The organism is Cellulomonas avistercoris (genome assembly GCF_014836445.1).
Taxonomy (GTDB): Bacteria; Actinomycetota; Actinomycetes; order Actinomycetales; family Cellulomonadaceae; genus Cellulomonas; species Cellulomonas avistercoris.
In genome coordinates this window covers 115,344-170,279 of record NZ_JACSQV010000010.1, presented here as the reverse complement: position 1 = coordinate 170,279, position 54,936 = coordinate 115,344, and the positions used below count along the sequence as shown (strand labels likewise).

Genomic DNA, 54,936 nt, shown 5'->3' with positions numbered 1-54,936 from the left:
GGTCAGGGTGTGGCCGTCGCCGAAGTCGTAGGTCCAGCGGGTGGGGGTGGCCTCGACGGTGATGCCGTAGCCGAGCAGCTCGGTGCGCAGGGTGACCGGGCTGGGGTCGGTGGAGACGATGGTCTCGATGTTGATCAGGACCCAGCCGCGGTCGGGTTGCAGCGTGAGGGCGGGTGCGGGGAGCGGGAGTCGGCGAAAGTCGGCCTCGGTCAGGACGGGCAGCAGGTCGACGCCGCAGCCGCCCGGGTCGATGTCGTCCCAGGGGCCCCATGGCGAGGCAGGCGTGGGGCGCGTGTGCATCCACATGGGCATCACGAGGGTGTCGCCTTCCTCGCACTGGACTGCGGTGGTGGCCAAGTTGGCCCCGGGTGCACAAGTGCCGTCGGGGAAGCCCTTGACCCAGATGCCGGCCGCCTCGCGGCAGTAAGGCGATCGTTCGTAGCCGACCAGGCGTTGCTCCGGCGGGATGCTCCGGATCTGCCGGGCCATCTCCTCGGTCTCACTTGCTGCCAAGTGCGCTGCACCGTCGTTCCCGAGCGCAGCTTCAATGTCCGGCGCCGCCGCAGCGGGTGTCACGACACCGACGAGCGCGAGGGCGACGACTACAGGCAGACCGAACCAGGCGAATGCCCGCCGCCTCAACTGGCCCATGGGGCGTCCGACGGGCCTACGTCGATGGCCTCGACGGTCCAAGAGTCTGTGAATCGTAGTGCGAGCAGGAGTGCGAACCCGCCACCTTCACTCGCGCTTCCGTCAGGCCGCGTGTAGGGCTCCTGGCTCACGATCAGCGCCACCGTGTAGAAAGTCCCAGGATTGATCTCGGTCGGCTTCGACGACTCGACCAGGACCACTCCATCCGGATCTGGTCCGGTTTCCGTGATGTCGCTGGTGAAGCCTGCGCACGTTTCGCAATCTGGCGCTGTCAGGCGCGTCCACTCCGAGACGTCAGCCGTCGCGGAGGCGTGGTTGAGCACAGCTATGGCGTACCGCGCGGCGGCCTCGGCGCCGGTGATGTCGGCATTGCTCATCTCCGCCGGTAAGGGGGGCGCGGTAGTGGTGGCGCTCGGCGTCGTCGTAGCAGCGACACTCGGTTCCGCTGTCAGTGTCGCCACCGCAGTCGATTCCGCAGGCACAGCGGGACTGGTGCACGCACCCAACATCAGTCCCACACCTGCGACGGCAGCGAGCCGCCTGCGCCTATGCATCCTCATGTCGGAAAAGTACCGGTTCAGCACCTCCAGGGGTGTAGGTCGGTTCGACCTGTGGACAAGCGATCTGATCCATCACGGATGCATTCAACCGTCCCGCGCGGCACCGAGTTAGGTCTGGGTGACGGCGGCGATCTCCTCCGCGACGACGTCTGCCTCCGCCAATGCCCGCCATGCGGGCACCCGGAGGACCTGCCAGCCGAGCCCTTCCAGCACGGGCCCGCGCAGGTGGCACCGGCTCGTCGCTGTCAGTCGTCAGTCCTACGCTTTCTCCCGATCACGAAGCTCGGCCTCAAGCCCTCCGGCTGGCCGACTGGCAACCGCGCAGAGCGCACGGTGCCCCCGGAGGAAGATCCGCCCGCGCCGCCGGCACGGGAAGATGCTCGACCTGACGGAGTACCCCGTGCCTGATCTCCACCTCGACGACCCCACCCACCTCGCGTGCGTCTCCGACGCTCCCGGTCACGTCGTCCGGCCGGACCTCGTCGCCCGCGCTGTCCAGGCTGACGGCACCCCGTGGCGGCCAACGCGCGTCGGTCCGCATCGCATCGAGCTCGTCGATCCTTCGGGTGAGCGGGCGAGCTGGTGGCTGCACAACCCGAAGCCGTTCGTGCGGCATCTCCGTAGCGGAGACCCGACGGTGTGGGTGTACGACTTCGGCGTCGTGCGCGTCGGTGACCGGTATGTCGCCGTCGCGTCCCGTGAGCACTGGACCCCCTGCGTCCGAGCGACGGCGCGTCGGCCGGGCACGCGGGTGGCGTGGCTCGTCGCCATGCTGCAGCCGCGGGCGGACGCCGAGGGCGCTGACCTCGCTCCGCCGCACACGGCCACGCTCTACCACCTCGACCCGCCCTACCGGCTGCGCCGGGTCGCGGACGTTCCGATCGACTGGGTGCTCGTCCTGGCCAACCAGCGCGACGGTGGAGGATCCACGGTGATCTACGAGGCCGACGCGACGGGCCGGCTCGTGTCGCCCTGGGACCTGCCGGGCAGCCACGACGACGGGATCGATCACGTCCGAGCCCTGCAAGGACTCGGTTACGAGATCGCCCTGCCGCCAGGGGGGGGCTGCTGACGGCCGTCGACTCGCGAGAGCGCTGTCCCGCTGGTCGCAGCGACACACGACGTGCGATCGGCTCGGCTTTCGGCAGGCGCGGTGCCGTGCGGATCCCGTGGTGCGCGTGCGGGCGTCCAGGGGTCGACGCAGGATGGAACGGCGCCGGGGCGCCCGGTGCGGCCCGCTCGTCGCCCCGGGTGCCGGGCAGGCCCTCCGCAGGACCGAGGGGGAGCAGGCATGGGCATCGACGACCTCAAGGGCAAGGCGTCCGACGCGATGCAGGGCGAGAAGGGCGAGCAGGCGAGCGACGCCGCCCTGGAGAAGGGCTCCGACGCGGCCTCGTCCGCCACGGGCGGCAAGCACGACGAGCAGCTCGACAAGGCGCAGTCGGCGGCGGACAAGAAGATCGGCGACCAGTGACGACCTCCGTCCGGGCCGGGCGCGGTGCCCGGCCCGGGCGGCCGAGAGGAGCGGCATGAGCAAGGACGTGACGGGTACGGGGGCGACGGAGATCGAGCCGACGGGGACGGGCACCGACGACGGGCTCGCCGAGGCGCTCGACGAGACGTCGGGGCCGAGCGAGAACCCGCAGGGGCCTCGCGGGGACGGTCCGACGTTCGACCGGACGGGACACCCTGTGTCCCCGTCGTCGGGAGGTGACCTGGAGGGTGACCCGCTGGTCGGGCACGACGGGCAGGACGGCGACCGCTGAGCGCCCAGCCCGACGCGACCGCCGGCGCGTGACCGCGGCGGGTACTCGTCACCGGATCGGACTCGGGCATCGGCAAGGCCACCGCGGTGGCGCTCGCCGACGGTGCGGAGCACGTCACGATCACGTGGCACGAAGACGACCAGGACGCCCGCGCCACCGCCGCGGAGGTCGAGGCCCTGGGTGCGCAGGCGCACGTCGTGCACCCGGACCTGTCCGACCCACAGGCAGCCGCGCCCGTCGTGGACGAGGCGATCACCGCGATGGGGGGGCATCGACGCCGCCGTGCTGAACGCCGGCACGGGCACCTCGACGCTGCTCGTCGACACCGCCTGGCAGGAGCGGCGGCACGTGCTGTCCGTGGACCTCGACGGTGCGTTCGTGTGCCTGCAGGCGGCCGCGCGGCACACGGTCCGGCAGGGCGCCGGCGGGCGGATCGTCGCCATCACCAGCGTGCACGAGCACGCGCCGAAGGTCGGCTCCGCGGCCTACTGCGTCGCCAAGGGCGGCCTCGGCCTGCTGGTGCAGGTCGCCGCGCTCGAGCTCGCCGACCACGGCATCACCGTGAACGCCGTCGCGCCCGGGGAGATCGCCACGCCGATGACGGGGCAGGAGGATGAGAGCTCGCTCGCGGGCAAGCGCCGGCCGGGCATCCCCGTGCCGCGGCCCGGTGATGCGCGCGAGATCGCCGCGGTCGTCCGGTTCCTGTGCGGGCCTGAGGCCGGGGACGTGAACGGGGCGTCGTGGCCTGTCGACGGCGGGATGCTGCGGATGGGGCCGATGGCGGGGGCGGGGATGGAGTCGGAGGGGTGGCGGACGGTGTGGCGCGGGCATCCGCGGTGCGCCAGTCCACAGGTACCGAGGCCGTGACGAACACTCGCCGCGGCTCGGCGTCGAACGCCGAGGGGGCAGATCTCCTGCTCTCGCGCCACGAAGTCGGCGTCCGCCAGGACCCTCCAAGTGCGGACATAGGCCACCTGCCGACCGAGGCGCTGCAGGACGGCGCCGCGCGAGCATCCAGTGCAAGTTGCAGTGGGGCAGCGCCTACTCGATCGCCGCCAGCAGCCGGTGACGCACACGCTGGTAGGCGGCCGTGCCGTCGCGGTAGGGCGCTTGCACACGGACCAGGGGGCGGCCGACGACGGCGGGAATCACGAGGTCACGGAGAGCATCGTGGTATGCGCGCTGACGCTGACGACCGCCAGGCCCGAATCCAACAGCGGGCTTGCTCGCGCGGTACTTGTCCGACCTCGGCGACCACTCCCTGCACAGGGCTCTGTACTCGTCCATGTCGAAGCCCAGCCTTGCGTCGGCCGGGTAGTGGTCGAATGTCAGCAACCGGTAGGAGGTGAAGTGCTGTGACTCGTCGAGCTCGATGAAGGTGCCTGTCGGTTCGTGAACGAAGTCGCCCGGAAGAGCGGTCAGCCGCTTCCTCGATTGCGAGACTGGGTCGCCATCGAGCGCGGCAAAGATGTCAGCGAGTGCCCGACGTACCGGCTCAGCGCCGGGAGGCAGGCCCAGGTGTCCGCGCTGATTCAGCCAGGGGGCACGGGCGCGCACGAGCGGCAGTCCGTCGGCCGCCGCAGCAGCGATGAAGGCTCGTTCGCAATCCCCGACTGGCATTGGACAAGGAAAGCACGCCCTCGGTGCGCGCGCTGGTCAGACGTGAAGTCGCGCGCGTGGGGCTGCCACCGCGGGTCTGCAGACAGCCTGGTCCGGGTGGAGCGATTGCGCTATGTGGTCGTCGCGCGTCAATCGATGTGCCGGGCGCGGAAGGTGTTCACTGCTCCCATGGCTGTCGATACGAAGATGACGGGGACGATCGGCGAGCACTACGTCTGCGCCATGCTCGCGCGCCATGGGTGGGCACCCGCCCTGACCAGGGATGGTCTCGCGCGGACCGACATCTTGGCGGCGCAGACGACCGGGGAGCGGCGCGCGATCGAGGTGCAGGTGAAGAGCATACGGTCGGCGGCGAAGAACCCCGACTGGCCGCTGGGCACCAACTCCCAAGGTGTCGCCCTGAACGACCGGGAGTGGTTCGTGTTCGTTCTGATCGACCCGAGTCCGGCTGGGAATATGCGGACGTTCGTCGTGCCGCGGGACCATGTGGCGGCCACCATCTGGATCGAGCACCAGCACTGGCTCACGGAGCCAGGAGTCCGTGCAGGGAAACGGAACACTCCGTTGAGCAATGCTCGCTCGTCGTTGGCCGCCTTTGTCGGATATGAGGACAGGTGGGATCTGCTCCTCGAGTCGGCGCATGACGCCCCTGTGCTTCTCCCGCCGGTGCTCCGGAAGTACGCGATGGAGGAGCGGGTCGGGCTTCCCGCTGGCCACCCATGGATCGGATCTCTCCCGGTCTGGTAAGGCGGACTGACTACGGCCGCATAGCGAGGCTGGGCCTTGCCTCGGCCGCTGCAAGTGCCAAGGTTCTGCGCCACCTGAGCGGGCCCCGAGGGGTCGTCAGACGAACAACGACGTCGCACGCCAGGAGTCGACCTAAACCTGGGCGGTCCCGCCTCATACGCCTCTCTCTGCGCATGACACCGGCACTTGGAGTGTCGCCGCACGTGCAGGAAGCGGTAGGGCACGGAGCGTCGGCTCGGTGTCAACTAAGGGCGCTGCGATGACGAGGAAAGAGCATGAGCCGGACTCGCTACACAGCGACTGACTACGTCGACATCACGCCGCGCGCAGCACACCAGCAGTGGATCGCAATCCTCGGCCGTTCGCCGGTGGGTCTGGGGCAGCGCCAGGAGAACTTCACACCAGTCGAGACGCTGCTCTGTCTGGCAGCGATGTACCTCGTGGACAGCTCGCGCTACAGCAGTGCCGCTGCCAGCCGGGCACCGAGGCCGGTACCGGAACTTGCAGGCCTCTTCCGGCGGCCGCCCACGAGCATCATCGCCAAGATGGACAACCTCGACGGGTCTCGCCCCAAGGGGAACAGGAACGACATCCTCGTCGCGGCGACATTGAGGAGCGACCCCGAGAGCCTGGCCGGGGCGTATCGGGCCTGCCTCGCAGGTGCTCGGGCAGCCGGTGTCGATGGCGCCGTGCTGCCAGACTTCCTCGGCATCGAGCCAGGAGGGCAAGTTCGGTTGCTCGGCCAGGACGAGCTCGGGCTGAGCGTGCTGGAGCTAGCCGTCGAAGAGGCTCTCGAGAGCTTCGCGGACGCAGGCTACGGGGAGCGGGAGACTGAGCGCATCGCCCTCGCAGCGGTCCGCGTGGGCCAGCACCGGTTCGCGCGGGACGTCCTGGCTAACTGCGGTCACGCATGCGTCTTCTGCGGGTTCGCGGCACCGAGCGCAGGCCCGTCCCACCTGCTGCGCGCGAGCCACGTGAAGCCGTGGCGGGACGCGACCAGGAGGGAACGTCTGCACGTCGCCAACGGCGTGGCCGCGTGCCCCACGCACGACGCCGCCTTCGACCAAGGGCTGCTCACCATCGAGGATGACCTGCGGATCACCGTGGCGCCCAGCCTCGTGCGTGACCGAGAGCAGCGGCCGGAGGTCCGGCGGTACTTCGAGTCGCCGCACCTGTACGAGCGTCTCGCGCTGCCGGTCGCGGCGACCGTCGTGGACGTGCAGTACGCACAGTGGCACCGGGGTCACATCTATCAGGCGGGCTGACCGACCGTGCGTCGTATTCCGCGTGGGTCGGCTGCGCCCGAACGCGGCGCCCTCACCCGCCGATGCTGCTCGCGTACGAGCGCAGGATGTGCATCACGATCTGGTAGACGGCGAAGATCCCGGCGATCGTCAGCATGAACTCGACGACGGCGGCCCGCCGCTTCGACATCCCTCGCTCCTTCGTACGCCTTGGCGACCGACCCGTGCCGCGTGTCGCCCTGGTGCGCTGACCTGCAGTAGCCGATCGCCGGGGTGCCCGACCGGCCGGCGTCGGCACCAACGGCCTCCGCAGCTCGTCCTCCAGGTACCGCGCGACGTCCGCCACGTCGTACACCGACAACCGCGGCGGCATCCGCAGCAGGTACTCCGCGAGTTGCCACCGTCCGAGCACGTCCACGCCCTGCACGGGCGTCGGTGCCTGGTCCTGCGCGGCGAGGCAGAGCACGGCCCGTACGGCCGTGCGGTGCTGCGGTGCGAGCAGTGCCGTGACGTCGGCCGCTGCCTGCGAGACGCCGTCGGCGGACGACGCGCGCCCGTAGCCGTTCTGCCGAAGGTTGCCTTCGGCGACGGCGACGCGGCCGGACCAGTTCTTCGCGTCGATGACGACGATGCCGCCAGGCCCGACAGCGACATGGTCGATGTTGGCGCGCTGCCGGCCGGGCCACCGCAGGTCGTGTAGCGCGACCCAGCCGTACCGCTCGAGGTGGGCGAGGTTGGCGGCGACGAGGCGTTCCCCCTCCGCTCCGACCGACCAGTTGCGCTGCGCAGCCTGCGCTCGACGGATGACGTCCTCGTCGATCGCCTCGCCGCGGGCCGCCTCCTCGCGCAACCGTGCGACCCTGCGAGCCCGGCGACCGGCCTCCTGCTCGGCGCCGTAGCCGGCCTCACTCATCGTGGCTCCATGCCGGGGAGGTCGGTACGGCAGGGGCCGGTCTGAAGTCCGACCCGCTCGATTCGCCCGGTCGTGCGGACCGCTACACCCGCGCCAGCTCTTTCCACCGCGCTCTCGCCGCCGCATGGTGCTCCTCGATCAGCCCCACGTCCGGCAGCCGCGTGTCGTGCACCGAGATCCGCCGCCCGTCGAGCACGGCCAGGCTCTCGTGCCGCTCCAGCAGCACCGGCGCGACCTGCGTCGTCCACGTCCGCGGGTGGAACGTCAGTACCAGCCGGTCGAACAGCCGGTGCACGTCGGCGCGCAGCAGCAGCCCGCCGTCGTCGGCGTGCTCCGGGCGGTCCGCGAACCGGTAGAGGTGCGCGGCGTCCAGGACCATCTCCGGCTGGGCGCCGGTGACAGCACACGTAGGCCCGTACCGGTCCAGCAGCCGTTCGCGGAAGCGCTGCTGCCCGACGCGTCGTCGCACGACCGCATCGACGTGCCCGCCCGTGATCGGGGCGCCGTGGCGCAGCAGCTCGGCCTCGAGCGCCTCCTCGACGCCCCCGAACTCCTCGAGCATCGTCAGCGCCCGCGCCCAGTCGAGCCGGCGGATCGCGTTCTGCCGGTCGGCGCCGGCGTAGACACCCTCGAGCGCGCGGACGGGCAGCGGGGAGTCGAGCGTCCGCCACGAAGAGCGGTAGACGGCGGAGTACCGGGTCACCGCCATGTCCTTCAGGACCGGCTCGTCGAACTCCGCCTTGCAGTCGTTGCAGCGGTACCGCGGGAGTGCCCGCTTGCGCTCCGTGGCGTCGGCAGACCCGCACTGAGGACACCGGCGCATCGTCTTCACGCCAGGTCCGCTGGTCACGTCCTCGACCACGCCGTGGCCCAGGATCAGCTGACCGTCCCGCACGACCAGCAGGTCACCGGGCGCGATCGCCTTGTGGTTGACGACGTTCGAGTCGTACTCGTACCGGTGCCCCAGGACGTCGCCGTACCCGCCGCCGACGAGCTCGTCGGTCGTCCGCGTGTAGCAGCTCCAGGCGGTCGGCGTCGCTGCCGACCCGACCCGCCGCTGGACCTCCATGGGCCGAGCTCATCAGCCGGCGCCCCGCGCGACAAGTGTTCCTCCGGCCGTTCACCCTCGTGGCGGCGCGCGCCGGCCGGCGACGGTGTACCGGCCGAGCAGCGTCATGGCCGCCGCCGTGGCCAGCGGGAGGACGGGGGGGCGCACGGTCGTGCACCTCCCGTGGCGATGAGCGCGGCTGCGTTCACAACCTCACGGGCAACTACATCTAGGGCGCGTCGGGCCCGCACGGAGTGTCCCGAGACGTCCGACCTGCGGGGCGGATCGTCACAGGTCCTCGTGCCCCGTCCCGGGAACTCGATCCGGGTCGATCCGCAGCCGCTTCTCCTCGCGTGCGAGGTCGGCGGCGTCGCGGGACAGCAGGATCAGGATCACGATGTCGCTGAGCTGCTGGACGCCGACCCGCCCACGGTTCGCGAGGTCCCAGGTGGACCGCGGGAGCGACCCGCGGTCCACCTGGGCCGGTGCGCCGAGCGTCGTCCCGACGAGCGCGCAGAGGTCGGTGTAGGCGTTCTTCAGCTCCGCCGGTGCCTCCTTGACGGCGTCGGAGACGTTCACGGTGAGCTTGTCGAGGGTTCCGCCGGTGGCCTCGTCCGACAGCACGAACGCCCGCGCGCTGTCGTCGTTGGTGCCCAGGTTCGTGGTGAACCGGACGGCGTTCCGTGTCTCGAGCCGCACGGACCACCCGCGAGCGGCGGCGAGGTCGAGCGCGGTCTGCCTCCCGGCCGGCCACGTGAGGGCGCCGAAGGCACGCAGCAGGTCGTTGATCTGGTCGGGTCTGGCTGTTCGCATCAGGGGCCTCGTCCCGAGCGGTCACGTCTGGAGGACGTGAAGGCGGCGTGCGACCGAGGCAGGCGATGCGGTCCGCGAGCGCGGGCATCCCTGGAGGGGAGCGCGATGTTCACAGGGCCTCGCGTCCCGTACCCGGGATGCGGCCGGAGTCGATCCCCAGCCGCTCCTCGCCACGCTCGAGGTCCGCGACCTCCTGCGAGCGCAGGACGATGACGACGGACTCGAGCCTCTGGACCACGACTCGTCCACCACTGGCGATGTCCCACGCGGTCCGGGCGTGCTCCCACGCGTCGGTGCGCACCGGTTCGCCCAGCTCGGCCTGGACCGCAGCCGCCACGTCTCGCTGGGCCTCGTCCAGACCTGCAGGCGTCCCGGGATCCCGGTCGGAGACGTGGACCGTCAGGTCGAGGACTCGGCCGTCTGCACCGTCCGGCCTGATCAGAGCCCGGAAGGCACGCATGAGCGCCCGGATCTGGCCGGCGGATGCTGTCTGCACGGGATGTCCTCCTCGGTCTGCCACGGCCAGATCGTGTCGGGTTCGCCGTCGTGAGCCGGCAGGACGCGGGCCCTCCGTTGGGCGCCCTCGGTGCTGGTGACGGTCTAGAGGTCCTCGTCTCCCGCCCCGGTGATGCGGTTCGGGTCGAGGCCCAGTCGCTTGTCCTCACGGAGGAGGTCGGCGGCGTCGCGCGAGATGAGGATCATGATCACGATGTCGTCAAGCCGCTGGAAGCCGACCCGCCCGCCGTTGTCGAGGTCCCAGAACGTCCGCGGGTTCGACCCCCGCTCCACGTATGCCGGTGCGCCCAGCGCGTTCTCGGCGACCCTGCAGAGGTCGGTGTAGGCCTTCCTCAGCTCTGCCGGCGCCGCCACCTCTGCGTCCGAGACGTTGACGGTGAGCTTGTCGAGGAGTCCGTCGGTGGCCTCGTCCGACAGCACGAGCGCGCGTGCGCTGTCGTCGTTGGTGCCGAGGTTCGTGATGAAGCTGACGGAGTTCTTCGTCTCGAGCTCCACCGACCACCCGCGCGCGGCGGCGAGGTCGAGCGCGGTCTGCCGCCCGGTCGGCCAGGTGACGGCTCCGAACGCGCGCAGCAGGTCGCTGATCTGGTCGGGTGATGCGGTTCGCACCGTGGGTCTCCTCGTGAGCGGGGATCAGGTGATGGCCTGGCGGATCAGCGTGGGATCGACCGTGAGCTCGAAGATCCGCACCGTACCCTTCGCTGTCGCGTGGACGAGCTGGTAGCGCGGGCGAACTGTGCCGTCCATGAGGCCCTGGACGATGTCGGGGTTGTCGTGCAGCCACTGCTGCAGTGCCTTGTCCACGCGCACGACATCGGCCAGGTACGCGGGCGACCCCTGAGGGGCTCGGGTGTTGTCGGGCAGGAGGCGGCCGGCGGTACTCAGACGGCCGCCCCCGCCCTTGGCCTCGACGAAGAGCAGCTGGTCCCGCTCATGTACGAGTCCGACGATGTCGATCGTGTCCCGCCCGGCGTCGGCCCCGTCGACGACGATGTCCGCACCCTGGGACCGCAGAGCGTCCCTGCCGGCGGCCTCGCCGAGGTCTGCGGAGGCACGGTTCAGCGCGGTGGAGCTGGCATGCTCCGCCCGTGCAGCCTCTTCGAGCTCGGCGACGTGCTGGCGGAGCGCGGCCGAACGCTCGGGGCTGAGCGACTGATCCGTCCGGATGGCGTTGTTGAGGCGCCGCACGGTGCCGTCGATCTGCCGGTTGACGAGATCCGGCCGCGAGACGGAGAGGCCCGCGTCCGTCAGGACGTCCAGCTTCTGGGCGACGGCAGCCCGGTTGGCGGAGTGCGCGGCGGCGGCCGCCTGGCGCGGCGCCAGCGCCTGCGTGTGCTCGTTCGCCTGGAAGCTCACCTGGTCCGTGATGCTCTTCTTCGAGACCTGATGGGACGCGCCAGCCCGCACCGGGTTCTGGACCGGTGCGTTCTGCACCGTGCTGCGCTTCTGCGCCAGCCACAGTCCCGGGTCCTCGGCGACGTCGTCCACCGCACCACGCACGGCGGCGGCACCCCGTGACCGGATGAAGCTGCCGGGCACGAACGTCGTGGCGATCGCGACGCCGTCCATCAGCATCTGGAAGGGCGTGGCGGTGAGGAGGTAGTCGCGGGTCGCCTGGCGGGGGTCGCGGAGCCACGTGGCGATGCCGTGGCTCTTGTCGAGGCCCCACGTCAGGACGCCGGAGACACCGAGGGCCACGCCGAGCGAGCCGCCCGAGAGGGCGACGAGGGCGACGACGCCCGCGCCGACGAGGATCTGCGTGCCGAGCGACTGGCTGTGCCACCACCGCCCGACGGCGTCCATGACGCCGGCGAGCCAGCTCGGGTGGTCGTACAGGGTGTCGAGCCCGGACGCGGTGACGGGCGCGAGGACGAGAGCCCCGAGCAGCAGGACGACGAGCGCTCCCGCAGCCACGCCGCGGCGCACGGTGACGTCGACGGGCCCGGCGAGGCGCTCGTAGCCGAGCTCGCGCGCGGCGCGCTGCGCGGTCACCGCCGTCAGGCCGCGCTGGGCGGCGACGCGCCGCGACTCGCCCGGCTCGGCCGCGAACGCCGCCAGGGCCGTCGTCCAGTCGCGCACGACCACCCACGCGGTGCCGAGAACCGCCAGCGTGACGACAGCGGGCACGTGGCGCAGTGCGGCCGGCCAGGTCGCGGCGGCGATGTTGCAGCGGACGATCGCCTGGTCGACCCAGTCCGGCCGCGGGGTCTCGACCAGTGCCGCGCTCGGCACGCGCGCGAGACGCGCGCCGTCGACGAGCAGCAGGACGAACGCGAGCAGCACGAACACCGTGGGTCGGAAGTGCCCGTGCCCGAACGCCGACCAGCTGGCGCGGACCCACCACGGCACGTGGGTCGTCGCGGGGTCCAGCCAGAACGGCGTGCCGTCGTCGTTGCTGCCGGACCCGCCACCGTTGTACGCGGCGTGGTCCGCGATCGCGACGACCAGCCCCATGACGGGCGCGGCGACCGCGCCCACCCGCACGAGCACCGCCACGCGGTCCGACCGGCCGCGCACCTGGCGTACCGCGACCAGGGCGAGGCCGACCAGGCCGGTCACGATCGCGGTGACGACCCCGTGCCCACCGAAGCCGGCACCGGCCTGCTCCCAGTCGGTCGGCACCGGCCACGTGCGGAAGCGGATCCAGTCGTCGGGCAGGCCGCCGCCGTGCAGCAGCCGCTCGAGCAGTCCGATGAGTCCACCGCCCGAGAGCCGCAGGCGACGCAACGTCTCCTCGGCCAGCAGGAACGCAGTCCCGGAGGCAAGGCCGAGCAGCAGCCAGTCGGCCGTCGCGAACCGTGAGGCGCGTCGCGGGGCCAGCAGCGCGACGAGCGCCACGGGCACCAGCTTCAGGGTCTCCTCGGCGACGGACGCGATCCCGACCGTGGGCCCGCTGCCGCCCACGCGCACCTCGAGGACCGTGGCGGCCAGCCACGTCGAGAGCACCCCGATGCCGATCGACCACGGGATGCACGCGGTGAAGAACCGCAGGTACGCGCTCCACGTCAGGGTCTTCGTCCGGGCGAGGAAGAACCACGCGATGACGACCCACGCGCAGCCCAGCCACGCCCGCACCGACACGCGCACGTCCGGCACGAGGACGAGCAGCCCCAGCAGCCAGACGAGCCCGACCCAGAGACTGACCGCCCGGATCCTGGCCCACCGCAGCGCGAGGACGGGACGTGCGGCCCACCACTCGGCGCGCCGCTGCGCCCAGACCTGCCACCACTCACGCGGGGGTGCGGCCTCGGTCGGGTGCGCCAGGGGGGCGGCGGGTGGCACGGCAGCACCTCACGAACGGGACGAAACGGACGCGGAGCACCGTAGCGGGTCGTGCCCGTGGGGCGAAGCCGCCGTCCACACCCGACGTCGACGCCGGGGACGACGACGCGGCGTCACCCCCCGCTGACGTACGTCCCCACGCCCCGCACCCGCACGCGTCCCCACTCCAGCGCGAGCGCGAGCCCCGCGTCCAGCCGCTTCCCGATCGCCTCGGTGACCCGCTTCCCCCTGAACATCTGCAGCGCCCGACGCTTCAGCTCGTCCGCCGACGCCCCACCCGTCTCATCCGCGGCCACGCGCAGGGCGTTGGCGATCTCCACGAGCGACACCTCGTCGACCGGCCGGCTCCCGCCGTTCGCCACGCGCCGCACCTCGAGCCACGTCCGGGGCTCCACGCCCGCGGGCCAGTAGAAGTCGTCGTCCGCGGGCCGGTTCTCGGCCGGCACGAGCCGCCTGATCGACGCCTTGCGCTCCTCACCGACGCGCCCCAGCCCGTACGCGCCCGCGACGATCTTCGCGAGCCGGTCGGGGTGGATCGGGCCCTCGACGGTGATCGCGTCGACGACCGCGGCGCGCACCTGCTCGGCGGCCCGTGCGTCGGGGAGCCGGTCGAGCGTCGAGACCTTGCCGAGCACCCCCGGCGCCCACTCCTCGTGGTCCCGCACCGCGGGATGCCGCCGTACCGGCGCCCGGTCGAGGACGGACGCGCGCGCGCCGGCGTGCCCCTCACCCGCCGCGACCACGGCGACCGACCCCGTGACGACCTCGCCCTCGTCAGGAACGCCGTCGCCGTCGCCGACGTCCCCGTCCACCTCGACCCGCAGCGCGGAGACCTCAGCCTCCCCGGGCGGCAGCGAGTCGACCACCACCCCCCGCGTCGCCTCCCGCGCCCGCTCCACCGCCTCCATCAGCCGCAGCAGCGTCGCCTGCCGCTGCTGCACCCACTCCGGCAGCCACACCCGCTCGACCCCGGGCCACCGCATGAGCCCCTGCAGCACCTCGACCGGCAGCCCGTCGCGGTCGGCGACGGTCCGGCGCGCGTGCCACGTCGGGCCGTCGAGCAGCACCGCGACCAGCGGCCGGTCGGGGTCGTCGGCGGTCGCGATCGACACGTCCACGCGGAAGTCCGAGAGCCCCACGTCGGTGCGCACGGCGTACCCGGCCCGCCGCAGCTCGGCGGCCAGGTCGTCGCGGTGGTGGTCGACGATGTCGCGTCGCCGGCCGCCCCCGACCCCGACCTCGACGCCGTGCGCCGCGAGCTCCAGGTACGCGCGCAGGTGCTTGGTCCCCACCTGCGTCGACTCCTCGGCCCGCAGCGCCTCGGGCGCGAAGCTCGCGTACAGCACCACCTGCCGCCGCGCGCGCGTCACGGCGACGTTGAGCCGACGCTCGCCACCGGGCTTGGACAGCGGCCCGAAGTTCAGCGGCACGACGCCGCGGTCGTTGGCGCTGAACGCGACGGAGAACAGGATGCAGTCGCGCTCGTCGCCCTGCACGTTCTCGAGGTTCTTGACGAACAGGCCGTCCGCCTCGTCCAGCGCGGCGACGATGCGGGCGTCACCGCTGTCGCGCAGCAGGTTGTCGATGAGGTCGCGCTGCGGGGCGTTGAACGTGATGATCCCGAGCGACGGCGCGCGCCCCGGTGACGCCGCGAAGCGCGCGCGCACGTCGGCGACGATCGCGTCGGCCTCGACGGGGTTGGTCCGCAGCGCCGTGCCCTTGCCGGACCGCTCGAACCTGCCGTCGACACGCACCAGCGAGATCCCGTACCCCGCGGGGTGCTGCCGGGTGTCGCTCGGCAGCGGCGCGGGGAACGAGGACAGGCGGTCCTCGTAGTACAGCCGGTTGCTGAACGCGATGAGCGACTCGTCCTGGCTGCGGTAGTGCCACGACAGCCACCTGCTCGGCACGCGCGACTGCACGCACTCGGAGAGGATCGACTCCTCGTCGACCACGGTCTCGACCGCGACGTCCTCGTCGTCCTCGGCGCGCACGTTCGTCTCGGCGACCTGCGTGGGCGGCATCTGCTTGCTGTCCCCGACGACGACCACGGACGACGCCCGGCCCATCGCCCCGATCGCGTCGGCGACGCGGATCTGCGACGCCTCGTCGAACACGACGACGTCGAACAGGCCGGCACGCGCGGGGAAGAACCGCGCGACGGACTCCGGGCTCATGAGCGTGCACGGCATGATCTGCGTGATCAGCTCGCCGTAGTGCTCCATGAGCGCGCGCACCGTCATGCCTCCGCGCTCGCGCTTGAGCTGGCGGACCAGCCCGCCGATCTGCCCGGCACCGGACGTGACGTCGAACCGCCGCATCGCCAGCACCTGCTCGGGGATCGCCTGCGGCAGCTCGGCCCGCACCGCGCGCGTCGCGTGCGTGAACCGCTCGATCGTGCGGTTGTGCGCCGCGACGTCGAAGTCCCCGAGCGCGGTCGCGTCGGCACGCTCGACGAGGGACGCGCGCGCGGCCCCGCGGTCGAACGCGAGCACGGCGTCGTCGGGGACGACGCGGCCGTCGAGGATGCCGCGACGCGCCGCGTCCATGCCGTGCCGGCGCAGCGGCTCGACGTGCTGCACCAGCGCGACCCATCGCTCGAGCGACGCCGCCCACTCCAGCCGACGCTCGCCCCGCGTCGCCCACCACGCGGTGAGGAACCCGTCGTCGCCGCACCACCGGTCCAGCGCCTCGCGGTCCGTGGCCACCGCGGCCGAGAACCCCGACCAGCTCTCCGCGAGCTCGGTCAGCGGCCCCGACGCGTCCCCGCTCGCGGTGCCCGCGTAGTACGCCCGCCGGTCGCCCGCGAGCGCGGAGCCGTCCGCCTCGAGCACCTCACCCAGCCACACCAGGCGGTCGACCTCGTCGCGCATCCACGCGGCCGCCACCGGGTCGCCGGGGTTCCAGCCGTCGGCGGCGAACGGCAGCGTCGCCTCCTGCACCAGCGCGCGCAGCTCGCTGACCTGCGCGTACGCCGCCGCCAGCTCGGCGGTCAGCGTCGAGAGCGTCTTCAGCGGCACCGCCCGCGGCTCCACGACGAGCACATCCGCGAGCTGGGCGAGCACCGCGCGCCGCCGGCCCCGGCGCTTGAAGAACCCCGCCTCGTCCGCCGCGAGCGCCGCCGCGTGGAGCGCCGCGACGTCCCGCCGCATGACGTCCGGCCCGACGACCTGCCGCCACGCGCCCGTCCCGGCCGCGAGCGCGTCCGCGGCGGCGCGCAGCCGCTGCAGGTGCGGGCGCCAGGCCGGGTCGTGCCGGGCGTCGACCATCGTGAGCGGGTACCGCGGTGCGGCGGCGAGCCGCGCCCACGTCGTCGCGTCGTCCACCGACCGCAGCCGCCCGAGCCGGGCCAGGTCCAGGCCCGCGTCCTGCGCGGCGCCGATCGCGGCGTCCAGGCGCTGCGCCGCGGCGTGCGCCGCCGGCACGTCGCACGGCGTGCCGGGGCGGACGTCCACGAAACGCCACGGGTGCGCCGGGCGAGGCCGCGCGAGGTCGGCGTGCTCGGGCAGGTCGCGCAGGACGTCCCGGACCTCCGCGAGCTGCTGCGGCGTGGCCGTCGCGACGAACGCGGCGGGCACGTCGAGCGGCGTGATCGCCTGGTCCGACGCGAGGTCGAAGCTGCGCGCCGAGTACAGCGAGTGCCCGGCGCCGTTCTGCTCGTGCAGCCGGGCGGCGTACGTGGCGAGGCGCCGGCGTGCGGCCGCGGCGGTCTCCGAGCCGGCGCGCAGCGCGTCGACGTCCGGCGCGGCGTGCAGCTCGAGCGCCGCGCGCAGCTGGGCCCGCACAGCGGCGGGGCGCGCGGCCTTGTCGTGCAGGTCGAGCGACAGGTGGGCCAGGCCCACGGCCTCCAGCCGCTTCTTGACCACGTCGAGCGCCGCGCGCTTCTCGGCGACGAACAGCACGCGCCGTCCCTCGGCGAGCGAGCGCGCCAACAGGTTGGTGATGGTCTGCGACTTGCCCGTCCCCGGCGGGCCCTCGAGCACGAACGTGCGGCCCGCCACGGCGTCCGCGACGGCCTCGAGCTGCGAGCTGTCGGCCGGCACGGGCACCGCGGCGCCGAGCGCGTCGAGGTCGACGTCCTGCGGCGGGGGAGCGGGGTCGGTGAACGCGTCGAGCGGTGTGTGCACGAGGTGGTGCACCAGGGGGTTGCGCGTCAGCGTCTCCCAGTGCCGGTCGAGGTCCCGCCACAGCGGGAACTTCGCGAACTGCAGGATCGCGAGGTCCACGGTCTCCTCGACGCGGAACGGCAGGCCCGCCTGGGCGATCGCCAGCCGCACGGCCTCGAAGGCCGCGGCGAGGTCGATGCCCGAGGAGTCCTCGCCCGGCTCCGCGAGCCCCGGGATCTCGAGGTCGAACGCGACGCGCAGCTTCTCCAGCAGGCAGTAGTTCGGGGTCGAGACGCCCGCCTCGTCGAGCCGGATGCGGTAGGCCTGCCCGCGGCTGGTCGTCGACAGCTGCACCGGCACGAGGACCAGCGGCGAGCGCAGGTCGCGGTCGTTGAACCGCCAGCGCAGCATGCCGAACGCGAGGTACAGGTTGTTCGACCCCGTCTCCTCGACGATCGTCTTCGCCTTGTACGTCAGGTACCGCAGCTTGCCGGTGTACGCGGCGCTCGTGATGTCGACGTACGCGGCGCGCTTGTCGGCGAGCAGGACCTCGCGCGTGTCCTCGGGCAGGTCACGGCCGAACCGGGTGCCGCGCGCGGCGTCGACCTCCGCGACGACGTCGGACGCGACGAGCGTGATCGCGACGTTCGCGCTGATCTGGTCCTCGAGCCGCGCGAGCGCCTGCCCGGGGACCTCGAGGCGGAAGCCCGACCGGTCGGTGTAGTGGATGAGCCGGTTGCGCAGGCTCAGGTCGAGCAGGGAGTTCTTCCACCGGCCGACGCGCGCGGGCACCTCGCGCCGGTCGTCGTCCGCGCGCTGCGACGGGGTGCCGCGGTACGCCGCGATGGTGGGCCCCGCGCCGGCCGTGTACGTGTGCACGACGACCTGCCCGTCGGCGTCCACCGACCGGCTGGGCAGCGGGTAGATCCCCGCGAGCCGTGCCTGCCGCACGTCGGTCACGCCGACGACCTGCGACAGGTCGCCCGCGAGCCGGTTCTTGCCCGCCCGGCGCGCGGCCTCGAACGGCTTCGACTCGACGCCGCCCGCGAGCGCGGTCGTCTCGACCAGGCCGATGAGGCCGAGGTCGACGAGGTTGACGACGTCCGCGACGTCGGACGTCGCGACCATCCCGAGCGTCGTCTCCTGCCGCCAGTAGCCGACCACGGCGTGCCCCGCGAAGAGCCACAGCGTCGGGTTGATGCCCGCCTGCTCGAGGGCCGCCGCGTACGTGACGGTCGTGTCGAGGCACGTGCCGAGGCGCCCCTCGAGGACCTCGGCGGGCGTGCGGACCTTCTGGCCGACGTCGCCCCACGACGCGGGCGGCTCGGCGTACCGCACGTCGCGCGCGCGCATCGCGTCGTAGACGGCGGCGGCGATCGCGTCGACGCGCTCCGGGTCCTCCGACTGGTAGCCGTCGAGCGCGGAGCGCCCCGTGGACGCGCGCAGCAGGTCCGACGCCTCGACGAGCAGCGGGGCGACGGCCGCCGCGTTCGGCTGGACGTGCGCGGCGAGCATCTCCAGCGCGAGCTGAGCCGGCCGGGCCACCCACTGGTGCGACGCGAGGACCTGCACGTCGGCGGACCCGGTGCCGAGCACGGTGCCTGCGGCGTCCCGCAGCACCGTGCGGATCCGGCCCGGCTGCTGCTCGTCGACCGCGAGCATGCGCGCCGGGTCGAGCACGAGGTCGACGTCGCGCAGCGTCGTGGGTTGACCGGCCGCGAGGTCGAGCAGGTGGACCTTGGGCCCGCCGAGCGACCCCGTCGCGCAGACGACGTCGACCTCGAGCGACGCGCCGCGGGTGTCGGCCGCGACGGGCGTCACGGTGATCTCGTCGATGACGCCGATGCGGCTGTGGGCCATCGCGTAGCTGAGGACCGGCGGCGCGGTGATCCGGGTCGTGACGTCGCCGGGTGTGACGTCGGCGTGGTGCTCCCCGTCGTTCACAGGCGTCCTCTCGGCCGTCGGGCGCACGCGCCCTCGTCGTCTCCACGTCGACGCACCGCTCCGTCCGGGAGCGGCGCCACCGGGACGCTCCCGCACTGTAGCGACGGGGTCCGACGCGGGAGCGTGGGGGCGCCGCGGCAGGGGTGTGACGTCGGCGCGGCGCGCGGGCGCCGGCCGGCGTCAGCCCGGGTTGAGCTGTGCGAACAGCGCCTCGAGCTCGGTGCGCATGGTGTCGACGCGCGTCTGCTCCGCGGTGACCTCCGCGGCGGAGGCCTCCAGCGCGGCGCCGCGCGCGGCGATCTCCGCCTCGTCGCGCGCCAGCAGGGCGCGGGCGTCGGCGATGAGGTCGGCGGCGGGCGCCTCGGGCAGCGGGGTGCCGTCGCGCCACGTCCACGAGAGCAGCGAGCGGGCGCGCTCGGACGCGGGCAGCGCGGCGAGCCGTGCCTCCTCCTGCTCGATGGTGCCGCGGTACTGCGCGAGGCTCGCGATGTCGGCCTGGAGCTGCGCGGTGCCCGCCGACTGGTCGTACTGGCGCTGCGCGAGGGCCTGCTGCGCGGCCGTGACCTCGGCGGTCATCGTGTCGATCTGCGTCTGGAACGCGGTGTGCACGCCGACCAGCGCCTCGCGGTCCGCGATGAACCGCGCGTAGAGCGCCTCGAGCGCGGGGTCCAGGCCGCCGGGCTGCCAGACCTGCGTGCCGATGTACGCGAACAGCTCGGTCGGCCGGTTGGCGGGCAGCGTGCCCACGGACCCGGCGACCTGCGTGTGGATCTCGTCGGCCGGGTCGATGCCGTCGAGGACCGTCGCGAGCGTCGTCGTGGCCGCGGCCTGCTCGTCGTCCGTCAGCTCGCTCCAGGCGGCGTGCAGCAGCTCGTGCGCCGCCGTCTCGACGACGAACCCGCGCAGCCGCGGGTCGGCGGGCGTGTAGATGACGATGCGGCCGCCGGTCTCGATGCCGCCGGCGGTGCTGTGGTAGCAGCCGACGGCGCCGCCCGCCGCACCGGGCGCGTCGGCGTCCCCGCGGTCGCAGCGCCCCGCGAACTCCTCGGCGCCGAGCAGCTCGGGCTCCGCCATGTACAGCAGGTCGCGGCCCTCGTCGGTCAGGAACATCTCGCCCGCCAGCGCCGCGACCTCCTCGGTCGGCTCGGGGACGCGACCCGCGACGATGCCGTCGAGGAACGGGGCGTCGGCGCTGCGCAGCAGGCCCGGCAGCACCGCGGTGGCGACCCACCACGCGAGCACCCCCAGCACGGCGACGACCACCAGGCGCGTCACCAGGCTGCGTCGTCGCGGCGCCGGCGGCGGGGGCGCGGCGGGGGCGTACGCGCCCCACGCGCCGGGCGTCCCGCCCGCGGGCGTCCGGCCCGCTGCCTCGTCGGTGACCCACCGCGGCACGCGTCCCGAGGGGGAGCGCGGCAGGTCGTCGGGAGGCAGGCTCATGAGGTCACCGATCGGCAGGTCGGACGGTCGTGTTGAGGTGGGCGCCACGCGCCGGGAATCTCGCTCGTCCGACAGATCCTCCCGCACTCGCCTGGGAGGCGCGTGCCGGGGACGGCGGGCGGACGCCCGTCACGCGCCCGCGCGCACCAGCCCCGTCTCGTACGCGACCACGACCGCCTGCACGCGGTCGCGCACGCCCAGCTTGGCCAGGATGCGTCCGACGTGCGTCTTCACGGTCGCCTCGGACAGGAACAGCCGCGCCGCGATCTCGGCGTTGGACAGGCCCTCGGCGACCTCGCGCAGCACCTCGACCTCGCGCGGCGTGAGGTCGGCGAGGCGGGGGTGCGGGCCGTCGGACGTCGCGACGTCGGCCCCCGCGGGCAGGTGGTCCGCGAACAGCTCGAGCATGCGGCGCGTGATGCGCGCGGACACGACCGCCTCGCCCGACGCGACGGTGCGCACGGCCGTCGCGAGCTCGGCCGGGGCGGCGTCCTTGAGCAGGAACCCGCTGGCCCCGGCGCGCAGCGCCGCGAACGCGTACTCGTCGAGGTCGAACGTCGTGAGCACCAGCACGCGCGTGTCGGGGTGCGCCTCGACGATGCGGGCGGTCGCGTCGATGCCGTTGACGCCGGGCATGCGCACGTCCATGAGCACGACGTCGGGGTGCAGCGCCGCGACCTGCTCGACCGCGGCCTGCCCGTCCTGCGCTTCACCCACGACCTCGAGGTCGTCGGTGCTGTCGATCAGCAGCCGGAACCCCATGCGGATGAGCGCCTGGTCGTCGACCAGCAGGACGCGGATCATGCTTCTCCCTCGTTCGTGGGCGCGGCGGTCGCGGCGGCGTCCGCCTGCGGCAGGACCGCCCGCACCCGCCAGCCGCCGTCGTGCGGGCCGGCCTCCAGGGTCCCCCCGAAGGCGGCGGTGCGGCCGGTCATGCCGGCGATCCCGCGCCCCGACCCGGCGGTCGGCGTGACCGGGCCGCCCGGGCCGCGGTCCGTCACGACGACCTCGACCGCGTCGGCCAGCCGCCGTACGGCGACGTCGACGGACGCCGTGCCGGGCGCGTGGCGCAGCGTGTTGGTGAGCGACTCCTGCACGATGCGGAACACCGCGAGCTGCACCGTGGTGTCCAGGCCGTCGAGCCCGGCCACCGCGAGGCCGGCGGTGCGCACGGGCAGGCCGGCGGTGCGGAACCGCTCGACCAGGCGGTCGAGGTCCTCGACGCCGGGCTGCGGGGCCGTCGGCACGTCGCCGGACGACGCGTCGTCGTCCGGGCCCGACGCGCCGTCGGCGCCGTCCGCACTGTCGCCCTCGTCGCTCGGCGCGTGCAGCACCCCGAGGATCCGTCGCACGTCACCGAGCGCGCCGCGCCCGGTGTCGACGAGCTCGTCGAGCGCGCGCCGCGCCTGGTCGGGCGACCGGTCGATCGCGGCGGCGGCGCCACCGCCCAGCGCGATCATCACGGTGATGGAGTGCGCGATGACGTCGTGCATCTCGCGCGCCACGCGGGCGCGCTCGTCGGCCTGCGTGACGCGCGCGCGGTGCTCCTCCTCGGCGGCGCGCGCGGCGGCGGCCTCCGCGAGGGCGGCGGCCCGCAGCCGGGCGGTGCGCACCAGGGTGCCGAACGCGATGCCGAACAGCGCGAGCACGACCAGCGGCAGCGCGGTGATGATCCACGACGGCGGCAGCACGTCCGCGAGGAACCCGGGCAGCCGGAACCGCGAGACCGCGTCGACCGCACCGGGTGCGTCGCCCGCGGCGAGCGACCCGACGAGCCCCACGCGCGGTGCGAGCCGTGCCGTGACGAGCACCGGCACGACGACGGCGAGGGCCACGACCCATGTCGTGCGGGGCGGGCGGGCGGCCGCGACGGCGAACAGCGCGGCCGCGAGCGCGAGCTCGTACCCGTTGGCCGCCCCGGCGACGACGAGCGTCGCGATCGCGAGCACCGCGAGGACGGCGGCGACCAGCTCGGGACGGCGGTGCCGCGCGAGCAGCACGCCCGCGCCCACCAGGGTGAGCAGGACCGACGCGAACGCCATGGTGTCGGTCTGCTGCTGGCCGACGTACCGGCTGAGCAGGTACATCGACTCGGCGCCGAACGCCGTCATCACGCCCCACGCGACGAACGCGACGACGAGCGCCATGGACGCCAGCGCCCGCCACCACGTCCGTGCCGGGGCGCTCGTCATGGCCCGCAGCCGGGCCCGGAGGCGACCGACGGGGCGCGGCGCGCGATCGTCCGCGCCCGCCGCGGCCGACCCGCGAGGGCCGAGCCCTGCGGCCCGGCCCTCGGTGGTCGTCGTGTCCGTCACCTGCGCATCCTCCCAGGTCACGGCTCAGGCGTCCCGACGGCGCAGGAGCACGGCGCCGACGACGACCGCGGCCACGGCCCACGCGACCAGCACGCCGTAGCCCTCCCAGGGGCCGAGCACCGTGCCCTGCGATCCCGAGATCACGGAGCCGGTGGCGTCGTGGGTGATGAGGCGCCCGCCCGCGGCCGACGGCAGGAGCGTGGCGAGGTCCTGCACCGGCTTCCACGGGATGTAGGCGAACGCGGGCTCGATGACGAAGACGAGGCCGAGCACGGTCGCGATGCCGGCGGCCGAGCTGCGCAGGATCGCGCCGATGCCGTACGCGAGGGCTGCCATGGCGGCCAGGTACAGCGGCACGCCCAGCATGATCCGCAGGTGGTCGGGGTTCGCGAGGTCGACCGTCATCTGCAGCTTCTCGAACCACGGTGCGACGGACGCCCAGCCCGCGAGGGACCCGACGAGGCCCGTGGCGAGCACGAGACCGACGACGACGACGAGCTTGGCGAGCAGCACCGGCACGCGGGTGGGCGCCGCCGCGAGGGTCGAGCGGATCTGGCCCGTGCGGTACTCGGCGGTGATGACGACGACCGCGAGCCCGGACAGGACGAGCTGGGTGAGCGTGAGCCCGGAGGTCGCGTACACGGGCCCGACGAACCAGTCGTCCGGGGCGTCGTCCGCGATGCCGGAGACGCTCGAGGCGCGCATGGCACCCATGAGCGGGAAGAACGCGACGGCGAGGAGCGCGGTCCACCACGTCGAGCGCAGCGAGCGGATCTTGACCCACTCGGACGCGACGAGGCGGCCGAAGCTCACGGGCTGCACGACGGTGCGGGGCCGCGTGCGGCTGGCGGGCAGGGACGTGGCGGGCGTGGCGGTGGTCATCGGTGGGCTCCTGCGACGGGGCGGGTGGTGGCGTCGGCGGCCGTCGAGCGGTACTCGACGGAGTCGCCGGTGAGCTGCAGGTACGCGTCCTCGAGGGAGGCCTGCACGGGGGCGAGCTCGTGGAGGACGATCCCGGCGCTCGCGGCGAGCGCGGCGACCTCCGGGGCCGTGGTGCCGGTGACGTCGAGGACGTCGGTGCCGGTGGACGCGAGCTCGATGCCGGGCCGCGTGGCGAGCAGCGCGGCGAGGCGGCGGACGTCGGGCGTCCGGACGCGCACGGCGGGCTTGCCGGCCAGCGCGACGACGTCGGCGACGGGGGCGTCCGCGACGATCCGGCCCCGTCCGATGACGATGAGGTGGTCGGCCGTGAGCGCCATCTCCGACATCAGGTGCGACGACAGGAAGACGGTGCGGCCCTCGGTGGCCAGGCCGCGCAGCAGGGTGCGGACCCACAGGACGCCCTCGGGGTCCAGGCCGTTGACCGGCTCGTCGAGGATGAGCGTCTGCGGGTCGCCCAGCAGGGCCGCGGCGATGCCCAGGCGCTGCCCCATGCCGAGCGAGAAGCGTCCGGCGCGCTGGCGGGCGACCGGCGTCAGGCCCGTGAGCTCCATGACCTCCTCGACCCGGCGCTTGCCGATGCCGTGCGTCGTGGCCTGCGCCAGCAGGTGCTCGCGCGCCGACCGCCCGCCGTGCACGGCCTTGGCGTCGAGCAGCACGCCCACCTCGCCGAGCGGCGCGCGGTGCTGCGCGTACGGCTTGCCGTTGACGGTGACGCTGCCGGCGCTGGGCCGGTCGAGCCCGACGACCATGCGCATCGTCGTCGACTTGCCGGCGCCGTTGGGGCCCAGGAAGCCCGTGACCTTGCCCGGCTGGACCGTGAAGTCCATGTGGTCGACGACCGTCTTGTCGCCGTACCTCTTGGTCAGACCGATGGCCTCGATCATGCGTCCTCCTCGTTCGGGTGTGGTTCGAACGTACGGAGAGCGCCGCGCCACGGGGACGCCCGCAAGGCGCATCTGTGCAGGCCCGCGGCATACGCCGCAGGGATGACCCGCGTCCCCCTGCGGTGCCTCGCCCGGCGAGGACGCGGCGGGTCAGGCCGAGCGTGAACCGGTCGTCGAGACCGTCACCGCCCGGTGCGGCATCACCTGAGCAGCACCGAGCGCGGCCCGAGGGGATCCGCCACGTGCGGGTCCCCTCGGGCGCGTCCGCGACCGCAGGTCGACGTGCGTGCTCAGGCCGACGTCGCCCGGGCGGGCGTGGCCACGTGCGGCGCGGGCGACGTCTGCGCAGGGACGACCGGGCCGGTGAGGCCGAGCTCACCTGCGAAGTGGCACGCCGCCCACCGTCCGGGGGTGATCTCGCGGAGGCGGGGCTCGTCGGTCGAGCACACGGGCTGCGCGTAGGGGCAGCGCGGGTGGAAGTAGCACCCGGAGGGCGGGGACGCGGGGTTGGCGACCTCACCCTTGAGGACGATCGTGGGACGGGTCCGCTCCTCGTCCGGCACCGGGGACGCCGACAGCAGGGCCTCGCTGTAGGGGTGCAGCGGCGTGGAGAAGAGGTCGTCCGTGGGCGACAGCTCGACGACCTGGCCGACGTACATGACAGCGACCCGGTGCGCGAGGTGCTCGACGACGCCGAGGTCATGGGTGATGAAGAGGTACGACAGGTCCAGCTCGCGCTGCAGGTCCTTGAGGAGGTTGAGGATCTGGGCCTGGATGCTCACGTCCAGCGCGGACACGGCCTCGTCGCACACGATGAGGTTGGGCCGGCAGGCGAGCGAGCGCGCGATCCCGACCCGCTGACGCTGCCCGCCGGAGAAGGCGTGCGGGTAGCGCGAGAGATGACGCTCGCCGAGGCCGACGAGCTCCAAGGTCTCGATCACCCGTCGGCGGAGCTCGGCGCCGCGCAGGCCCAGGTTGTTCGCCAGTGGCTCGGCGACGATCTCCTCGACCGTCATCCGGGGGTTCAGCGACGAGTAGGGGTCCTGGAAGATCATGTGGAAGTTGCGGCGTGCCCGCTTCAGCTCCGCGGGGTCGGCTGCCGTGATGTCGGTCAGCGTGCCGCCCTCGCCGCGGATGCGCACGGTTCCGGCGGTGGGCTCGACGGCGCGGACGATCATGCGCCCGAGCGTGGTCTTGCCCGATCCCGACTCGCCCACGACACCGAGGGTCTCGCCCCGGGTGATCGTCAGGGAGACGTCGTCGACCGCGTGCACCGCACCCTTGGTGCGTCCCCACATGCCTCCCCGGACGGGGAAGTCCTTGCTGAGGTGCTCGACCTCGAGGACGACGTTCGTGCCGGTCGCCGCCTCGGCGCCGGGCGTCGAGGTTGTGACGTCAGACATGGCTCCACTCGCTCTCGTCCTCGGTGACGTCCGAGTACAGGAAGCACCGGACCTCGTGGTCCCGGTGCGGGTCGGGACGTGACATGGCGGGGACCGTGGCGTCGCACACGCCCTCGATCGCCTGCGTGCACCGGCTGGCGAACCCGCACTGGGGCGCCAGCCCGATCGGCACCGGGACGGATCCCTCGATCGACTCCAGGCGCTCCACGCGCCGGCCCGGCTTCGGCACCGACTGGAGCAGCCGCCGGGTGTAGGGGTGCAGGGGGTTGGCGAACAGCTCCTTGGTCGGCCCGGACTCGACGACCTTGCCCAGGTACATGACGTAGACGCGGTCGACGTGCTCGGCGACGACCCCGAGGTTGTGCGTGATGTAGAGCACGGACATGTGCTCCTCGGCCTGGAGGTCCCGCAGCAGCTGCAGGATCTGCGCCTGGATCGTCACGTCCAAAGCGGTGGTGGGCTCGTCGGCGATGAGGAGGGCGGGACCGCACGCCAGCGCGAGGGCGATCATCGCGCGCTGGCGCATGCCCCCGGAGAACTCGTGGGGGTACTGGTCGACGCGTCGCTCCGGGTCGGAGATCCCGACGCGTCGCATCAGGTCGACGACCCGCGCCGCGACCTCGTCGTCGTCGAGCTCGGTGTGCTCCTGCAGGACCTCGGCGATCTGCGACCCGATGGTGTGCACGGGCGAGAAGCTGGCCATCGGCTCCTGGAAGACCATGGACACCTCGTTCCCGCGGATGGCTCGCAGCTCCTCGGAACCGGGCTCGAGGGCGAACAGGTCCTGCCGCGAGCCGTCCTTCAGCCGGACCCAGGCGGTGCCGTCGACGATGTCGCCCGGCTCCTGGATCAGACGCAGCAGCGAGTGCGCCATCGTCGACTTGCCGCAGCCCGACTCGCCGATCACGCCGACGGTCTCCCGCTCCCCGATCGTGAGGTCGACGCCGTCGACGGCTTTGACGACCCCCTCGTCGACGAAGAAGTACGTGCGCAGGTTCTTCAGGTCCAGCAGGGTCATGTCGGGTTCTCCGGGGGTGCGTCGTCGCGCGCCTGGTCGCGGGGTCGAGCGGGCGGGGAGGGGGCGATCGGGTCCGACCGGGGCGGCCCGATCGACTTGCGCGCCACCGGCTGGCACTCGACCTCGGTGACGAGGCCGTGCCCGGTCGGTGGCGCGTCACCTGCCGGCGTGCCGGCGATGAGGAGGTCGACGGCGGCACGACCCATCTCGTAGTAGGGCAGACGCACGGTGCTCATCGCCGGGACGGCGTGCGCGGAGAACTCCGCGTGGTCGTCGTAGCCGACGACGGACAGGTCCTCGGGGATCCGCAGGCCGCGTTGGTAGGCGGCGTAGTACACACCGACCGCCATGCGGTCGTTCCCGGCCATGATCGCGGTGGGTGGGTTCGGGCTGTCGAGCAGCACCGTGGCGTGACGATGGCCGCTGTCGGTCTGGTAGTCGCCCCACCGCACCAGGGTCCGGTCGTAGGCGATGCCGGCCGCGCGCAGCGCGTCGCGGTACCCGAGGCGCCGTTGACCTGCCGCCCAGGTCTCCCGCAGGCCGTTGATGAAGCCGATCCGGGTGTGCCCCGCGGCGAGCAGCAGCTCGGCCGCGCTCCGGCTGCCGCTCCGCTCGGCGGGCAGCACGGAACGGTGCCCGTCGCGGGAGAAGCAGTTGAGCAGGACCAGCGGAATCGAGTCGAACGCGGCGGGCACCTCGACCTCGCGGGTGAAGGCGGTGGTGACGATCACCGCGTCGAACTGCCTCGCGAGCACGACCTCCACCGCGTGCTCGGCGAGCGCGGCGTTGCCGCCGGTCGTCATCGTGGTGACCATGAACCCGCCTGCCCATGCCCGCTCCTGCATGCCGCGGATCGTGGAGTTCTCGTAGGGCACGGCCGTGAGCTCGTCCGTCAGGACGGCGATCGAGTGCGAGCGCTGGGTGCGCAGGCTCCTCGCCTGCAGGTTCGGCCGGTAGTCGAGCAGGCGGACGGCCTCCAGCACCTTGTCGCGTGTGGCCTGCGTCAGGGTCTGCGCCTTCGGGTCGTCGTTCACGACGAAGGAGACGGTGGCGCTCGACACGCCGGCGAGTCGAGCGACCTGAGCCATGGTCGTTCGCGGGCGAGACGTCGGTGTCTTCACAGCGGGGGCCTCCTCGGTTGGTTAAAGGGATAACAGCAGCTAGACCGGGCCGTCAACATGTTGAGCCACCTGAGTGATCCAGCCTGCTAGCGGCGTTGACGGCGAGCGGAGGCGCTGTTAGAACTGGCCCGGTTAAACGTCTAACAGGGACGTCACCAGGAAGCCTGTCCGCCTGGGGAGCAGCCCTCGGCACGGCGAACCTGGTCCGAGCAAAGGAGCTTCGGGAGATGAGTAGCAAGAGCGCCAAGCGCCGCAACCGGCGGATCGTGGGCGGTGTCGTCGCCGCCGTCGTCGTGGGCGGGGTCGCGCTGGCCGTCGTGAACCGCGACGACGGTGGCGGTGACGCGCAGCCTGCCGCCGCCGAGAACATCACGCCCTCAGCGCGCGGCTTCCTCGAGCCGCCCGCGCTGGCGGACCGGGTGTCCGCCGGCGAGCTGCCGCCGATCGACGAGCGGATCCCGTCCGAGCCGTTCGTCGTCGGGCCCGGCGTGCTCCTCGAGGAGGAGCACCTCGACTGGGAGGACGGCCGATACGGCGGGACGCTCGAGTTCGCCGCCATGGGTGCGAGCGGCTTCGTCAACATCGTCGGCACGACCGTCCTGCGCTCACCGGGGCAGACCACCGAGGAGAGCGCGCCGAACGTCGTGAGCGGCTTCGAGGTCGACGACGACTACACGACGTTCTCCTTCACGCTGCGCGACGGGCTGCGGTGGTCGGACGGCGAGCCCGTCACCACCGAGGACGTCCGCTTCACCCTGGAGGACGTCTACGGGGACCCCGAGGCCGACCGGCCCGCGCCCAGCTGGTTGTACACCGCGGGCGACCCGAGCAAGAGCCTGGCGAACCTGGAGGTGCACGACGAGCTCTCGTTCACGCTGACCTTCGACGAGTCGTACGGGCAGTTCGTGGCCGACCTGAACTCGTGGATCCCCAGCTACGCCGAGCTGATCAAGCCCGCGCACTACCTCAAGCAGTTCCACGCCGCCCACGCCGACGCGACCGAGCTGGCGGCGCTGGTCGAGGAGAGCGGCCGCGGGGACTGGCAGACGCTCCTGGACTACAGGGACGTGCCGCACTGGGAGGTCGGTGAACCGCGCGCGCTCGGCATGCCGACCCTCAACGCGTGGGTCCTGGACGAGTCGGGGGAGAACCTCACCCGGTACGTGCGCAACCCGTACTTCTGGCACGTGGACGCCTCCGGGCACCAGCTGCCCTACATCGACGAGATCGTGGTGAACCGCGTCGTCGACTCGGACGCCCTCACCAACGCCATGCTCGCGGGCCAGGTGTCGCTCGCCTCCGGCGGCGAGGTCGCGCTGAACAACATGCCCGTGCTCAAGCAGAACGCCGAGCGCTCCGGGTTCCGCGTCTTCACCACAGGGTCCTTCAACAACCCGTTGCAGCTCTTCCTCAACCGCGACTACGAGTGGACCGAGGCCGGCAGCCAGTGGCAGGCGGTCATCTCCGACCCCCAGCAGCGCTTCCACCGGGCGATCGCCGCCGCCATCGACGACGAGGCGATCAACGACGCCGTCTACTTCGGGCTGTACGGGGACCTCGACCCCTCGTGGCGTTCCTTCGACCCTGCTCAGGCCGGCGCGTTGCTGGACGAGCTCGGGATGACGCTCGGGTCGAACGGCATGCGCACCTACCCCGACGGGTCGCCCTTCTCCCTGGGCATCACCTACCCCGTGGGGTCGAGCGACGTGAACCCGGTGGCGGAGCTCCTGCGGTCCCAGCTCGCGGAGGTCGGCATCCGTGTCGAGCTGACGTCGCTGGAGGAGTCGCTGTTCAACCAGCGCAAGGAGACGAACCAGGTCATGGCCTCCCTCATGATCAACGACGGCCCGGGCTGGGCGTCGGGGATCTCCGAGGACTACCTGCCCAACCACAAGGGTCCGTGGGCGCCCGAGCAGTGGCAGTACTTCCTCTCGAGGGGTGAGCGCGGCCGCCCGCTCGAGCCCGCCATGCAGGAGTTCTTCGAGCTGCACACCTCGCGCAAGCAGGTGCCGCCGCAGTCGGACGAGGGTGTCCGGCGGTGGGAGGAGCTCGTGGGCTGGTTCAAGGAGAACCACGCGTTCATCCCGCTGACCGGGGCGCAGGTCACGCCGACCATCGCCGACGTCCGCCTGCGCAACCTCCCGAAGGAGGGGTCGCCGGTGAACCTGGACGTGTACATCGGGTCGCCCGGCCTCTGGTTCGACCAGGACTGACGGGAGACATCTCAGCCATGCACGGCACGACATCCAGATCCAGTACGGAAAGGGGAGCGGCGTGACCCGCTTCGTGATGCGCAGGCTTCTGCTGCTGATCCCTTTCTTGTTCCTCATCTCCGTGGTCGCCTTCGTGATCATCCAGCTCCCGCCCGGCGACTTCGTGGACACCTACGTCCGCAATCTCGAGGCGCAGGGCGGGACGGTGAACGCGGCGCAGACCGCAGCTCTGCGAGCGCGCTACGGACTGGACGAGCCCATGTGGCTCCAGTACTGGATCTGGATGTCGAACCTGCTGCAGGGCGACTTCGGCAACTCCTTCCTGTTCGACAGGCCGGTCGCCGACGTGCTGGCCGAGCGGGTCCCTCGCACCGTCGCGCTGGCAGTGGCGTCCATGACGGTCACGTGGCTCATCGCGATCCCGGTCGGCATCTTCTCGGCGCTGCGCAAGTACTCGGTCGGAGACCACGTCGCCACCTTCCTCAGCTTCGTCGGCGTCGCGGTGCCCCCGTTCCTGCTGGCGCTGGTCGGGATGTACCTGGTGTTCGACCGCACCGGCTTCCTCATCACGGGCCTGTATTCCCCGGAGTTCCGCTCCGAGCCGTGGTCGCCGGCGAAGGTCGGCGACCTGCTGAAGAACACGTGGCTGCCGATCGCGGTGCTGGCTGTCACCGGCGCGGCGGGCACGATCCGGGTGCTGCGGTCGTCCCTGCTCGACGAGCTGAAGAAGCTGTACGTCACCACGGCCCGCGCGAAGGGGCTCCCGGAGCACAAGGTGATCCTCAAGTACCCCGTCCGCATCGCGATCAACCCGCTGATCTCGACCATCGGGTGGATGCTGCCGGCCATGGTCGGAGGAGAGGTCGTGGTCTCCAAGGTGCTCAACCTGCCGACGACCGGACCGGTCCTGCTGGAGTCGATCCTCGCGCAGGACATGTACCTGACCGGGGCGATCGTGCTGATCCTCAGCGCCCTGACGATCATCGGGACCCTGCTGTCGGACATCTTGCTCGCGGCCGCCGACCCGCGCATCAGGTACCAGTAGAAGGCCAGGAGAAGACCATGACGCTGGTTGACGGGCCCGTCGACGCACCGCCCTCGGAGCACTACGTCAGAGACAGGGGAAAGGCACGCCTCAGGAGCCTGGAGTCCCGCCGGGGCGTCCGGGCGAGGAAGGTGCAGGAGCGGCTGCGGGACGCCTCGCAGGGCCGGTTGGTGTGGCACCGGTTCCGCAAGCACCGGCTCGCGCCGGTCGCGCTGGTCCTCCTGGTGCTGCTGTACGTCGTCGCGCTGCTGGCCGACTTCGTCGCCCCCTACCGCGTGCAGGACAGGTTCCCCGACCAGCAGTTCTCGCCGCCGACCCTGGTCCGCGTGATCGACCGGGACGGCAACCTGCACCTGCCGTTCATCTACGAGACCGGGACCACCCTGAACCCGGACACGTTCGCCTACGAGACGACGATCCCGGAGGACGCCGAGCGCATCCCCGTACGCCTCTTCGTGCCGACCGAGCCGCGCGACTTCCTGGGCCTCACCATCGACCGGGCACTGTTCGGTACCGCTGAGGGGTCGCAGCCGGTCCTGCTGTTCGGCGCTGACAACCTGGGCCGCGACCTGTTCTCGCGCATCGTGATCGCCTCGCGCGTGTCTCTTCTGGTGGGGCTCGCGGGTGTGGCGATCAGCTTCGTCCTCGGGGTCGTCCTCGGCGGCGTCTCGGGGTACTTCGGCGGCCGGGTCGACGCGGTCGTCCAGCGCACCATCGACTTCATCATCAGCATCCCGCTCATCCCGCTGTGGATGGCGTTGTCGGCCGCGATCCCGCGGTCGTGGAGCGGGATCCAGACGTACCTCGCCATCACCGTCATCCTTTCGCTGGTGGGGTGGACCAACCTTGCGCGAGTCGTGCGAGGCAAGGTCATGTCGTTGCGTGAGGAGGACTACGTCACGGCAGCCCGGATCTCGTCCGCGAGCCACGGGCAGGTGATCGCCAAGCACCTGCTGCCCGGCGTGACGAGCTTCCTCATCGTGCACGTGACGCTCGCGGTCCCCGGCATGATCCTCGGCGAGACGACCCTCAGCTTCCTCGGTCTGGGCATCACCGCGCCCGACGTCAGCTGGGGCACCTTGCTGCAGCAGGCCCAGGACGTCACGGTCGTGGCCAACTACCCCTGGCTCCTGCTGCCGGCGCTGGTCCTGGTCTACGCCGTCGTGCTGTTCAACTTCGTCGGCGACGGCTTGCGCGACGCGGCCGACCCGTACTCGCGGTGACCGACCCCGCCGCGCCCACGCATCTCAGGAGAGCACCCCGATGAAGGCCTTCTACAAGCCCCGGCACGGCGTCGTGGGGGACTGCATCCCCCACCACGCGGACGGCCGGTACCACCTGTACTACCTGCGCGAGTACCGAGACCTCGACAGCTTCGGCTGGGGAAGTCCTTGGCACCACGTCTCGACCACCGACGGCGCGACCTTCGTCGACCACGGCGAGGCGATCGCCAAGGGCTCCGAGACGGACCAGGACCCCGGTGTGGGCACCGGCTCGGTGTTCACCGATGACGACGCCACGCACCACATCTTCTACACCGGGATCAACCCGCGCTTCCGGGACGAGGAGCGCCGCGAGCAGGTGATCCTCCACGCCACGAGCACGGACCTCGACCACTGGACGAAGGACCCCGGTTTCGCGCTCGCCGCGGACGAGTCCCGCTACGAGCGTCACGACTGGCGGGACCCGTTCGTCTACCGGCACCCCACGACGGGTGAGGTCCGGATGCTCGTCGCGGCCCGGACCCGTCACGGGGAGCCCAGCGGTCGCGGCTGCACCGTCGCGCTGCGGACGGCCGACCTGCGCACGTGGGAGGTGGTCGACGACTACGCGCCCGGGCGCTACCACGGGCACGAGTGCCCGGACCTCTTCCAGATCGGGGACTGGTACTACCTCGTCTTCTCGGAGTACACGACGCACACGGTGACGCGGTACGTCATGAGCCGGAGCCCGGACGGGCCGTGGCACGCACCCGTGGACGACCAGTTCGACAACCGCGCGTTCTACGCGGCCAAGTCCGCCGCGCCGGCGGAGGGCGGCCCCCGGCTGCTGTTCGGGTGGAACCCCACCAAGGAGGGCGGCCGCGACGACGGCGAGTGGCAGTGGGGCGGCAACCTCACCGTCCACGAGGTGCTCCAGCGCCCCGACGGCAGCCTCGGCGTCCGTCCGCCGCGTGCCCTCCTGGACGGCTTCGCGGAGCGGACCGGCGACGGCGCCACGGTCGAGCTCGACGGGACGCACGCGCGCAGCAGCGCCGTCGCCGGCCCGCTGCCGTCGACCGCGCTGGTCGAGGCACGGGTCACCGTCGGCTCGCCGCACGGCAGCGCGGGGGTGCTCCTGCACACCGACGCGAACGGTCACGGGGGGTACTTCCTCCGCCTGCACGCCGGCCGGCAGGTGATGCAGCTGGGCAAGGTCGGCGGGTACCGCAGCTGGTTCGTGGACCACTTCCCCGAGCTGGACCGTCCGCTGCGCATCGTCCCCGGGCGTGCCGTCGACCTGCGCATCGTGCTCGACGGGTCCGCGGTCGTCGTGTACGCCGACGACGTCGCGCTCAGCGGGCGCCTCAACGAGCGCGCCGGCGGGTGGTTCGGCGCGTTCGCGGACGGCGCGGGCGCCGCGTTCCAGGGTCTGGGCGCGCGCGCGCGGACCGCGGACCGCGTCTGACGCGCCTCCCAGGGCGGCCGCGTGTGCCGCCCTGCTCTGTTCCTCTTCCCCCTTCTCGCGGTCCCCTGCACCTGGAGGTCTCCCTTGTCTGCGTTCTCCACTCTCCCCGATCTGAGCAGCGGCCTGGTCTCGCGCTCGATCACGGCCGAGAACCCCACCGGTGGGGTGGGGGCCGGAGGACGCGCCGCCTCCGACCTCGGCCCCGGCCGCAAGGGCCGGCCCTGCCTGACCCTGCCGCAGGGCGTCGAGACGACCCTGGCGGACATCGACGGCGCCGGGACGATCACCCACCTGTGGTTCACCGTGGCCGACCACACCGAGGCGGTCGGGTTCGTGCTGCGCGACCTCGTCGTGCGCATGTACTGGGACGGGGAGGAGACCCCGAGCGTCGAGGTCCCCCTGGGGGACTTCTTCTGCTGCGGCGCGGGCGCCCGCACGCTGGTCACGTCGGCCCCGATCGTCGTCGCCCCGTCGGGTGGCTTCAACAGCTACTTCTCGATGCCCTTCGGATCCAGGGCCCGGATCACCGTCACCAACGAGCACCCCGTCGACGTCGACGGGTTCTTCTTCCAGGTCGACTACACGCTCGACCCGAGCGGCGCCTCGAGCCCGGCGCGCTTCCACGCCCAGTGGCGCCGGGAGAACCCGACCACGCTCGGCGTCGACTACACCGTCCTCGACGGGGTCTCCGGCGCGGGCGCCTACATCGGGACGTTCCTGTCGGTCACCTGCCTGGAGCGGTACTGGTACGGCGAGGGTGAGGTCAAGTTCTACCTCGACGGCGACACCGAGCACCCCACGATCTGCGGGACCGGCCTGGAGGACTACGCCGGCGGCGCCTGGGCGTTCCAGGACCGGCTGTCCTCCGACGTCGAGCCCGAGGTCCTGACCTTCAGCGCCCCGTACTGCGGCTACCCGCAGCGCCTGGTGAACGACACCTCGCGGCAGTCGCTCTACGCCACGCCGATGGCGCCCGTCCACAGCATGTACCGGTGGCACCTTCCCGACCCCGTCTACTTCCAGGACTCGATCCGCGTCACCCTGCAGCAGATCGGGCAGACGGGCCCCGGGCTCTTCGAGCGCAGCGACGACGTCGCGTCGGTCGCCTACTGGTACCAGACGTCCGGACGCAACGAGCCGCGCGTCTTCCCGGCGCGCGACCAGCGCCGCCCTCGCTGACCGCAACCGCTCACCGCTCCGCCGAGCCGCCCGCGCCGGCCCGCACCATCCGAGAGAGACACATGAACACGCCCGACGCCTGGCAGCACGCCTTCCACCTGACCGTGCCCGACCACTGGCTCAACGACCCCCAGCGCCCCGTGTACAGCCAGGGTGCCTACCAGTACTTCTACCTCTACAACGGCGACTTCCCCGAGCCCACCGGCACGTCCTGGCGTCGGGTGTCGACCACGGACGGGGTCCGGTTCCAGGACCACGGCGTCGCGATGGACAAGTGGTCGCAGCCCAACCGCGACCTGTGGTCCGGGTGCCTGGTCGTGGACGAGGACGGTACCGCGGGTCTCGGCGAGGGTGCCGTCGTCGCGCTGGTGACGCAGCTCGACCGCGCCAGCGGCGCCGACGCGCAGGCCCAGTTCCTGTGGTACTCCACCGACGGCGGGGTGACCTTCACGAACCTGTCGGACACCCCCGTCCTGGCGAACCGTGGCTACGAGCACTTCCGGGACCCGAAGGTGGTGCGCGTCGACGACTCGTGGGTGATGGTCCTGGCGGAGGACACCGACCTCGGTTTCTACGCCTCGCAGGACCTCAGGAGCTGGCAGGAGGTCAGCCGGTTCCACGAGGACCGGATCGGCATGCTCGAGTGCCCGGACCTCTTCCGCATCACGGCCGACGACGGCACGGCGCACTGGGTGCTGGCCGCGAGCCCGCAGCACTCCGTGCCCGGACGCGCGGACCGTCCCGGGACCTACGCGTACTGGGTCGGCGACTTCGACGGCACACGGTTCACCCCCACGGTCGGCGAGCCGCGGTGGCTGGACTTCGGCTTCGACTGGTACGCCGCGGTGACCTGGCCGGTGCACGACCAGGACGGCCGCGAGACGTCCGACCGGCGCTGGGCGATCGGCTGGATGAACAACTGGGCGTACGCCACGCAGGACCCCCCGACGTGGACCGACGCCGGTTACCACGGCATCGACTCGGTCGTGCGCGAGCTGACGCTGGCCCGGACGGACGACGGTTACGTGCTCGTCTCCCGGCCGCTGCACGAGCTGGCCACTGTCCGGACGCCGGTCCCCGTCGGGCCCGGGGTGCAGCGCGCCCCTGCCGCTGCGTCGGTCACCGCACGGGTCTGCCCGGGCGCCCGTGTGCGGGTCAAGGTGTCCGAGGACGGCACGCGCGGTGTCGACGTGCTGGTGACCGCGACCGAGATCCTCGTCGACCGATCGAGCCAGGGCTGCCCCGGCGACGGGGCGCTCGCCGTGGCTCGCGCGCCGTGGCGCGGCGGCCCGGTGGACCTGGAGATCCTCGTCGACCGCGCGACGGTCGAGGTGTACGCCGACGGCGGGCGCATCGCGCTGAGCATGCTGACCTTCGCGGCCGCGGACGACACGGGGATCGAGCTCGTCGAGGGCGACGGGTCGATCCGCGACGCCGCGGTCGCGGAGGTCCGTGCCACCGCGCTGGAGGCCGCGACCGGTCGCCAGGACGTGCGATGACCGCGTCACCACGGGCGCCGGGGACGTGGTCGCCGCGACCGTCGATGCACTTCACCGCCCGGGAGACGTGGCTCAACGACCCCAACGGCCTTGTGTTCCATGACGGCCGGTGGCACCTGTTCTTTCAGAACAACCCCTCCGGCGGCGACTGGGGGAACCTGTCCTGGGGGCATGCGGTGTCCGACGACCTGCTGTCGTGGACCGAGCTGCCGGTGGCGATCGAGGCCACGCCGGAGGAGATGGTGTTCTCCGGCAGCGTCGTGGTCGACCACCACGACACGGCGGGCCTCGCGGGCCCCGGGCATACCGCGCTCGTCGCCGTCTACACCAGTGCATACACCGAGGCGTCGCCGCGGGCCGGCATCCAGGCGCAGTCCCTCGCGTACAGCGTCGACGGGGGCAGCACCTGGCAGCGTTACGACCACAACCCGGTGCTCGACATCGGGTCCGGCGAGTTCAGGGACCCGAAGGTCTTCTGGCACGGCGGCGCCGACGGCTGGTGGGTCATGGTGGCCGTCGAGGCGACGGACCGCCGCGTCGCCATCTACTCCTCGCCCGACCTGGTGGCGTGGACGCTGGAGTCGCGCTTCGGCCCGGCGCACGCGGTGGACGGCGTCTGGGAGTGCCCGGACCTGATCCCCCTGCGTGTCGAGGACACGGAGGAGGTGCGGTGGGTCCTGGTGGTGAGCCTCAACCCGGGCGCGATCGCCGGTGGCTCGGGCACCCAGTACTTCGTCGGGGACTTCGACGGTCGGACGTTCACACCCGACACCCTCGTCGAGGACGGGCGGCTCGAGGACTTCGACTGGCTCGACCACGGCCCCGACTACTACGCGGGCGTGACCTTCAGCGGCGCCCCCGACGACCGCCGCGTCACCATGGCGTGGGCCGGCAACTGGTCCTACGCGGCCGCCACTCCGACAGCCCCCTGGCGTTCCGCGATGTCGCTGGCCCGCGACCTCCGTCTCGTCCGGTGCGCGGACGGGCGCCTGCGCGTGGCGCAGCGACCGGTGCTGCCGCCCGCCGGCGAGGTCCCGCCCGACACCGCGGTGCACCAGGTGCGCGTTCCGCTCGGCGTCGGCGAGAGGCACACGCTCACGCTCCACGCGGACGACCCGACGTGCTCCGACGAGGTCCGCATCACGCTCGACGGGAGCAGCCGGACCCTGACCTGCGACCGGTCCGGCAGCAGCCGCACGCCGTTCCACCCCGACTTCCGCGGGGTGTTCACGGCGCCCTTGCACGGCGACGGGCCGGTGGACCTGACGGTGGTGGTCGACGGCTGCGTCCTGGAGCTCTTCACGGGTGACGACCTGACGACCCTGACCTGCCTCGTCTTCCCCGACGCCCCGCTCACGCGGCTCAGCACGGGGGAGCGACGTCCGTGAGCGGTCACGCCTCGCCCATGCCGCCCCCGTTCCTCGTCGTCGGCGAGAGCGTCGCCGACGTCATCAGCCCACGGGGCGGCCGTCCCACGACCCACCCGGGTGGCAGCCCCGCGAACGTCGCGTACGGACTGGCGCGGCTCGGCGAGGCCGTCGAGCTGCTCACCGAGCTGGGCGACGACGAGGACGGCATGCTGCTGCGCACGCACCTGGAGCGTGCGGGGGTCGGTGTCCGGGTGGGGCGACCCGACCCGGCCCGCCGGACGCCCCGCGCGACAGCGGTGCTCGACGGGACGGGCGCCGCGCGGTACGAGTTCGACATCGAGTGGGCTCTCGACCCTGCGGCCCCGGCTCCTCGCTGCCGTCACCTGCACACCGGTTCGCTGGCCGTCCTCCTCGAGCCGGGGGCGTCGACCGTCCGCCAGGTCGTCGACGAGGCCCGGGTCGAGGCGACCGTCAGCCTGGACCCGAACATCCGCCCTGCGCTGTCGGGGTCGCCACCGGAGGCTCGCGCGCGTGTGGAGCGGCTCGCCGCCGTGGCCGACATCGTCAAGGCCAGCGACGAGGACCTGCAGTGGCTGTACCCGGGCGACACCCTCGACGCGGCGGCCGGGCGACTCCTGCGCTGCGGGCCGGCGCTCGTGGTCGTCACGCGGGGAGCGGCGGGCGCGTGCGCCCGCACGGCCGCCGGCATGGTGGACGTCGCCGCGCCGCCTACGCGTGTCGTCGACACCGTGGGGGCTGGTGACTCCTTCATGGCAGCGATGCTGCACGAGCTCGCGCGGCGCGACCTCGTGGGAGCCGCGCGCCGTTGTCGGCTGCGCGAGCTCGACGCCGATCTCGTGAGGCAGGTGCTCGGCGTCGCCGCCCGAGCCGCCGCCGTCACCGTCTCGCGCGCAGGCGCCGCGCTGCCCACGCGGGACGAGCTGCGGGCCTGAGGGCCATCACGGCTCCCGCGCCACCGGTGCGGGCCCGCCCGGCTGCGCCGCGTGACGCGCGGCGGGACCGGGGCCTCGCCGGACGCGACGGTCCGCACCCCGGCGGCGAGCGCGGCGGGCGCGCTCCGGGCGACAGGCACGGTGCGGTGTGTGACGCTCGTGTCCCGACGACAGGGAGGTCACCGATGTCCGTTCCCGACGACACCGCCACCCCGACGCCCGACGACACCACCGCCGCGACGCCCGACGCGTTCCCGGACCCCGTCACCGCGACGGCCCCCGAGGCCGACCCGGCGCCGGACGAGGACCCGGCGGGCGCCGACCAGCCGGCCGACGAGGGCACGATCCTGCCGATCCCCGGCAACCGGGCGAGCAGCGGCTTCGCCTGACGAGCACACGACGACGGTGGCGCCCGCGTGGGGCGCCACCGTCGTGCGTGCGTGCGTCCGTCGTGCGTCCGTCGTGCGTCAGGCGCGGCGTCGCAGCGCGACCGCCGCACCCGCGAGCGCGACGACGGCCCACGTCACCAGCACGACGAGCGAGCGTGCGGGCATCGCGAACGTCTGCTGCGCGAGCCCGGCGCGCACCAGCTGGGCCATGGGCTCGATGGGGAGCCACTCGTGGGCCGTCTGCAGCCACGCGGGCATGCGCTCGGCGGGGTAGGACACGGGCGAGAACAGCAGCACGATGAAGACGAGCGCCTGCGTGAGCAGCATCGCGAGCTGCGGCGGCAGGACCGTGGCCATCGCGTACCCGACGGCCGCGGCGGTCAGCGAGACCAGCAGCGTCGCGGGCAGGAACCACGGCGCGATCGACAGGTCGACGTCGAAGCGCAGGACCCCCGCGAGGACGCCGAGCGCCATGCCGGGCAGGGCGATGAGCGTCCACACCAGCAGGTCGGACAGCAGGAACGCGATGCGCGGCACGGGCAGCGTGCGCATCCAGTCGAGCGACCCCTCGATGCGTGACTGCCCGACCATCTGCGGCACCATCACCAGGCCGACGGTGATGAGCGTGATGGTCGGTGCGCCCGTGGCCAGGAACAGCGCGGTGACGGGGTCCGGGTCCCCGACGAGCAGGCCGTAGCCGACGACGGTGGCGACGGCCATGAACACCTGGACGACGACCATGAGCGGCAGGTACTGCGACTGCCGGCGCAGCTGCCACTGCGCGAGCAGCAGGGTCTGCCGCAGGCCGTCGGTGCGCGTCGGCGCGGGGGCGGTGAGCGTGGTCATGCGGCCGGGACCTCCTCGGTGACGTCGGCGGGCTCGCCGACGAGCTGCACGTACACGTCCTCGAGCGACGCGGGGGTCAGCGCGTAGCGCTCGAGCCGTCCCGCCTCGACCTCGTCCTGCGCCCAGCGCACGACCTCGGCGGCCGCGTCGGACGGGACGGTCGCGGTCGCGCGCAGGTGGCCGGCCGCGGCGTCGCGGGCGGCGGGGTGCCAGCGCACGGGCACGCCGGGCACGGTGTCGACCTCGAGGGTGAGGGAGCCGCGCAGGCGCGCGGTGAGGCCGGCGGGGGTGTCGGCGGCGCGGACGACGCCGCGGTCGAGGATCGCGAGGTGGTCGACGACGCGCTCGGCCTCGCGGACGTTGTGCGTCACGAGCAGGACGCCGTGCCCGGCGTCGGCCAGGCCGCGGATCTGCTGCCAGAGCAGGCGGCGCCGCACGGGGTCGACGTCGTTGGTGAGCTCGTCGAGCACGACGAGCCGCCCGGGCACGACCGTGGTCATCGCGAAGGCGGTGAGCCGGGCGACGCCGCCCGAGACCTTCTCGGCCGGGGTGTCGGCCCACGCGCCGAGGTCGAGGGCGTCGAGCAGGTCGGTCGCGCGGCGGCGCACGTCGGCGGGCGCGGCGCCGCGGATGCGGCCGACGAGCTCGATGGCGCGGCGCGGGGTCAGGCCGCTGATCGGCACGTTGGCCTGCGCCTGGATCGAGACCAGGCGGCGCGCGTGCTCGGGGTGGGCCACCGCGTCGACGCCCGTGACCGTGATGCTGCCGGAGTCGGGGCGCACGAGGCCGACGACCTGGTGCACGAGCGTCGTCTTGCCCGCGCCGTTGTGGCCGAGCAGCCCCACCACCTGGCCTGCCGCGACGTCGAGGTCGATCCCGTCGTTCGCCTGCACGCCGCGACGCCCGCGGTACCGCTTGCGCAGCCCGCGGACGGTGAGCACGTCCTGCCCGGTCATGTCGTCCTCCACTCAGATACCGATCGGTACGTGCGTGACGGTACGCCGATATACCTGTCGGTATCAACTCCTTGGTATGAACCGGCGTATCGTGAGCCCATGGCCGACGACCGTGACCGCCTCAGCGCCGCCAGCCGTGCCCTCGCCGATGCGGCCGCCCAGCTCACGCGCGCCCTCGGCGCGCAGGCCGAGCGCGTCATCCCCGACGTCGGCGAGGCCGTCGCCCAGGGGCTGCGCGAGGCCGCCCGCGAGCTCGCGGACGCCACCGGGTCGCTCGCGGACGAGACGCGCACCAAGGACGAGCGCCGCCGGCGCAAGGTCGACCGCACGCGCGCCGACCTGCTCGACGCGGCCGCCCGCGTGTTCGCGGCCCGCGGGTTCGAGGGCGCGTCCGTCGACGACGTCGCGGCCGAGGCCGGCTACACCAAGGGCGCCGTCTACGCGCACTTCGGGTCCAAGCGCGAGCTCTTCCTGGCGGTCGCGCGCGCCCGCCTCGGCGAGGCCGGCGACCCGGCGCAGCACACGGTGCCCGGCGTCGGCCCGGACGGCGTCGAGGTCGGCACGCTCACCGACGCCCTCGCGCTGTCCTCCGACGACCCGCGCCTGCTGCTCGCCGTCGAGCTGCTCGCGTACGCGCTGCGCCACCCCGGGGACGCCGACGAGCTCGCCGGGTTCTACGCCCGCGCCTTCGACGCGCTCGTCGAGCACGTCGCCGACCTGCGCCGCGCACGGGACGCCCGCGAGGGCCGCGCGTCGGCGCCGGGCACCACGCAGGACGACCGCGACACCACGCTCGGCGTCGTCGCGCTGCTCAACGTCGCGCCGCTGGGTGCCCGGCTGCTGGGGCCCGACCACATCACGCCCGCCGCCGGCGCACGCGTGATCGCGCGCCTGCTGGCCTGACCCTGCGGGCACGGTCGCCCGGTGACGTCCCCGCGCACCGCTCGTCCAGCGCGCGGGCACCGGGACGTCGTGCCACGATCGAGCCCACCGATGACAGGGAGGCCACCGATGTCCGTCCCCGACGACAACGTCACCCCCACGCCCGACGAGGTCCCGGACCCCGTCGACGCGACCGCGCCGCACGCCCCGCCCGCACCGGAGGACGCGGTCGGCGAGGACCAGGAGGAGGCCTCCGGGGCCGCCGACGACAGGGGCGTGCTGCCCGGGGTCCCCACGCGCCCGTTCAACGGCGACATCTGACGTCCCGCCGACGGGGTCGGTGCCTCGCGCCCGGAGTGCGACCCCCCTAGGGTCCGACGCATGACGTCGCCCGTCCCGCACGCTGCTGCCGCCCGTCCACGCCGCCGCGTCAGCCCGCGCGTCGTCGCCCTGCGCGTGTGCGGGCTGCTGTGGGCCGTGTGCTCGGTCGCGACCGTCGGTCTGGTCCTCGCGTCCCTGAGGGCCGAGGAGCTGAACGAGTACCGCTCCGGCTACACCGGTCCGAGCGAGGACGACTTCGAGTTCGCGGCCGCGCTCACCTTCCTGCTCGGGCTGCTCGCGCTCCTGACCGGGATCGCGCTGGTCGTCGACGGCGCGGTGCGCCGTTGGGTCGCCACGGCGGCGGACGGTCGGCCAGGACCCGTCCCACCCGTCTCCTGACACGCCCCGCGGCATCGGACCCCGGCTCCGCGCGGCGCCGGGTCGCTGCGGCTCCACTTCGTCATCGCGCTGCGAGGGATGTACCCCTCGCGCCCCTGAGACGCGACGCGGGGCGTCAGGCCCTGGCGGGCCGGGCCGTGGTGGGCGACGATGCGCAGCGGTGCGACGACGACGCCGCCCGGCACGGCGGTCGCCACCGACCGTCCCCCAGCGGCACCCAGGAGAGCCCGTGACCCGATCGGACGTCCCCCGCGACCCGGACGCGCCCACCGCGGCGGACCCCGCCCGGCCGGCAGCCGACCCCGCGCAGCGCCTCGACGCGCTGCCGGTCACGCGCCGCCACGTGCGGCTGCTCATGGGGTCCGGCGTGGGGTGGACCTTCGACGCGATGGACGTCGGGCTCATCTCGTTCGTCATCGCGCAGCTCGCGGTCGTGTGGGGCACCGACGCGACGACGCTCGGGTGGGTCGCGTCGGCCGGGTTCGTCGGCATGGCGGTCGGCGCGGCGGTCGGCGGGCTGCTCGCCGACCGCATCGGCCGGCGCCAGGTGTTCGCCCTGACGCTGCTGGTCTACGGCGTCGCGACGGGCGCGTCGGCGTTCGCGGGCGGTGTCGCGGTGCTCATGGTGCTGCGGTTCGTCGTCGGGCTCGGGCTCGGCGCCGAGCTGCCCGTCGCCTCGACGCTCGTCAGCGAGTTCGCGCCGCCCCGCATCCGCGGCCGGGCCGTCGTGGTGCTCGAGTCGTTCTGGGCCGTGGGGTGGATCCTCGCCGCCGTCATCGGCTACCTCGTCGTGCCGTCGGGCGACGACGGGTGGCGCTGGGCGCTGGCGCTCGGGGCGCTGCCCGCGCTCTACTCCGTCGTCGTGCGGCGCGGGCTGCCGGAGTCCGTGCGCTTCCTCCAGGCGCGCGGCCGGCACGCCGAGGCCGAGCGGGTCGTCGCCGACCTCGAGGCGTCGCGCGCCGTGGGCCACGGTGGGCTGACGGGCGCGCAGGTGCGCGACGCGGCGCAGGGGCCGACTGGGACGTCCGCGTCCGCACCTTCGGCGACGTCCGCACCCGCGACGACGTCCGACCCGGCGGCGACGTCCGGACCGACCACGTCGCGCGAGGCGGCCGAGCGGCCGCGGTCGAGCGGCGAGCCGGCCCCGCGGCTGGCCGCGCTGTGGGCACCCGCGCTGCGGCGACGCACGACGGCCCTGTGGGTCGTGTGGTTCACGGTCAACTTCGCGTACTACGGCGCGTTCATCTGGCTGCCGTCGGTGCTGGCGGCCGACGGGCACACGCTCGTGCGGTCGTTCGAGTACACGCTGATCATCACGCTGGGGCAGCTGCCGGGCTACGCCGCAGCCGCGGTGCTCGTCGAGACGTGGGGGCGGCGGCGCACGCTCGCGGCGTTCCTCGCCGGGTCCGCGGTGGCGGCCGGGGCCTTCGCGGCGGCCTCGGGCGACGCGCAGATCATCGGCGCGGGTCTGCTGCTGTCGTTCTTCAACCTGGGTGCGTGGGGCGCGCTGTACGCCGTCACCCCCGAGCTGTACCCGACCCGGATGCGGACCACGGGCGCCGGCTGGGCCGCGGGCATCGGCCGCACGGCGTCCGTCCTGGCGCCGCTGGCCGTGCCCCAGCTGCGCGAGCTGGGCGGCACGGGCCTGCTGTTCACGGTGTTCGCCGGCGTCTTCGTCGTCGCGGCCCTGGGCGCCCTTGCCCTCCCGGACCACACGGGCGAGTCCCTCACCTGACCCACCCCACCCACCCCACCCCCCACGCCGAGCGCGGTACTCGGCGGTCGAGCGCGGCACTTGTTGGTACCGCGCTCGGACGCGATGTACCGCGCTCGGCGAGGTGGGGTGGTGGGGTGAGGTGGGTGGGCAGCGCGGTGGGTGGGGGTTGCGGGTATGGCGTCAGGACTTCTTCTGGCGGTCCAGCTGGTCCTTTGCCGCGTCGACGATCTTGTCGATCGTCGCGTCCGTGCCGGTGTCGGTGCGGGCCTTGACCGCGTCGGCCGCCTTGTCGAGGGCGTCCTTGGCCTGCTCCTCGCGGCCGCTGAGCGCGCCCTTGGCCTTGTTCACCATGTCGTCGAGACCCATCGGGTCCTCCATCCGTCTCCGGGGCCGTGCGCCGGCCCTGCTCCCAGTGTGCCCCCGGTCACAGCGCGCGGCTCGACGCGCGCAGGTGAGCAGGTGGGAGCAACATTCTTCCGCTCCCGGCTCAGGTTCGCCGGGGAAGATGCCGATGTGCAGGGACGTGACGACTGCAGGCGCGCCCGGACCCGGGTGGTACGACGACGGTGTGACGCGTGACGTCCAGCGCTGGTTCGACGGACGGGACTGGACGGACCACACGCGCCCGGTGCCGGAGCTGTCGCTGGCGCACGCGCCCGCCGCTCCCGCGACGCCCGGAACCACTGCCGGTGGCGCGTCCGGCGGTGCCGCCGGAGCCGCGGCGTCCTGGCTCCCGCCGACGGCGGAGGCGTGGCTCCCCGGCGACCCGGTGCCCGAGCCCGAGCCGGCCGACGGGACGACGACCCCCGCGTGGGCCGCACCGGCTGCGACCGGCTGGGGTGGCGCCGGGGTGTCGCGCTTCGGGACGCCGACGCCTGCCTACTCCGCGCCCGCTGCTCCCGTCGTGCTCGGCCTGCCGCCGGCCGCCGTCGCGGGACCCGCGGCCGGCTGGACCCCGGGTGCGCCCGCGGGCGGGTGGCAGCCGTCCGGCGCCCCGGCGCACTGGGGCTGGCGCGTGCTCGCGTCGCTCCTGGACCAGCTCATCGTCGCGACGCCCTACCTCGCGGGTGCCGTCTACGCGCAGTCGACGATGACCACCACCCTGGACATGGACGGGCGGCCCGTGCTGCTGCCCAGCGCCGAGGGCTTCAACGCGTTCGGCGTCGGTGCGCTCGTCACGCTCGTGCTGTGGTTCGTCAACCGCGTCGTCCTGCAGGGACGCCGCGGGCAGTCGTGGGGCAAGCGCATCGTGGGTCTGCGCACGGTGGGCGAGGGCACGCAGCTGCCGCTCGGGATGTGGTGGGCGTTCGTCCGCGACGTCGGCAACGTCGTGAACAGCGTGCCGCTGTACCTCGGCTACCTCTGGCCGCTGTGGGACGCCCGGCGCCAGACGTTCGCCGACAAGCTCGCGCACGCGCTCGTCCTGCGCGACGTGCGCTGACGCGCCGGGGTCGTCGGCCCCCGGGCGCCGGTCGCCGCGGGTCAGTCGCCGCGCTCGACGTCCCCGATGGTCTGGCCCGGCTCGTCCGTCGCCGCGCTGACCTGCTCGACCTCGGTGGTGCCGGACGAGGTGACCACGTCGGGCTCGTCGGCCGGGTCGGTGCCGTCCGAGGGGGAGACCTCCTCGGTCGGCGTGGCGTCCTCGGCCTCGACCTCCTGGGCCTCGACCTCCTCGGCCTCGACCTCCTCGCGGAGCTCTCGGCTTCGGGCCTCGACCTCCTCGCGCTGCTGCGCGATCGCCTCACGGATGCGGTCGGCCTGCGTCGCGAGCTGCGTGCGCACGTGCTCGACGCTCGCGTCGACCGTGGCTCGCGCCTCGGCGTCGATCTGGTCGAACTCCCGCGCGAGGGCCTGCTCCTCGAGGCGCAGCGACGTGCGCACCCGCTCGAACTCCTCGTCCACGCCCATGCGTTCCTCCGCCTCGTCCCGGACGCGCCCTGCCGTGCCGCGTCCTGTGCAGCTGTCCAGCCCCGACGTTACGGCCCCGGGGGCGCTTCCACGACCGAGCGCGTGGTCAGGCCGACGAAGGCGCCCAGCCGCTCGAGCGACTCGGGCCGCTGCGGCAGCGTGCGGGTCAGGTGCGTCGAGCGGACGACGAACGCCGCCCACTGCCCGCGCGACACCGCGACGTTGAGCCGGTTGCGGTCGAGCAGGAAGTCGAGCCCGCGCGGCACCTGCGCCGGGGACGACGCCGCCGTCGTCACGAGGACGACCGGTGCCTCCTGACCCTGGAACCGGTCGACGGTCCCGACGCGGGTCGCGGTGAACCCGGCCGCGTCGAGCGCGCGCCGGACCGTCCACACCTGCGCGTTGTACGCCGCGACGACCAGCACGTCGGCGGGCGTCAGCGGCCGTGCGGGCTCGGCGGCGCGCGGGTCGCGCCACGTCCGCCCCACGAGGTCCGTGACGAGCCGCACGACGACCTCGGCCTCCTCGGGTGACGCGACGGCGTTGCCCTCGTGGTCGACGAGCACGCCGTGCACGCCCGCGGCGATCCCGTCGAGCGACCGCGCGGCCGCGTCGGGCGCGGCCACGAGCCGGCCCTCGTACGCGAGCGTCGAGACCGCCGCGCACAGCTCGGGGTGCATCCGGTAGGTCACCGGCAGGAAGTACCCGAGGTCGGCGGGCAGGGTGTCGTGCCCGTCGGTGAGCCAGCCGAGCGCGCTGCGGTCGACCGGCTCGGGGTGCGTGCCCTGGCTGACCTGCGGCAGCTGCTGCGGGTCGCCCAGCAGCAGCAGGTTGCGGGCCGCGCCGGCGACCGCGAACGTGTTGGCGAGCGCGAACTGCCCGGCCTCGTCGACCACGAGCAGGTCGAGGGGCTCGGCCGGGCGGCGCTTGGTGCTGACGAGGTCCCACGCCGTGCCGCCCAGCACGGCGCCGGTACCGGGCGCGCCACCGGGACGCGCGGCCCAGAAGGCACCGAACCCCGCGTCGGGCACCCACGTCCACGGCGCGGCCGGGTCCGCGACCCTGCCGTCCGACGCACCGGGCGCCTTCTTGGCGATCGCCTCCGGGGCGACACCCGCCGCGGCGACCCCGCGCAGCATGTTCTCGACCACGGCGTGCGACTGCGCGACGACGCCGACGCGCCACCCGCGGGCCACGAGCGCGGCGATCACGCGGGCACCCGTGAACGTCTTGCCCGTCCCGGGCGGCCCCTGGACGGCGAGGTAGGAGTCGTCGAGGTCGAGCACCGCACGCGTGAGGACGTCGACCAGGTCGCCGTCGGCCGGCGGCAGCGGCCGGCCGGACCGGGTGCGCGGCGGGGTGCGGCGCGCGAGGTCGAGGACCGCGGCGCGCGGCAGCCGGACGTCACCCGTCCCCGCGTCGAGGGACGTCGCGGCGTCGAGCACCCGCTGCGCGAGCCCGCGGATCGCGTCGCGCAGCGGCCCGGTGGCGAGCGGCCCGGCGGGTGCGAGCGCCATCGGCAGCTCCGCGAAGGCGTCCGAGCCGCGCGGTCGCGTCTCCTCGACGAGCAGCACGTCATGGGGCCGCGGCCCGTCCACCTCGGCGGCGACGTCGAGGACCGTCATGCGCTCGCACCAGCCGCGCGGCCCGTCCACCGACGTCTTGACGCACTCCGGCAGCGGCGGCTCGTACAGCCCGACGGCCTGCGCACCCGCGCGCAGGTCGCTGCCGGGCTCGAGGCGCCCCGTCATGCGCAGCACGCGCCGCTCGACCTTCTTGCCCGGCGGCAGGTGCCAGTCCGTCACGACCTCGACGGACCCCGGGCGGTCGACCAGCAGGACGTTGCGCCTCTCGGTCCAGTCCGACGGGTGCGCCGAGAGCCGGTCGAAGTGGCCCCACCAGTAGGGCTTGTCCTCGCGCTGGTGGTAGCGCAGGGCCGCACCGACCAGCGCGACCGCCTGCCGCGCGGGGGTGCGCACGACGCCCTCGCCCGGGCCGGGCCCCGCGATCGCGAGCAGGTCGTCCTCGAGCGGGTCGGGCGCACCGAGCTCGGCCGCCCGGGCCGCCGCCTCGGGGTCGAGAACGACGGCGCGCGACGGCGCGACCCCGGCCTCGGCGAGGCGCGCGAGCAGCCAGTCGCGCAGGCCGAGCGTCGAGTCGCAGTCGTAGTGGTTGTAGACCTCGATGGCCTTGATGCGCTCGTTCCAGTCGTCGAGGCGTCCCGCGTCGCGCGCCGCGACCGCCTCCGCGTACTCGACGATCGAGTCCGCCGCGTTCGTCACGCCGTCGCCGCGGCCCGTCGCCATGTAGAGCGGCTCGAGCTTCTTGAGCGAGTACGACCGCTGCCCGGTGCGCACGCCGGCCTTCACCGCGGCGTACAGGTCGACCAGCAGGCCCTCGCGCAGCAGCGCGTCGACCTGCGCCTCACCCTCGCCGTGGCGCCCGGCGAGCCGTCGCAGCGTCGACTTCTCGTAGGCCGCGTAGTGGTAGACGTGCATGCCGGGGAACTGCTCGCGGCGCGCGGCGAGGTAGGCGAGGAACTCGCGCAGCGCGACCCGCTCGGCCGCGCGGTCGTGCGCCCAGAACGCGACGAACGGCGCCTCGACGTCCGGCTCCGGCGGGTTCTCGACGACCCCGAACAGGTACTCCAGGCCCCACGCGTCCGGCTCGCCCGCCAGCGCGGCGTCGTACCAGAGGGGGTCGCCCTCGAAGTCGAAGAAGATGTCCCCGGGGTCGGCCGGCGGCAGCAGCTCCGCGATCCGCTCGGGGTGGGTCACGGCCCACGGGACGTCGCCCGGGTGCGCGGGGTCGGGGTTGCGTGCCTCCTGCTCGACCTGCAGGCGGGCCTGCAGCCGGGCCTTCTCGACGACCGCGGGGCTCAGCCCCTCGACCTCGAGGTCGTCGGGTGCGGCCGCGAGCGCGTCGATCGTCGTGATCCCCGCCGCGACGAGCGCCGTCCGCTGCCGCTCGTACACGCCCGCCACGAGCGTGACGTCGCGCCGCGCCTCGAGCTCGGCCGTGCACGACGAGCACCGGCCGCACGCCGCCCACCGGTCGTCGCCCCAGGCGACGGGCCCGTCCTGCGCGCGGTGCGTGTCGAGCATCTCCTGCAGCCGGACGCGCCGCTCGCGGTAGACGGGCACGAGGTCGGCGACCGCGTGCCGCGTGACCGCGCCGTCACCCAGGACCAGCTCGACGTGGCGCGCCACGGGCAGGCCGGCCCGCACGAGCTGGTCGGCGTACGCCGCGACCTGCAGCAGCGCCGTCGGCTGGGCGTTGCGTGCCAGCTTGGCGTCCCGCACCGACCACGCGCCGTCCTCCTCGCGGACCACGAAGTCGGCCCGTCCGACGAAGCGCCCGTCGAAGAAGGCGGCCTGGTGCACGACGTCCGCGGACGCGAGCCGGTCCAGGGTCGCGGCGTGCGCGGCCTCGAGGTGCGCGCGCGAGCCCGGGTCGCGCGTCGCGGGCACCTGCGCGAGACCGCCGCGCCCGCCGGGCCGCCACACGCCGTACCGCGCGACCATCCCGCGCAGCACGCGCTGCTCGTGCTCGTCGCCCAGGTGCGACACGCGGGCCAGCACCACGTCGGCGTCGGGCTGCACCTGCGGGCCCCGGCCGAGGCGTGCGTCGAGCGCGCGCAGCACCGCGTGCTCGCACTGCGCCGCGGCCGTCAGGTCGCTCGCGGAGTACGTCAGGGTGCCGTCGTCGAGCAGGATCACACCGGCAGGCTACGGGTGCCCACCGACATGCTCCCGAGATGCGCCCCGGCCCGTCGTGACGGACCGTGGACGCCGGGCGGCGCCCCCGCCGCCCGCGGGCGCACCCCGCCCGCAGGTCGCAGCACGAGGAGGACACCCATGCCCCGCACGGTCTCCGAGCTCATGACGCCCCACCCCACGGTCGTCGAGGTCACCGACACGCTGCGCGCCGTCGCGCAGACGATGGCCACGCAGGACATCGGCTCGCTCGTCGTCGCCGAGGACGGCACGGTCGTCGGCATCGTCACCGACCGCGACCTCGTGGTCCGCGGCCTGGCCGAGGGCATCGGCCTGGACGCGCCGGTCGGCCAGCTGGCCACCGAGGAGATCGTGACGGTCGGGCCCGACGACGACGTCGCCGACGTCGTCCGGATCATGCGCGAGCGGGCCGTCCGGCGGGTCCCCGTCGTCGAGGGCGGCCAGGCCGTCGGCGTGCTCACGATCGGCGACCTCGCCGCGGAGCTCGACCCCACCTCGGCGCTCGCGGAGATCTCCGAGGCGCCCGCGCAGGACTGAGCCGCGCCCCCGAGGGGCCCGTCCGCCGCGCCGCGCCGGGCGGGCGTCTCGGGATGCCGGTCCGCCGTCACCCCTTCACCATGGAGCGATGGCCGACCAGACGACACCCCAGGACCCGACGACGCAGCAGCCCGACCCCGGCACCCACGGCGCCGAGCAGATCCCGCACCCCGGGCTGACCGACGACATGCAGCAGGAGCCCGACCACGGCGAGGAGTCGTACCGCGGCTCCGGGCGCCTCGAGGGCCGGCGCGCGCTCATCACGGGCGGCGACTCCGGGATCGGGCGTGCCGTGGCCATCGCGTTCGCGCGCGAGGGGGCCGACGTCGCCATCTCCTACCTTCCGGAGGAGGAGGACGACGCGCGCGTCACGCTGTCGTGGATCGAGAAGGCGGGCCGCCGCGGCCTCCTGCTGCCCGGCGACATCCGGGACGAGGAGCACGCGCGCTCGCTGCCCGGCCGCGTGGTGGAGGCGTTCGGCGGGCTCGACGTCCTCGTCAACAACGCCGCCTACCAGATGGCCCAGACGGGTGGCCTGCTCGACATCACGACCGAGCAGCTCGACCGCGTCCTGAAGACCAACGTGTACGCGATGTTCTGGATCACGCAGGCGGCGCTGCCGCACCTGACCAGCGGCGCGGCGATCATCAACACGTCCTCGATCCAGGCGTTCGACCCCAGCCCCCCGCTGCTCGACTACGCCTCGACCAAGGCCGCGATCTACAACTTCACCAAGGGTCTCGCGCAGCAGCTCGCGGAGGACGGGATCCGCGTCAACGCGGTGTGCCCCGGGCCCATCTGGACCCCGCTGATCCCCGCGACCATGGACCCCGAGAAGGTCGACGACTTCGGTGCGGACACGCCGCTGGGCCGCGCGGGGCAGCCGGCCGAGCTCGCGCCGGCCTACGTCTTCCTCGCGTCGCAGGAGTCCTCGTACGTCACCGGTGACCGCATCCTCGTCACCGGTGGGCGGTCCTGATGCGGGTCGTCGTCGTCGGCGGCCACGGCAAGGTCGCGCGGCTGCTCGCGCCGCTGCTGGTCGCGCGGGGTGACGAGGTGGTGCCGCTGGTCCGTCGCCAGGAGCACGCCGACGAGCTCGCGGCGCTGGGCGCGCAGCCTGCGCTGCTGGACATCGAGGCGTCCGACGCCGACGACTTCGCGGCCGTCATGGCCGGCGCCGACGCCGTGGTGTTCGCGGCCGGCGCCGGCCCGGACGGCAACGCCGGGCGCAAGCGCAGCGTCGACCTCGAGGGCTCGCTCAAGTCGCAGGAGGGCGCCCGCCGGGCGGGTGTCCGACGCTTCGTCCAGGTGTCCGCGATCGGGGTCGACGAGCCGATCACGGACGACATGGCCGCCGTGTGGGCGGCGTACGTCGTCGCCAAGCGCGACGCGGACGACGCGCTGCGGGAGACCGACCTGCGCTGGACGATCCTGCGGCCGGGCGGCCTGACCGACGCCGAGGGCACGGGACGCGTCACGCTCGGCGAGCACGTCGAGCGCGGCGAGATCCCGCGCGCCGACGTCGCCGCGGTGATCGCCGCCGTGCTCCTCGACGACGCGACGGTGGGTCACCAGTGGGAGCTGGTCGGGGGAGACACCCCGGTAGCCGACGCGCTGGCGGCGGCCGTCGGCGCCTGAGCGGGCGACGACGGGCGCGCCGTCCTCAGCCGGGCGTCCGCTCCCCGACGAGCACGTGGTGCGGGTGCACGCGCCACGCGTCCAGGCGCGTGGCCGTCACCGTCAGCCCCGCGTCGCGCAGCCAGCCGGCCATGACGTCGGGCGGGACGAACGTGAACGTCGTCGAGCCCTCGGTGAGGCGCAGCACGCGCACCGACAGGGTCTCCTGCCAGCGGTTCCAGCGGACCTTCCACGCGGGGGAGGCGCCCATCTCCTTGACGACGAGCCGCCCGCCCGCCGAGACCTGGGCCGCGGCCGCCGCGAGCAGGCGGCGCTGCGCGTCGGCGGGCAGCAGGTACAGCACGTCGACGACGACCACGGTGGCCCACGGCCCCGGGGGCACGGCGCCGTCGGGGGCCACGGCGAGCTCGAGGTTGGGCACGCGCGCGGCGGCCCCCGCGGCGGCGGTGATCTTGCCGGCGTCGATGTCGACGCCCACGACGTGCCGGCCCGGGCGGTCCAGCGCGGCGTAGGCGCTGAACAGGCCGTGCCCGCAGCCGATCTCCAGCACGCGGCCGTCGTCGGGCAGCAGACGCACGAGGCGGCGGAACGGTGCGCTCCACCAGCGCACGTGCACGTGCGCGCGCTCCTGCCACGGGGCGTCGCGGTAAAGGTCGAGCGCTGCGCGCCCCGCGGCGTCGGGCCGTCGTCCGGTCATGCGCGTCCCTCCGGGTGGTGCGTGTCGCTCGCGCCCAGCGCGGCGAAGCCTGTCAGCCGGTAGCCGCACGCGTCGACCTGCGCGCGGGTGCGCGGCGACGTCAGCGCGGCGAGCTCGTCCGCCCACCGGTAGCCCCACGCGAACCGCCCGGCCTGGGGGTCGTCCGCGACGCCGGGGTGGGTGTTGACCTCGAGCGTGCGGGCGCCGCGCGCGGCGGCGGACCTGAGCGTCGCGACCAGCCGGTCCTCGTCCATCGCACCCGCCTCGTCGAGGCCCGCGTAGTCGTCGGTCGTCGTCAGGCCCGCGCGCGCCAGCCGGCGGCGCAGCCCGACGCCCAGCACGCCGACGCCGGCCCCCGCCGCACCGAGCGCGCGGCTGCGCGGCAGGCGCACGGCACCGATGCCCGCGGCCAGCGCGAGCTCGGTGACGACGCGCCCGACGACGGGCCACAGGTGCGTGTGCTGGTGGGTGTCGAGGTGCGTCACGGGCAGGCCGGCGCCCTGGACGCGCTCGAGCTGCGCGCCCAGCTCGCGGCGCACGTCGTCGGGGTCGATGCGTCCCGCCGCGCCGCGCGCCACGACCGTGCGGTAGCTCAGCGGGAACCGCCCGTCGCGGTCGACGAGCGTGGGGACCTCGCGCGCCGACAGCAGCGGCGGGTCCTCGCCGACGAGCGCGAGGTGCGCGCCCAGCTCGAGCGCCGGGTGGTCCCGCAGCACGCGCACGGCGTCGTCGAACGCGGTACCGACCGCGAGCAGCGACGTCGCGGTGACGACCCCGTCGACGTGGGCGCGTCGCACCGCCTCGTTGACGCCGGGAGTGAGGCCGAGGTCGTCGGCCGTGACGACGAGCAGGCGCGTCACGTGGTGGGCCGCGCCGGCAGCGACCGCAGCTCGCGCCGCAGGCCCCACATCTCCCCGAGCATCGTGCGGATCACCCCGAGGGACGACAGCGTGGACACGCCCCGCGTGCGCGGGAAGTAGTCGACGCCGATCTGCAGGACCTCGAACCCGGCCTTCTGCGCCCGCACCAGCAGCTCGGCGTCGATGAACGAGCCCTCGCTGCGCAGCGCGACGTGGTCGAGCACCTCGCGCCGCACGAGCTTGAACGCGAAGTTCACGTCGCGCACCCGGGTGCCGAACATCGCGCGCACCAGCCCGTTGTAGAGGAAGGAGTAGACGGCCCGCCGCGGGCCCTCGCCCGTGCGGTCCAGGCGGTACGCGCTGACGATGTCGACCTCGTACGTCTGCAGCACCCGCAGCGCGCGCACCAGCTCGCGCATCTCGAACGGCAGGTCGGCGTCGGTGTAGAGCACGACGTCGCCCTTGGCGGCCTCGAAGCCCGAGCGCATCGACCCGCCGAGCTTGCGGTTGACCGGGTGGCGCACGACGCGCACGTGCTCGTCCTCCTCCGCGAGGGCCGCGGCGAGCTCGGGCGTGCGGTCCGTCGACGCGTCGTCGACCACGATGATCTCGTAGTCGAGCACGTCGCCGGACGCGAGCAGCTCGCGGCACGTCACCGACGCGGCGGCCACGGCCCGCTCGATGTACTCCTCCTCGTTCCACATCGGGAAGAAGACGGAGATGCGCCCCACCGGACCGGGCCCACGTGTGGACGTCATGACACTGCCACCCCTCTGCCGAACAGGAACGT

At 73.5% G+C, this 54,936-nt stretch carries 50 protein-coding genes, 1 pseudogene and 1 riboswitch (1 of these 52 cut by a window edge); of the genes and pseudogenes, 24 read left to right on the top strand and 27 right to left on the bottom strand.

Going from position 1 to position 54,936, the window contains the following annotated elements:
- Positions 1-651 (bottom strand): hypothetical protein (locus tag H9657_RS19185; protein ID WP_225215239.1); only part of this gene is annotated, 651 nt, incomplete at its 3' end.
- Positions 639-1,160 (bottom strand): DUF6318 family protein, encoded by a 522-nt coding sequence (locus H9657_RS12880; protein ID WP_225215270.1) that lies wholly within the window; start codon positions 1,158-1,160, stop codon positions 639-641. The genes H9657_RS19185 and H9657_RS12880, both read right to left, overlap by 13 nt.
- 323 nt (positions 1,161-1,483) lie before the next feature.
- Positions 1,484-1,595, top strand: a riboswitch (SAM riboswitch).
- A gap of 16 nt (positions 1,596-1,611) precedes the next feature.
- Here H9657_RS12880 and H9657_RS12875 point away from each other — a divergent pair.
- The 5 genes and pseudogenes from H9657_RS12875 (at position 1,612) to H9657_RS12860 (ending at position 3,844) form a co-directional block, all read left to right on the top strand.
- Positions 1,612-2,283, top strand: coding sequence for a hypothetical protein (locus H9657_RS12875; RefSeq protein ID WP_191783808.1), 672 nt, complete (start codon positions 1,612-1,614; stop codon positions 2,281-2,283).
- A 219-nt stretch (positions 2,284-2,502) separates the two neighbouring features.
- Positions 2,503-2,685: an Rv0909 family putative TA system antitoxin gene (locus H9657_RS12870; protein ID WP_136518377.1), complete on the top strand. Its 183-nt coding sequence runs from the start codon at positions 2,503-2,505 to the stop codon at positions 2,683-2,685.
- Positions 2,686-2,740: 55 nt separating this feature from the next.
- Positions 2,741-2,977 carry a hypothetical protein gene (locus H9657_RS12865; protein WP_191783807.1) on the top strand — a complete coding sequence of 79 codons (237 nt, stop codon included), beginning with the start codon at positions 2,741-2,743 and terminating at the stop codon, positions 2,975-2,977.
- Positions 2,978-3,063: 86 nt separating this feature from the next.
- Positions 3,064-3,183: pseudogene (locus tag H9657_RS19715) on the top strand (SDR family oxidoreductase); the annotation flags it as partial.
- 76 nt (positions 3,184-3,259) lie between these two features.
- A complete protein-coding gene (locus H9657_RS12860; protein WP_318241477.1) occupies positions 3,260-3,844 on the top strand; it encodes an SDR family oxidoreductase in 585 nt (194 codons plus the stop codon).
- Between the two features lie 174 nt (positions 3,845-4,018).
- On the opposite strand, the gene H9657_RS12855 is transcribed toward H9657_RS12860, so the two are convergent.
- On the bottom strand, positions 4,019-4,597 hold the full coding sequence (locus tag H9657_RS12855; protein ID WP_191783806.1) for a DUF7255 family protein: 579 nt from the start codon (positions 4,595-4,597) through the stop codon (positions 4,019-4,021).
- A 168-nt stretch (positions 4,598-4,765) separates the two neighbouring features.
- On the opposite strand from H9657_RS12855, the gene H9657_RS12850 reads away from it, so the two are divergent.
- Together H9657_RS12850 and H9657_RS12845 are read left to right on the top strand one after the other, a co-directional pair.
- The gene (locus H9657_RS12850; RefSeq protein ID WP_191783805.1) at positions 4,766-5,344 is read left to right on the top strand and encodes a hypothetical protein; all 579 of its coding nucleotides are present in this window, start codon (positions 4,766-4,768) and stop codon (positions 5,342-5,344) included.
- Between the two features lie 275 nt (positions 5,345-5,619).
- Positions 5,620-6,609 (top strand): HNH endonuclease, encoded by a 990-nt coding sequence (locus tag H9657_RS12845; RefSeq protein WP_191783804.1) that lies wholly within the window; start codon positions 5,620-5,622, stop codon positions 6,607-6,609.
- Between the two features lie 52 nt (positions 6,610-6,661).
- Here the strand turns inward: H9657_RS12845 and H9657_RS12840 are convergent, their stop codons facing one another.
- The 15 genes from H9657_RS12840 to H9657_RS12770 form a co-directional block, all read right to left on the bottom strand.
- Positions 6,662-7,501, bottom strand: coding sequence for a nuclease-related domain-containing protein (locus tag H9657_RS12840; RefSeq protein ID WP_225215238.1), 840 nt, complete (start codon positions 7,499-7,501; stop codon positions 6,662-6,664).
- An 82-nt stretch (positions 7,502-7,583) separates the two neighbouring features.
- The gene (locus H9657_RS12835; RefSeq protein WP_191783802.1) at positions 7,584-8,570 is read right to left on the bottom strand and encodes an HNH endonuclease; all 987 of its coding nucleotides are present in this window, start codon (positions 8,568-8,570) and stop codon (positions 7,584-7,586) included.
- A gap of 267 nt (positions 8,571-8,837) precedes the next feature.
- Positions 8,838-9,362: a DUF6301 family protein gene (locus tag H9657_RS12830; protein ID WP_191783801.1), complete on the bottom strand. Its 525-nt coding sequence runs from the start codon at positions 9,360-9,362 to the stop codon at positions 8,838-8,840.
- 109 nt (positions 9,363-9,471) lie between these two features.
- Positions 9,472-9,822 carry a DUF6301 family protein gene (locus H9657_RS19180; protein WP_225215269.1) on the bottom strand — a complete coding sequence of 117 codons (351 nt, stop codon included), beginning with the start codon at positions 9,820-9,822 and terminating at the stop codon, positions 9,472-9,474.
- 140 nt (positions 9,823-9,962) lie between these two features.
- Entirely contained in the window at positions 9,963-10,487 is a 525-nt protein-coding gene (locus tag H9657_RS12820) for a DUF6301 family protein (protein WP_191783799.1), read from the bottom strand.
- A 24-nt stretch (positions 10,488-10,511) separates the two neighbouring features.
- The gene (locus H9657_RS12815) at positions 10,512-13,160 is read right to left on the bottom strand and encodes a hypothetical protein (protein ID WP_191783798.1); all 2,649 of its coding nucleotides are present in this window, start codon (positions 13,158-13,160) and stop codon (positions 10,512-10,514) included.
- Between the two features lie 113 nt (positions 13,161-13,273).
- Positions 13,274-19,210 carry a DUF3320 domain-containing protein gene (locus H9657_RS12810; RefSeq protein WP_318241476.1) on the bottom strand — a complete coding sequence of 1,979 codons (5,937 nt, stop codon included), beginning with the start codon at positions 19,208-19,210 and terminating at the stop codon, positions 13,274-13,276.
- A 180-nt stretch (positions 19,211-19,390) separates the two neighbouring features.
- Entirely contained in the window at positions 19,391-20,650 is a 1,260-nt protein-coding gene (locus H9657_RS12805; protein ID WP_191783797.1) for a hypothetical protein, read from the bottom strand.
- A 129-nt stretch (positions 20,651-20,779) separates the two neighbouring features.
- The gene (locus tag H9657_RS12800) at positions 20,780-21,454 is read right to left on the bottom strand and encodes a response regulator (protein ID WP_191783796.1); all 675 of its coding nucleotides are present in this window, start codon (positions 21,452-21,454) and stop codon (positions 20,780-20,782) included.
- The gene (locus tag H9657_RS12795; RefSeq protein ID WP_191783795.1) at positions 21,451-22,965 is read right to left on the bottom strand and encodes a sensor histidine kinase; all 1,515 of its coding nucleotides are present in this window, start codon (positions 22,963-22,965) and stop codon (positions 21,451-21,453) included. Before H9657_RS12795 ends, H9657_RS12800 begins: the two co-directional genes overlap by 4 nt.
- A 24-nt stretch (positions 22,966-22,989) precedes the next feature.
- The gene (locus H9657_RS12790; protein ID WP_191783794.1) at positions 22,990-23,847 is read right to left on the bottom strand and encodes an ABC transporter permease subunit; all 858 of its coding nucleotides are present in this window, start codon (positions 23,845-23,847) and stop codon (positions 22,990-22,992) included.
- Positions 23,844-24,791 (bottom strand): ABC transporter ATP-binding protein, encoded by a 948-nt coding sequence (locus tag H9657_RS12785; protein ID WP_191783793.1) that lies wholly within the window; start codon positions 24,789-24,791, stop codon positions 23,844-23,846. Before H9657_RS12785 ends, H9657_RS12790 begins: the two co-directional genes overlap by 4 nt.
- 290 nt (positions 24,792-25,081) lie before the next feature.
- Positions 25,082-26,194, bottom strand: coding sequence for an ABC transporter ATP-binding protein (locus H9657_RS12780; RefSeq protein WP_191783792.1), 1,113 nt, complete (start codon positions 26,192-26,194; stop codon positions 25,082-25,084).
- Entirely contained in the window at positions 26,187-27,212 is a 1,026-nt protein-coding gene (locus H9657_RS12775) for an ABC transporter ATP-binding protein (RefSeq protein ID WP_191783791.1), read from the bottom strand. Before H9657_RS12775 ends, H9657_RS12780 begins: the two co-directional genes overlap by 8 nt.
- Positions 27,209-28,300, bottom strand: a complete 1,092-nt coding sequence (locus tag H9657_RS12770) for a LacI family DNA-binding transcriptional regulator (RefSeq protein WP_225215237.1) — start codon at positions 28,298-28,300, stop codon at positions 27,209-27,211. Before H9657_RS12770 ends, H9657_RS12775 begins: the two co-directional genes overlap by 4 nt.
- 260 nt (positions 28,301-28,560) lie before the next feature.
- On the opposite strand from H9657_RS12770, the gene H9657_RS12765 reads away from it, so the two are divergent.
- From H9657_RS12765 to H9657_RS12725, 9 genes are all read left to right on the top strand, one after another.
- Entirely contained in the window at positions 28,561-30,546 is a 1,986-nt protein-coding gene (locus tag H9657_RS12765) for an ABC transporter substrate-binding protein (RefSeq protein WP_191783790.1), read from the top strand.
- 61 nt (positions 30,547-30,607) lie between these two features.
- Positions 30,608-31,591, top strand: coding sequence for an ABC transporter permease (locus tag H9657_RS12760; RefSeq protein ID WP_191783789.1), 984 nt, complete (start codon positions 30,608-30,610; stop codon positions 31,589-31,591).
- Positions 31,592-31,722: 131 nt separating this feature from the next.
- Entirely contained in the window at positions 31,723-32,814 is a 1,092-nt protein-coding gene (locus H9657_RS12755; protein ID WP_318241475.1) for an ABC transporter permease, read from the top strand.
- A 40-nt stretch (positions 32,815-32,854) separates the two neighbouring features.
- A complete protein-coding gene (locus H9657_RS12750; protein WP_191783787.1) occupies positions 32,855-34,258 on the top strand; it encodes a glycoside hydrolase family protein in 1,404 nt (467 codons plus the stop codon).
- Between the two features lie 84 nt (positions 34,259-34,342).
- Positions 34,343-35,437, top strand: a complete 1,095-nt coding sequence (locus H9657_RS12745; protein WP_191783786.1) for a glycoside hydrolase family 172 protein — start codon at positions 34,343-34,345, stop codon at positions 35,435-35,437.
- 62 nt (positions 35,438-35,499) lie between these two features.
- The gene (locus H9657_RS12740) at positions 35,500-36,936 is read left to right on the top strand and encodes a glycoside hydrolase family 32 protein (protein ID WP_191783785.1); all 1,437 of its coding nucleotides are present in this window, start codon (positions 35,500-35,502) and stop codon (positions 36,934-36,936) included.
- Positions 36,933-38,324, top strand: coding sequence for a glycoside hydrolase family 32 protein (locus tag H9657_RS12735; RefSeq protein WP_191783784.1), 1,392 nt, complete (start codon positions 36,933-36,935; stop codon positions 38,322-38,324). The genes H9657_RS12740 and H9657_RS12735 overlap by 4 nt, the downstream gene beginning before the upstream one ends.
- Entirely contained in the window at positions 38,321-39,259 is a 939-nt protein-coding gene (locus H9657_RS12730; RefSeq protein ID WP_318241474.1) for a carbohydrate kinase family protein, read from the top strand. The genes H9657_RS12735 and H9657_RS12730 overlap by 4 nt, the downstream gene beginning before the upstream one ends.
- A 185-nt stretch (positions 39,260-39,444) precedes the next feature.
- Positions 39,445-39,648 (top strand): hypothetical protein, encoded by a 204-nt coding sequence (locus H9657_RS12725; RefSeq protein ID WP_191783783.1) that lies wholly within the window; start codon positions 39,445-39,447, stop codon positions 39,646-39,648.
- A 78-nt stretch (positions 39,649-39,726) separates the two neighbouring features.
- Here the strand turns inward: H9657_RS12725 and H9657_RS12720 are convergent, their stop codons facing one another.
- Complete coding sequence (locus H9657_RS12720) at positions 39,727-40,494, bottom strand: ABC transporter permease (RefSeq protein WP_191783782.1); 768 nt, start codon at positions 40,492-40,494, stop codon at positions 39,727-39,729.
- Positions 40,491-41,450 carry an ABC transporter ATP-binding protein gene (locus H9657_RS12715; RefSeq protein ID WP_191783781.1) on the bottom strand — a complete coding sequence of 320 codons (960 nt, stop codon included), beginning with the start codon at positions 41,448-41,450 and terminating at the stop codon, positions 40,491-40,493. The genes H9657_RS12720 and H9657_RS12715 overlap by 4 nt, the downstream gene beginning before the upstream one ends.
- 99 nt (positions 41,451-41,549) lie before the next feature.
- On the opposite strand from H9657_RS12715, the gene H9657_RS12710 reads away from it, so the two are divergent.
- The 4 genes from H9657_RS12710 (at position 41,550) to H9657_RS12695 (ending at position 44,787) form a co-directional block, all read left to right on the top strand.
- On the top strand, positions 41,550-42,353 hold the full coding sequence (locus H9657_RS12710) for a TetR/AcrR family transcriptional regulator (protein WP_191783780.1): 804 nt from the start codon (positions 41,550-41,552) through the stop codon (positions 42,351-42,353).
- Positions 42,354-42,461: 108 nt separating this feature from the next.
- On the top strand, positions 42,462-42,653 hold the full coding sequence (locus H9657_RS12705; protein WP_191783779.1) for a hypothetical protein: 192 nt from the start codon (positions 42,462-42,464) through the stop codon (positions 42,651-42,653).
- Between the two features lie 60 nt (positions 42,654-42,713).
- Complete coding sequence (locus tag H9657_RS12700) at positions 42,714-43,052, top strand: hypothetical protein (protein ID WP_191783778.1); 339 nt, start codon at positions 42,714-42,716, stop codon at positions 43,050-43,052.
- A gap of 229 nt (positions 43,053-43,281) precedes the next feature.
- Positions 43,282-44,787 (top strand): MFS transporter, encoded by a 1,506-nt coding sequence (locus H9657_RS12695; RefSeq protein ID WP_404813159.1) that lies wholly within the window; start codon positions 43,282-43,284, stop codon positions 44,785-44,787.
- Positions 44,788-44,949: 162 nt separating this feature from the next.
- Here H9657_RS12695 and H9657_RS12690 read toward each other — a convergent pair whose 3' ends face one another.
- Complete coding sequence (locus tag H9657_RS12690; protein WP_191783777.1) at positions 44,950-45,135, bottom strand: antitoxin; 186 nt, start codon at positions 45,133-45,135, stop codon at positions 44,950-44,952.
- Here H9657_RS12690 and H9657_RS12685 point away from each other — a divergent pair.
- Positions 45,119-46,210: an RDD family protein gene (locus tag H9657_RS12685; RefSeq protein WP_318241473.1), complete on the top strand. Its 1,092-nt coding sequence runs from the start codon at positions 45,119-45,121 to the stop codon at positions 46,208-46,210. The two genes, H9657_RS12690 and H9657_RS12685, sit on opposite strands and share 17 nt — an antisense overlap.
- Before the next feature lie 41 nt (positions 46,211-46,251).
- Here H9657_RS12685 and H9657_RS12680 read toward each other — a convergent pair whose 3' ends face one another.
- Both H9657_RS12680 and H9657_RS12675 read right to left on the bottom strand, forming a co-directional pair.
- On the bottom strand, positions 46,252-46,677 hold the full coding sequence (locus H9657_RS12680; protein ID WP_191783776.1) for a hypothetical protein: 426 nt from the start codon (positions 46,675-46,677) through the stop codon (positions 46,252-46,254).
- Positions 46,678-46,745: 68 nt separating this feature from the next.
- A complete protein-coding gene (locus H9657_RS12675) occupies positions 46,746-50,396 on the bottom strand; it encodes a TM0106 family RecB-like putative nuclease (RefSeq protein ID WP_191783775.1) in 3,651 nt (1,216 codons plus the stop codon).
- A gap of 138 nt (positions 50,397-50,534) precedes the next feature.
- Here H9657_RS12675 and H9657_RS12670 point away from each other — a divergent pair, with 138 nt between their 5' ends.
- The 3 genes from H9657_RS12670 (at position 50,535) to H9657_RS12660 (ending at position 52,589) form a co-directional block, all read left to right on the top strand.
- Entirely contained in the window at positions 50,535-50,951 is a 417-nt protein-coding gene (locus H9657_RS12670; protein ID WP_191783774.1) for a CBS domain-containing protein, read from the top strand.
- Between the two features lie 88 nt (positions 50,952-51,039).
- A complete protein-coding gene (locus H9657_RS12665; protein ID WP_191783773.1) occupies positions 51,040-51,930 on the top strand; it encodes an SDR family oxidoreductase in 891 nt (296 codons plus the stop codon).
- Positions 51,930-52,589, top strand: a complete 660-nt coding sequence (locus tag H9657_RS12660) for an NAD(P)H-binding protein (protein ID WP_191783772.1) — start codon at positions 51,930-51,932, stop codon at positions 52,587-52,589. Before H9657_RS12665 ends, H9657_RS12660 begins: the two co-directional genes overlap by 1 nt.
- 25 nt (positions 52,590-52,614) lie before the next feature.
- On the opposite strand, the gene H9657_RS12655 is transcribed toward H9657_RS12660, so the two are convergent.
- The 4 genes in view from H9657_RS12655 to H9657_RS12640 are tightly spaced (each overlapping or abutting the next) and all read right to left on the bottom strand, a layout consistent with a single transcriptional unit that may run on beyond the window.
- Positions 52,615-53,286 carry a class I SAM-dependent methyltransferase gene (locus H9657_RS12655; protein ID WP_191783771.1) on the bottom strand — a complete coding sequence of 224 codons (672 nt, stop codon included), beginning with the start codon at positions 53,284-53,286 and terminating at the stop codon, positions 52,615-52,617.
- Positions 53,283-54,146: a ChbG/HpnK family deacetylase gene (locus H9657_RS12650; RefSeq protein ID WP_191783770.1), complete on the bottom strand. Its 864-nt coding sequence runs from the start codon at positions 54,144-54,146 to the stop codon at positions 53,283-53,285. The genes H9657_RS12655 and H9657_RS12650 overlap by 4 nt, the downstream gene beginning before the upstream one ends.
- Positions 54,143-54,904 (bottom strand): glycosyltransferase family 2 protein, encoded by a 762-nt coding sequence (locus H9657_RS12645; RefSeq protein ID WP_191783769.1) that lies wholly within the window; start codon positions 54,902-54,904, stop codon positions 54,143-54,145. Before H9657_RS12645 ends, H9657_RS12650 begins: the two co-directional genes overlap by 4 nt.
- On the bottom strand, positions 54,901-54,936 hold the 3' end of the coding sequence (locus H9657_RS12640) for a glycosyltransferase family 39 protein (protein WP_191783768.1). The gene runs 1,203 nt beyond the window's last position; only the last 36 of its 1,239 coding nucleotides appear in the window; the start codon falls outside the window, past its right edge; it ends in the stop codon at positions 54,901-54,903. The genes H9657_RS12645 and H9657_RS12640 overlap by 4 nt, the downstream gene beginning before the upstream one ends.

What these genes read in the sequence shown, in the direction of transcription:
- H9657_RS12880 (WP_225215270.1), bottom strand. Translation starts at nt 1,160, where the DNA reads ATGTTGGGTGCGTGCACCAGTCCCGCTGTGCCTGCGGAATCGACTGCG.
- H9657_RS12870 (WP_136518377.1), top strand. Translation starts at nt 2,503, where the DNA reads ATGGGCATCGACGACCTCAAGGGCAAGGCGTCCGACGCGATGCAGGGC.
- H9657_RS12865 (WP_191783807.1), top strand. Translation starts at nt 2,741, where the DNA reads ATGAGCAAGGACGTGACGGGTACGGGGGCGACGGAGATCGAGCCGACG.
- H9657_RS12855 (WP_191783806.1), bottom strand. Translation starts at nt 4,597, where the DNA reads ATGCCAGTCGGGGATTGCGAACGAGCCTTCATCGCTGCTGCGGCGGCC.
- H9657_RS12850 (WP_191783805.1), top strand. Translation starts at nt 4,766, where the DNA reads ATGGCTGTCGATACGAAGATGACGGGGACGATCGGCGAGCACTACGTC.
- H9657_RS12845 (WP_191783804.1), top strand. Translation starts at nt 5,620, where the DNA reads ATGAGCCGGACTCGCTACACAGCGACTGACTACGTCGACATCACGCCG.
- H9657_RS12840 (WP_225215238.1), bottom strand. Translation starts at nt 7,501, where the DNA reads ATGAGTGAGGCCGGCTACGGCGCCGAGCAGGAGGCCGGTCGCCGGGCT.
- H9657_RS12835 (WP_191783802.1), bottom strand. Translation starts at nt 8,570, where the DNA reads ATGGAGGTCCAGCGGCGGGTCGGGTCGGCAGCGACGCCGACCGCCTGG.
- H9657_RS12830 (WP_191783801.1), bottom strand. Translation starts at nt 9,362, where the DNA reads ATGCGAACAGCCAGACCCGACCAGATCAACGACCTGCTGCGTGCCTTC.
- H9657_RS19180 (WP_225215269.1), bottom strand. Translation starts at nt 9,822, where the DNA reads ATGCGTGCCTTCCGGGCTCTGATCAGGCCGGACGGTGCAGACGGCCGA.
- H9657_RS12805 (WP_191783797.1), bottom strand. Translation starts at nt 20,650, where the DNA reads ATGAGCCTGCCTCCCGACGACCTGCCGCGCTCCCCCTCGGGACGCGTG.
- H9657_RS12800 (WP_191783796.1), bottom strand. Translation starts at nt 21,454, where the DNA reads ATGATCCGCGTCCTGCTGGTCGACGACCAGGCGCTCATCCGCATGGGG.
- H9657_RS12790 (WP_191783794.1), bottom strand. Translation starts at nt 23,847, where the DNA reads ATGACCACCGCCACGCCCGCCACGTCCCTGCCCGCCAGCCGCACGCGG.
- H9657_RS12785 (WP_191783793.1), bottom strand. Translation starts at nt 24,791, where the DNA reads ATGATCGAGGCCATCGGTCTGACCAAGAGGTACGGCGACAAGACGGTC.
- H9657_RS12780 (WP_191783792.1), bottom strand. Translation starts at nt 26,194, where the DNA reads ATGTCTGACGTCACAACCTCGACGCCCGGCGCCGAGGCGGCGACCGGC.
- H9657_RS12775 (WP_191783791.1), bottom strand. Translation starts at nt 27,212, where the DNA reads ATGACCCTGCTGGACCTGAAGAACCTGCGCACGTACTTCTTCGTCGAC.
- H9657_RS12770 (WP_225215237.1), bottom strand. Translation starts at nt 28,300, where the DNA reads ATGGCTCAGGTCGCTCGACTCGCCGGCGTGTCGAGCGCCACCGTCTCC.
- H9657_RS12765 (WP_191783790.1), top strand. Translation starts at nt 28,561, where the DNA reads ATGAGTAGCAAGAGCGCCAAGCGCCGCAACCGGCGGATCGTGGGCGGT.
- H9657_RS12750 (WP_191783787.1), top strand. Translation starts at nt 32,855, where the DNA reads ATGAAGGCCTTCTACAAGCCCCGGCACGGCGTCGTGGGGGACTGCATC.
- H9657_RS12740 (WP_191783785.1), top strand. Translation starts at nt 35,500, where the DNA reads ATGAACACGCCCGACGCCTGGCAGCACGCCTTCCACCTGACCGTGCCC.
- H9657_RS12735 (WP_191783784.1), top strand. Translation starts at nt 36,933, where the DNA reads ATGACCGCGTCACCACGGGCGCCGGGGACGTGGTCGCCGCGACCGTCG.
- H9657_RS12725 (WP_191783783.1), top strand. Translation starts at nt 39,445, where the DNA reads ATGTCCGTTCCCGACGACACCGCCACCCCGACGCCCGACGACACCACC.
- H9657_RS12720 (WP_191783782.1), bottom strand. Translation starts at nt 40,494, where the DNA reads ATGACCACGCTCACCGCCCCCGCGCCGACGCGCACCGACGGCCTGCGG.
- H9657_RS12715 (WP_191783781.1), bottom strand. Translation starts at nt 41,450, where the DNA reads ATGACCGGGCAGGACGTGCTCACCGTCCGCGGGCTGCGCAAGCGGTAC.
- H9657_RS12710 (WP_191783780.1), top strand. Translation starts at nt 41,550, where the DNA reads ATGGCCGACGACCGTGACCGCCTCAGCGCCGCCAGCCGTGCCCTCGCC.
- H9657_RS12705 (WP_191783779.1), top strand. Translation starts at nt 42,462, where the DNA reads ATGTCCGTCCCCGACGACAACGTCACCCCCACGCCCGACGAGGTCCCG.
- H9657_RS12700 (WP_191783778.1), top strand. Translation starts at nt 42,714, where the DNA reads ATGACGTCGCCCGTCCCGCACGCTGCTGCCGCCCGTCCACGCCGCCGC.
- H9657_RS12685 (WP_318241473.1), top strand. Translation starts at nt 45,119, where the DNA reads ATGTCGTCGAGACCCATCGGGTCCTCCATCCGTCTCCGGGGCCGTGCG.
- H9657_RS12690 (WP_191783777.1), bottom strand. Translation starts at nt 45,135, where the DNA reads ATGGGTCTCGACGACATGGTGAACAAGGCCAAGGGCGCGCTCAGCGGC.
- H9657_RS12680 (WP_191783776.1), bottom strand. Translation starts at nt 46,677, where the DNA reads ATGGGCGTGGACGAGGAGTTCGAGCGGGTGCGCACGTCGCTGCGCCTC.
- H9657_RS12670 (WP_191783774.1), top strand. Translation starts at nt 50,535, where the DNA reads ATGCCCCGCACGGTCTCCGAGCTCATGACGCCCCACCCCACGGTCGTC.
- H9657_RS12665 (WP_191783773.1), top strand. Translation starts at nt 51,040, where the DNA reads ATGGCCGACCAGACGACACCCCAGGACCCGACGACGCAGCAGCCCGAC.
- H9657_RS12660 (WP_191783772.1), top strand. Translation starts at nt 51,930, where the DNA reads ATGCGGGTCGTCGTCGTCGGCGGCCACGGCAAGGTCGCGCGGCTGCTC.
- H9657_RS12655 (WP_191783771.1), bottom strand. Translation starts at nt 53,286, where the DNA reads ATGACCGGACGACGGCCCGACGCCGCGGGGCGCGCAGCGCTCGACCTT.
- H9657_RS12645 (WP_191783769.1), bottom strand. Translation starts at nt 54,904, where the DNA reads ATGACGTCCACACGTGGGCCCGGTCCGGTGGGGCGCATCTCCGTCTTC.